This is a genomic window from Acidovorax sp. GW823-FHT02H02, from assembly GCF_058797075.1.
This window is the reverse complement of sequence record NZ_JBXAJH010000018.1, coordinates 1-57331: the sequence shown is the minus strand read 5'-3', so window position 1 is coordinate 57331 and position 57331 is coordinate 1. Positions and strand designations below refer to the sequence as shown.

Annotated in this window: 48 protein-coding genes (1 of these 48 cut by a window edge); 28 read left to right on the top strand and 20 right to left on the bottom strand. The window is 64.8% G+C overall.

Translation table 11 applies throughout. From position 1 onward, the window contains the following. Positions 1 to 671, top strand: the 3' portion of a protein-coding gene (gene thiD, locus AC1RDS_RS17585) for a bifunctional hydroxymethylpyrimidine kinase/phosphomethylpyrimidine kinase (protein ID WP_348684070.1). 184 nt of this gene lie to the left of the window's left edge; the window shows 671 of its 855 coding nt (coding positions 185-855); the start codon falls outside the window, past its left edge; the stop codon is at positions 669 to 671. 241 nt (positions 672 to 912) lie between these two features. On the opposite strand, the gene AC1RDS_RS17580 is transcribed toward thiD, so the two are convergent. From AC1RDS_RS17580 to AC1RDS_RS17535, 10 genes are all read right to left on the bottom strand, one after another. Next, positions 913 to 1950: an NAD(P)/FAD-dependent oxidoreductase gene (locus tag AC1RDS_RS17580; protein ID WP_348684072.1), complete on the bottom strand. Its 1038-nt coding sequence runs from the start codon at positions 1948 to 1950 to the stop codon at positions 913 to 915. Positions 1951 to 2104: 154 nt separating this feature from the next. After that, positions 2105 to 2434 carry a ferredoxin FdxA gene (gene fdxA, locus AC1RDS_RS17575; protein ID WP_026436096.1) on the bottom strand — a complete coding sequence of 110 codons (330 nt, stop codon included), beginning with the start codon at positions 2432 to 2434 and terminating at the stop codon, positions 2105 to 2107. Positions 2435 to 2538: 104 nt separating this feature from the next. Further along, positions 2539 to 3909 (bottom strand): sulfate adenylyltransferase subunit 1, encoded by a 1371-nt coding sequence (locus AC1RDS_RS17570; RefSeq protein ID WP_348684074.1) that lies wholly within the window; start codon positions 3907 to 3909, stop codon positions 2539 to 2541. After that, entirely contained in the window at positions 3909 to 4868 is a 960-nt protein-coding gene (gene cysD / locus AC1RDS_RS17565; protein WP_348684076.1) for a sulfate adenylyltransferase subunit CysD, read from the bottom strand. The genes AC1RDS_RS17570 and cysD overlap by 1 nt, the downstream gene beginning before the upstream one ends. 18 nt (positions 4869 to 4886) lie before the next feature. Beyond that, positions 4887 to 5525, bottom strand: coding sequence for a phosphoadenosine phosphosulfate reductase domain-containing protein (locus AC1RDS_RS17560; protein ID WP_026436093.1), 639 nt, complete (start codon positions 5523 to 5525; stop codon positions 4887 to 4889). Next, entirely contained in the window at positions 5522 to 5917 is a 396-nt protein-coding gene (locus AC1RDS_RS17555; RefSeq protein WP_348684099.1) for a DUF934 domain-containing protein, read from the bottom strand. The genes AC1RDS_RS17560 and AC1RDS_RS17555 overlap by 4 nt, the downstream gene beginning before the upstream one ends. Positions 5918 to 5932: 15 nt before the next feature. Further along, a complete protein-coding gene (locus tag AC1RDS_RS17550; RefSeq protein WP_348684078.1) occupies positions 5933 to 7729 on the bottom strand; it encodes a nitrite/sulfite reductase in 1797 nt (598 codons plus the stop codon). Positions 7730 to 7744: 15 nt separating this feature from the next. Next, entirely contained in the window at positions 7745 to 8548 is an 804-nt protein-coding gene (locus AC1RDS_RS17545) for a sulfite exporter TauE/SafE family protein (RefSeq protein WP_092696682.1), read from the bottom strand. Positions 8549 to 8791: 243 nt separating this feature from the next. Continuing rightward, on the bottom strand, positions 8792 to 10714 hold the full coding sequence (gene mnmC, locus AC1RDS_RS17540; protein ID WP_348684080.1) for a bifunctional tRNA (5-methylaminomethyl-2-thiouridine)(34)-methyltransferase MnmC2/FAD-dependent 5-carboxymethylaminomethyl-2-thiouridine(34) oxidoreductase MnmC1: 1923 nt from the start codon (positions 10712 to 10714) through the stop codon (positions 8792 to 8794). A gap of 113 nt (positions 10715 to 10827) precedes the next feature. After that, complete coding sequence (locus tag AC1RDS_RS17535; protein WP_005799545.1) at positions 10828 to 11100, bottom strand: oxidative damage protection protein; 273 nt, start codon at positions 11098 to 11100, stop codon at positions 10828 to 10830. A 155-nt stretch (positions 11101 to 11255) separates the two neighbouring features. Between AC1RDS_RS17535 and AC1RDS_RS17530 the strand changes: the two genes are divergently transcribed. Then, a complete protein-coding gene (locus AC1RDS_RS17530) occupies positions 11256 to 12278 on the top strand; it encodes a sulfate ABC transporter substrate-binding protein (protein ID WP_287877349.1) in 1023 nt (340 codons plus the stop codon). 69 nt (positions 12279 to 12347) lie between these two features. On the opposite strand, the gene AC1RDS_RS17525 is transcribed toward AC1RDS_RS17530, so the two are convergent. Next, positions 12348 to 13421, bottom strand: a complete 1074-nt coding sequence (locus AC1RDS_RS17525) for an AI-2E family transporter (protein ID WP_092696685.1) — start codon at positions 13419 to 13421, stop codon at positions 12348 to 12350. 248 nt (positions 13422 to 13669) lie between these two features. Between AC1RDS_RS17525 and AC1RDS_RS17520 the strand changes: the two genes are divergently transcribed. From AC1RDS_RS17520 to AC1RDS_RS17500, 5 genes are all read left to right on the top strand, one after another. Then, positions 13670 to 16546: a 2-oxoglutarate dehydrogenase E1 component gene (locus AC1RDS_RS17520; protein ID WP_092696686.1), complete on the top strand. Its 2877-nt coding sequence runs from the start codon at positions 13670 to 13672 to the stop codon at positions 16544 to 16546. Positions 16547 to 16593: 47 nt separating this feature from the next. After that, positions 16594 to 17856 (top strand): 2-oxoglutarate dehydrogenase complex dihydrolipoyllysine-residue succinyltransferase, encoded by a 1263-nt coding sequence (gene odhB, locus AC1RDS_RS17515; RefSeq protein ID WP_092696687.1) that lies wholly within the window; start codon positions 16594 to 16596, stop codon positions 17854 to 17856. A gap of 90 nt (positions 17857 to 17946) precedes the next feature. Further along, positions 17947 to 19377 carry a dihydrolipoyl dehydrogenase gene (lpdA, locus tag AC1RDS_RS17510; RefSeq protein WP_348684083.1) on the top strand — a complete coding sequence of 477 codons (1431 nt, stop codon included), beginning with the start codon at positions 17947 to 17949 and terminating at the stop codon, positions 19375 to 19377. A gap of 91 nt (positions 19378 to 19468) precedes the next feature. Further along, entirely contained in the window at positions 19469 to 20566 is a 1098-nt protein-coding gene (gene zapE / locus AC1RDS_RS17505; protein ID WP_092696745.1) for a cell division protein ZapE, read from the top strand. 65 nt (positions 20567 to 20631) lie between these two features. Continuing rightward, positions 20632 to 21252 carry a hypothetical protein gene (locus AC1RDS_RS17500; protein ID WP_287877342.1) on the top strand — a complete coding sequence of 207 codons (621 nt, stop codon included), beginning with the start codon at positions 20632 to 20634 and terminating at the stop codon, positions 21250 to 21252. Between the two features lie 57 nt (positions 21253 to 21309). Here the strand turns inward: AC1RDS_RS17500 and AC1RDS_RS17495 are convergent, their stop codons facing one another. Further along, a complete protein-coding gene (locus AC1RDS_RS17495) occupies positions 21310 to 22116 on the bottom strand; it encodes a PP2C family protein-serine/threonine phosphatase (RefSeq protein ID WP_092696690.1) in 807 nt (268 codons plus the stop codon). 120 nt (positions 22117 to 22236) lie between these two features. Here AC1RDS_RS17495 and AC1RDS_RS17490 point away from each other — a divergent pair, with 120 nt between their 5' ends. After that, positions 22237 to 22440 carry a YdcH family protein gene (locus tag AC1RDS_RS17490; RefSeq protein ID WP_026436080.1) on the top strand — a complete coding sequence of 68 codons (204 nt, stop codon included), beginning with the start codon at positions 22237 to 22239 and terminating at the stop codon, positions 22438 to 22440. Continuing rightward, positions 22440 to 24497: a DNA repair helicase YoaA gene (yoaA, locus tag AC1RDS_RS17485; protein WP_092696691.1), complete on the top strand. Its 2058-nt coding sequence runs from the start codon at positions 22440 to 22442 to the stop codon at positions 24495 to 24497. The genes AC1RDS_RS17490 and yoaA overlap by 1 nt, the downstream gene beginning before the upstream one ends. On the opposite strand, the gene AC1RDS_RS17480 is transcribed toward yoaA, so the two are convergent. After that, positions 24460 to 25257, bottom strand: a complete 798-nt coding sequence (locus AC1RDS_RS17480) for an outer membrane protein assembly factor BamD (RefSeq protein WP_092696692.1) — start codon at positions 25255 to 25257, stop codon at positions 24460 to 24462. The genes yoaA and AC1RDS_RS17480 overlap by 38 nt on opposite strands. A 198-nt stretch (positions 25258 to 25455) precedes the next feature. Here AC1RDS_RS17480 and dnaE point away from each other — a divergent pair, with 198 nt between their 5' ends. The 3 genes from dnaE (at position 25456) to clpA (ending at position 31875) form a co-directional block, all read left to right on the top strand. After that, positions 25456 to 29004: a DNA polymerase III subunit alpha gene (gene dnaE / locus AC1RDS_RS17475; protein ID WP_348684086.1), complete on the top strand. Its 3549-nt coding sequence runs from the start codon at positions 25456 to 25458 to the stop codon at positions 29002 to 29004. 96 nt (positions 29005 to 29100) lie between these two features. Continuing rightward, a complete protein-coding gene (gene clpS, locus AC1RDS_RS17470) occupies positions 29101 to 29469 on the top strand; it encodes an ATP-dependent Clp protease adapter ClpS (RefSeq protein WP_026436076.1) in 369 nt (122 codons plus the stop codon). Between the two features lie 57 nt (positions 29470 to 29526). After that, entirely contained in the window at positions 29527 to 31875 is a 2349-nt protein-coding gene (gene clpA, locus AC1RDS_RS17465; protein WP_492227191.1) for an ATP-dependent Clp protease ATP-binding subunit ClpA, read from the top strand. A gap of 131 nt (positions 31876 to 32006) precedes the next feature. Here the strand turns inward: clpA and AC1RDS_RS17460 are convergent, their stop codons facing one another. Then, complete coding sequence (locus tag AC1RDS_RS17460; RefSeq protein WP_287877336.1) at positions 32007 to 33326, bottom strand: lytic murein transglycosylase; 1320 nt, start codon at positions 33324 to 33326, stop codon at positions 32007 to 32009. A gap of 214 nt (positions 33327 to 33540) precedes the next feature. On the opposite strand from AC1RDS_RS17460, the gene sbcB reads away from it, so the two are divergent. Together sbcB and AC1RDS_RS17450 are read left to right on the top strand one after the other, a co-directional pair. Further along, complete coding sequence (gene sbcB, locus AC1RDS_RS17455) at positions 33541 to 34986, top strand: exodeoxyribonuclease I (protein WP_092696696.1); 1446 nt, start codon at positions 33541 to 33543, stop codon at positions 34984 to 34986. A 148-nt stretch (positions 34987 to 35134) separates the two neighbouring features. Then, positions 35135 to 36376 carry a cystathionine gamma-synthase family protein gene (locus tag AC1RDS_RS17450; RefSeq protein ID WP_287877334.1) on the top strand — a complete coding sequence of 414 codons (1242 nt, stop codon included), beginning with the start codon at positions 35135 to 35137 and terminating at the stop codon, positions 36374 to 36376. Positions 36377 to 36453: 77 nt separating this feature from the next. Here AC1RDS_RS17450 and AC1RDS_RS17445 read toward each other — a convergent pair whose 3' ends face one another. Next, a complete protein-coding gene (locus tag AC1RDS_RS17445) occupies positions 36454 to 37683 on the bottom strand; it encodes a nucleoside recognition domain-containing protein (protein WP_287877332.1) in 1230 nt (409 codons plus the stop codon). Positions 37684 to 37971: 288 nt separating this feature from the next. Here AC1RDS_RS17445 and AC1RDS_RS17440 point away from each other — a divergent pair, with 288 nt between their 5' ends. The 6 genes from AC1RDS_RS17440 to AC1RDS_RS17415 all read left to right on the top strand — a co-directional run bounded on the left by AC1RDS_RS17440 (position 37972) and on the right by AC1RDS_RS17415 (position 43246). Continuing rightward, positions 37972 to 38685, top strand: coding sequence for a YebC/PmpR family DNA-binding transcriptional regulator (locus AC1RDS_RS17440; RefSeq protein WP_092696699.1), 714 nt, complete (start codon positions 37972 to 37974; stop codon positions 38683 to 38685). A gap of 62 nt (positions 38686 to 38747) precedes the next feature. Further along, positions 38748 to 39032, top strand: coding sequence for a DnaJ domain-containing protein (locus AC1RDS_RS17435; protein WP_026436069.1), 285 nt, complete (start codon positions 38748 to 38750; stop codon positions 39030 to 39032). Continuing rightward, positions 39029 to 39598, top strand: a complete 570-nt coding sequence (locus AC1RDS_RS17430) for a hypothetical protein (protein WP_092696700.1) — start codon at positions 39029 to 39031, stop codon at positions 39596 to 39598. The genes AC1RDS_RS17435 and AC1RDS_RS17430 overlap by 4 nt, the downstream gene beginning before the upstream one ends. 21 nt (positions 39599 to 39619) lie before the next feature. Then, complete coding sequence (locus tag AC1RDS_RS17425; protein ID WP_287877328.1) at positions 39620 to 40369, top strand: hypothetical protein; 750 nt, start codon at positions 39620 to 39622, stop codon at positions 40367 to 40369. 145 nt (positions 40370 to 40514) lie between these two features. Continuing rightward, positions 40515 to 41801: a hypothetical protein gene (locus tag AC1RDS_RS17420; protein WP_348684091.1), complete on the top strand. Its 1287-nt coding sequence runs from the start codon at positions 40515 to 40517 to the stop codon at positions 41799 to 41801. A gap of 284 nt (positions 41802 to 42085) precedes the next feature. Further along, the gene (locus tag AC1RDS_RS17415; protein ID WP_287880377.1) at positions 42086 to 43246 is read left to right on the top strand and encodes a GGDEF domain-containing protein; all 1161 of its coding nucleotides are present in this window, start codon (positions 42086 to 42088) and stop codon (positions 43244 to 43246) included. Positions 43247 to 43356: 110 nt separating this feature from the next. Here the strand turns inward: AC1RDS_RS17415 and AC1RDS_RS17410 are convergent, their stop codons facing one another. Beyond that, a complete protein-coding gene (locus AC1RDS_RS17410; RefSeq protein ID WP_287880374.1) occupies positions 43357 to 43695 on the bottom strand; it encodes a TonB-dependent receptor in 339 nt (112 codons plus the stop codon). 213 nt (positions 43696 to 43908) lie between these two features. Between AC1RDS_RS17410 and AC1RDS_RS17405 the strand changes: the two genes are divergently transcribed. Continuing rightward, a complete protein-coding gene (locus AC1RDS_RS17405; RefSeq protein WP_092696705.1) occupies positions 43909 to 45627 on the top strand; it encodes a nitrite reductase in 1719 nt (572 codons plus the stop codon). A 98-nt stretch (positions 45628 to 45725) separates the two neighbouring features. Here AC1RDS_RS17405 and upp read toward each other — a convergent pair whose 3' ends face one another. From upp to AC1RDS_RS17385, 4 genes are all read right to left on the bottom strand, one after another. Then, positions 45726 to 46355 carry a uracil phosphoribosyltransferase gene (gene upp, locus AC1RDS_RS17400; RefSeq protein ID WP_092696706.1) on the bottom strand — a complete coding sequence of 210 codons (630 nt, stop codon included), beginning with the start codon at positions 46353 to 46355 and terminating at the stop codon, positions 45726 to 45728. A gap of 45 nt (positions 46356 to 46400) precedes the next feature. After that, positions 46401 to 47387, bottom strand: a complete 987-nt coding sequence (locus AC1RDS_RS17395; protein ID WP_287880369.1) for a threo-3-hydroxy-L-aspartate ammonia-lyase — start codon at positions 47385 to 47387, stop codon at positions 46401 to 46403. Between the two features lie 145 nt (positions 47388 to 47532). Next, the gene (locus AC1RDS_RS17390; protein ID WP_287880366.1) at positions 47533 to 48375 is read right to left on the bottom strand and encodes an enoyl-CoA hydratase-related protein; all 843 of its coding nucleotides are present in this window, start codon (positions 48373 to 48375) and stop codon (positions 47533 to 47535) included. A 157-nt stretch (positions 48376 to 48532) separates the two neighbouring features. Further along, entirely contained in the window at positions 48533 to 50059 is a 1527-nt protein-coding gene (locus tag AC1RDS_RS17385) for a helicase HerA-like C-terminal domain-containing protein (RefSeq protein ID WP_092696708.1), read from the bottom strand. A gap of 79 nt (positions 50060 to 50138) precedes the next feature. Between AC1RDS_RS17385 and AC1RDS_RS17380 the strand changes: the two genes are divergently transcribed. The 7 genes from AC1RDS_RS17380 (at position 50139) to rng (ending at position 57095) form a co-directional block, all read left to right on the top strand. After that, positions 50139 to 50858: a YebC/PmpR family DNA-binding transcriptional regulator gene (locus AC1RDS_RS17380; protein WP_092696715.1), complete on the top strand. Its 720-nt coding sequence runs from the start codon at positions 50139 to 50141 to the stop codon at positions 50856 to 50858. 258 nt (positions 50859 to 51116) lie between these two features. Continuing rightward, positions 51117 to 52397 (top strand): phosphoribosylamine--glycine ligase, encoded by a 1281-nt coding sequence (gene purD / locus AC1RDS_RS17375; RefSeq protein WP_092696716.1) that lies wholly within the window; start codon positions 51117 to 51119, stop codon positions 52395 to 52397. Then, positions 52397 to 53368 (top strand): oxygen-dependent coproporphyrinogen oxidase, encoded by a 972-nt coding sequence (gene hemF / locus AC1RDS_RS17370; protein ID WP_092696717.1) that lies wholly within the window; start codon positions 52397 to 52399, stop codon positions 53366 to 53368. Before purD ends, hemF begins: the two co-directional genes overlap by 1 nt. A gap of 193 nt (positions 53369 to 53561) precedes the next feature. Next, entirely contained in the window at positions 53562 to 54341 is a 780-nt protein-coding gene (gene rsfS, locus AC1RDS_RS17365; RefSeq protein ID WP_092696718.1) for a ribosome silencing factor, read from the top strand. Positions 54342 to 54416: 75 nt separating this feature from the next. Beyond that, positions 54417 to 54884: a 23S rRNA (pseudouridine(1915)-N(3))-methyltransferase RlmH gene (rlmH, locus tag AC1RDS_RS17360; protein ID WP_007858784.1), complete on the top strand. Its 468-nt coding sequence runs from the start codon at positions 54417 to 54419 to the stop codon at positions 54882 to 54884. 101 nt (positions 54885 to 54985) lie between these two features. Further along, entirely contained in the window at positions 54986 to 55600 is a 615-nt protein-coding gene (locus AC1RDS_RS17355) for a Maf family protein (protein ID WP_092696719.1), read from the top strand. A gap of 7 nt (positions 55601 to 55607) precedes the next feature. Next, complete coding sequence (rng, locus tag AC1RDS_RS17350; RefSeq protein WP_092696720.1) at positions 55608 to 57095, top strand: ribonuclease G; 1488 nt, start codon at positions 55608 to 55610, stop codon at positions 57093 to 57095. The last annotated feature ends 236 nt before the right edge of the window (positions 57096 to 57331 follow it).

Below are 57331 nucleotides of genomic sequence, written 5' to 3'. Positions count from 1 at the left end.
GCATCCATGGGGTGCCGCCCGACATGCTGCGCGCCCAGATCGATGCCGTGGCGCAGGACATCGGCGTGGACGCGGTCAAGATCGGCATGCTGGCGTCGCCCGAGGTGGTGCGCGTGGTGGCGCAGGCCATCCGCACCCACCGCCTTCCCCATGTGGTGCTCGATCCGGTCATGGTGGCCACCAGCGGCGACCGGCTGATCGCCAGCGAGACCGTGCAGGTGCTGGTGAACGAGCTATTTCCGCTGGCGGAGGTGGTCACGCCCAACCTCGACGAAGCGGCCCTGCTGCTGGGCCGCGCGATCGACGGCATTGGCGCCCTCGAAGACGCAGCCCAGGATCTGCTGGGCCTGGGCGCGCCCGCCGTGCTGCTCAAGGGCGGGCACCTGAAGGGTGAGCGCGTGGTGGACCTGCTGGCCACGCAGGCGGGCCAGCGCAAGCGCCTCGAAAGCGCCCGCATCGCCACCCACAACGGCCACGGCACGGGCTGCACGCTGTCGTCCGCCATGGCCGCGTTTCTGGCGCAGGGGCATGCCCTGCCGCAGGCCGTGGAAAAGGCCCGCGCCTATATCCTGGGGGCCATTGCGGCTGGCGCCGACGTGCACACCGGCCAGGGCCACGGGCCGCTGAACCACGGCTATGCGCCGGTGGCGCAGGTGGTGTTGCGGGTTTGATGGCACCAGTGCCTGATAGGCAAGCGCTGGTGGTCACAGTGCCAGCAGCTCGGCCCAGATGCATGTCGAGCATGCCGCCACGGAAAACCGCGTGCAGCCGGCTCTGCAATGTCTTCCAAGTTCAGACCTGTTGCAAGACCGTTGGCAATCATTGCCGACCACCAGGGGGTGGATATCCTCTGTTTCTGCGGGGCTTGGGAAGTCTGGCCGGGCTTCCACCGCAACGGAAAAATCCGCGCAGTCAGTTCCCCGCGACCCCGAGCAGCTTCTGCAACCTCTCGCTGCTCGTGGTGTATTCAAGCGGCAGCTTGTGCCCTGCCAGCCACTCGGCCGCGCCGAAGGCGGCGAGGGTGGCTTCGTGGAAGCCGCTCAGAATGAGCTTGCGCTTGCCGGGGTAGGTGATGGCGTCGCCCACGGCGTGGATGCCGGGCGTGTTGGTGGCCAAGGTGGCAGGGTCCACCACGAGCTGCTTGCGCTCCAGCTGCAGGCCCCATTCGGCAATCGGCCCCAGGCGCGGCACCAGGCCCAGGCGCACGAGCAGCAGGTCCAGGGGCAGGTGCAGTGGCGTGCCCTCGGGGGTGGTCAGCTCCAGCGCCGCAAGGCGTCCTTGTTCTTCCACAATGCCGCTGGCCACGCCGATGGCGACCTCGATGCGGCCTGCCGCGCGCAGGGCCTGCAGTTGGTCCAGCAGGGCGGACGGGGCGTCGAACACGTCGCGGCGGTGCTGCAGCGTGGTGCGGGCCGGGCGCAAGGCCTCGGGGGCGGTGGCGCAGGTGATGGCCTGCTGCACGGCGGGTTCGTCGCCGCCGTGCACCACCACGCGCTGGCCGGCGAGGTGGGTGCCTTCATCGAGGCGGTAGCGCAGCTGGCCGCCCTCGTAGGCCTCCAGGCCGGGCAGCTTGAGCGTGCGCGGCACGAACGCACCTACGCCGCTGGCGATGAACACGGTGCGGGCCTGCAGCTGCGTGCCTTGCGCGGTGCCCACAAGAAAGCCGCCCTCCGGCTGCGCCTGCAGCGTGCTCACCTGCTGGCCGAGGTGGAAGGTGGGAGCGAAGGGCGCGATCTGCGCGCGCAGGCGCTGCACCAGTTCGTGTCCGGTGCAGGCCTTGATGCCGGGAATGTCATAGAGGGGTTTGTCGCCGTACAGCTCGGCGCACTGGCCGCCGGGGTGGGGCAGTGCATCGATGACATGGGCCCGCAGGCCCTGCAGGCCGAGCTGGAACACCTGGAAAAGCCCAACGGGCCCAGCGCCGATGACGATGGCGTCGGTGCAGGGCATTCCCGAACTCAATGAACCAGGGAGCCCATGCAACAGGCCTCGCCAAGACCCGGGCCGCCGTGCAAGGGCTGCCCCGTCGCACTGGCTGTGTTCCCCTTACCGCGCGCAGCGCGAGAGAAGGGGGAAGGCGCGCAGCGCCACAGGGCGGTGGGCATTATTTCACCAGGTCCTTGACCTTGCCGGGCTTGCCATTCCACTCGTCCGCATCGGGCAGGGCGGGCTTGCGCTTGGTGATGCTCTTCCAGCCGTCGGCAAAGGCCAGGTCGGCGTTGAGCTTGATGAAGGCGATCTGGTCTGCCGGCAGGTCCTCTTCGGCAAAGATGGCGTTGGCCGGGCACTCGGGGATGCACACGGCGCAGTCGATGCACTCGTCGGGGTCGATGACGAGCATGTTCGGGCCTTCGCGGAAGCAGTCCACGGGGCACACGTCCACACAATCGGTGTACTTGCACTTGATGCAGTTTTCGGAAACGACGTGGGTCATGGCAGGAGTTGTGTGGGTCGGTGGAAACCCTCGATTTTAAAAGCTTTCACCGACGAGATTGAAGGTGCCCTGAAATCAGTGTGGATTCAGGGCATGGAGACATATCAATTGACCAGGACGGCGCCGGCAGTTTTGTGGCTGGCCGTGTCCACCAGGATCAGCGATCCCAGGATGCGGGCTTGGCCGAACGCAGCGGCCGGAATGGCCTCCTGCAGCACGAGCTGGACATGGCCAATGGCATTGGGGTCCAGCTGCGTGCTGGGCTCTTCGGCCAGCGTGTTGATGTTGAGCTTGTGCACCACGGCTTTCACCTTGGCCTTGACCCAGCGGTGGCCGTGCAGGGCCCAGTACACGCGGCCTGCCACCAGGGGCTCGTCGTCCATCCAGGCCACGGTGGTGTGCAGCTCGCGGCTGGCGGGCCAGGCAGGCGTTGCGGCGGGTGTGTCGCCGAAGTCGTCTTCGGTGGCCGGAGCGGCAGCTGCCGTGGGGGCAGCCAGGATCCAGTCGCCACGCGAGACATCCACCTCGCGGTCGAGGATGATGCCGGCGCTGGTGCCTGCGGGCACGTCCTGGGGGCGGCGGGCGTGGTCCAGCACCTGGGCCACAGTGGCCAGCTGGCCGCTCGGGAAGATCTGTACGGCGGCGCCGGGTGCAAAACTGCCTGCGGCCACACGGCCCCAGAACACGCGGCGGCCCTGCGAAGTGTCGGAGGACGACGAGAACTTCTCGACCCACTGCACCGGGAAGGCCAGGGGCAGCGCTGTGTCGGCGGGGGTGTTGGGCAGTTCCTCGAGCACCTGGAGCAGGGTGGGGCCGTCATAGCCGCACCAACCGGCATGGGCGTCCACCACGTTCCAGCCCTTCAGGGCCGAGACGGGCACCGTGGCGCGCACGGTGATGCCCGCTGCCTGCGCAAAGGCCTGCAGCGCGCCCTGGATGTGCTTCCAGGCGAGCGCCGGATCTTCCACCGCATCGAGCTTGTTCACGGCGAACACCAGCGAATGCACGCGCAGCAGGTGCGCCAGCAGACTGTGGCGGCGCGTCTGCGGCAACAGCTGCAGGCCGGGGTTCTGCCAGTCGAGCTTGGTGGCGTCCACCAGCACCACGGCGGCGTCGGCGCTGCTGGCGGCCGTGACCATGTTGCGCGTGTACTGCTCATGGCCCGGCGCGTCGCCGATGATGAACTTGCGCGCTTCGGTGGCGAAATAGCGGTAGGCCACGTCGATGGTGATGCCCTGTTCGCGCTCGGCGCTGAGGCCGTCGGTCAGCAGGGCCAGGTCGGTCTCGCCCTGGCGTTGCACGCCGGCCAGGTGGTCCTGCAGCACGGCCTTGCTGTCCACCAGCAGGCGGCCGATCAGCGTGCTCTTGCCGTCGTCCACGCTGCCGCAGGTGATGAACTTCAGCGCGGAAATATGGTCGTTTCTGACTGAGGCGCCTGCCACTACAGAGGTTTCAGCTATCAAATTAGTAGTCATCAGAAATACCCGTCTTTCTTGCGCTTTTCCATCGAAGCGTCGCTCGTCTTGTCGTCCATGCGCGTGGCGCCGCGCTCGCTCACGTCGGCGGCCAGGGTCTCGATGACGATATCGGCCGGTGTGGCGGCGGTGCTCTCTACCGGTGCGGTGCAGGTGATGTCGCCCACGGTGCGAAAGCGCACGTCGCGTGTCTCCACCACTTCACCGTCGCGCGGCGGGGTCAGCTCGGTCACGGGCATCAAGAGGCCCTTGCGGTCCACCACCGGGCGCTTGTGGGTGTAGTAGATGCTGGGCAGGCCGATCTGTTCGCGGTCGATGTATTGCCACACGTCCAGCTCGGTCCAGTTGCTGATGGGGAACACGCGGAAGTGCTCATTGGGCTGCAGACGCGTGTTGAACAGCGTCCACAGTTCGGGGCGCTGGGCCTTGGGCTGCCACTGGCCGAAGCTGTCGCGGTGGCTGAAGATGCGCTCCTTGGCGCGGGCCTTTTCCTCGTCGCGGCGGGCGCCGCCGATCAGCGCGTCGAAGCGGAATTCCTCGATCGCTTCCAGCAGCGTGACGGACTGGTGCACGTTGCGCGATTCGCCGGGGTGGGCCAGCCGCACGGTGCCGCGCGCCATCGAATCCTCGACGCTGCGCACGATGAGGTCGGCGCCCAGTTCTTTTGCGCGGAAGTCGCGGAAGTCCGTGACCTCGGGGAAGTTGTGGCCCGTGTCGATCATGAGCAGCGGGTAAGGAATGCGGCCTGTGCCAAAGGCTTTTTCGGCGCACTTGAGCATGACCAGCGAATCCTTGCCGCCCGAGAACAGCAGGGCAGGGCGCTCGAAGGCGGCGGCGACTTCGCGCAGGATGAAGATGGTTTCTTCTTCCAGGGCGTCGAGATGCGAGTTGTTGAGGTGGTAGCTCATGGGGCTGTTTGCGTTCTTCTGCAGCAGCGCAGCGTCTGTGCGGGCGTTCATGGTCGGCTCCGTGGCGGATCAGTGGGCAATGTGCAGGCCGCACTCGCGGTTGTCTTCACCCTTGGTCGGGTCCACGTAATCGAAGTTGTTGGGCAGGCCGTGCTTCACGCAGTATTCGTGCAGGTCCCTGGACGACCAGTGCAGCAGCGGTGCCACCTTGATCAGGCCGTCGGGATTGATGCTCACCGGTTCCATCTGCGCGCGCACGGCGGTGTCGGTGGCGCGCAGCGCGGTGAACCACACCCTGGGTGCGGTCTCGCGCAGGGCGCGGGTGAAGGGTTCGAGCTTGACCTCTTCGGTGAAGGCGGCGTGGCGCGGGTCGTCGAGCGCGGGTGTGGGGCCTTCCACGGCTTCGCGGTGCGCGCGCGAGCGGCGCGGCAGGTAAATCTGCAGGTTCAGGCCGAGCTGCTTCGTCACCGCATCGGCAAAGCGGTAGGTAGCCTCGGTGTTGTAGCCGTTGTCCATCCAGACCACCGGCACATCGGGCTGCACGCGCGTGACGAGGTGCAGGATCACCGCCTCGAACGGGCGGAAGTTGGTAGTGACGATGGAAGACTGGCCCAGGCCCAGCGCCCAGGCCACCAGGCCGGGGGCATCGTGGCCGAGTGTGGCATTGACCTGCGCGAGGTCGATGCTGCTGTTCACGGAAGCGCTCATGCCGCCTCCCGTGCAAACAGGGGGCGCGGTTCGTTCACATCGCCCTGGTAGAAACCGCCAAAACGCGCGAACTGGCGCTCGGCGGCAGCGGCGTCCACACCCTCGGCCAGCACGGCGCTGCTGAAACCACTGCGGTGCATGTGCACCAGCTGGTCGATCAGCACATCGCCCGTGGCGCGGATGTCGCCGGCGAATTGGTAGCGCCGGCGCAGCAGCAATGCCTGGCTGTAGGCGCGGCCGTCGGTGAACTTGGGGAACTGCAGCTCGATGCGCTGCACGCCTTCGAGGGCACCGCTGGCTGCCAGGTCGGCCAGGTCGGCGTCGTTGGGGATTTGCAAGGTTTTCTCGGCTTCAGCGCCCGTTGGTAAAGCGCCAGCAGCTATTATTTTCATGGTCATCAATCGCTCTCAGTCTTGTTCTGCCAGGGCTTCCTGGTCGGCCTTGGGGTGGCGCGCGGCGTTGGCGGCCTGCTTGAAGGGCTCGTGGCCAATGCGGCGCAGCGCGTCGATGAACAGCTCGCCGGGCTTGCGCAGCGCGCGGAAGGTGGCGAGCAGGGCCTCGATCACGTCGGGCACTTCGGCGGCCGTGAACGAGGGGCCGACGACCTTGCCGCCAATCGCGGGGCCGGACAGCGTGGTGCCGTCGGAGCCGCCCAGCGTGATCTGGTACCACTCCTTGCCGTCCTTGTCGACGCCCAGGATGCCGATGTGGCCGCTGTGGTGGTGACCGCAGCTGTTGATGCAGCCGCTCATGTGCAGGTCGATGGGGCCGAGGTCGAACAGCTCGTCCAGGTCCTGGTAGCGCTCGGTGACGGCCGCGCCGATGTGCAGCGAGCGTGCATTGGCCAGCGAGCAGAAATCACCGCCGGGGCAGATGATCATGTCGGTCAGCAGGCCGATGTTGGGCTGCGCCAGGCCCAGTGCGCGCGCCGCGTCGTACAGCGCGGGCAGGTCGCTTTCATGCACCCAGGGCAGCATCAGGTTCTGCTCGTGCGTCAGGCGCGCCTCTGCGGCGCTGAACTGCTCGGCCAGTTGCGCCAGGGCTTCCAGCGTGGCGGCGTCGGCGTCGCCGGTGGCAAAGCCAGGGCGCTTGAACGACAGGGTGACGGTCTTGAGGCCCGGCAGCCGGTGGCCGCGCACGTTTTGCTGCAGCCAGCGCTGGTACAGCTGGCCCTGCGTGTTGACCTTGGATGGCAGGTTGGCGGCCTGCAGTGCGGGCACCACGAAATTGGCGGTCACCCGGTCGAGTTCGGCCTGCGTGATGGTGTGGGGCGCGCCATCGAGTTCGACGATGTCCCTGTATTCCTTCTCCACCGCGTCGATGAAGTTCTGGCCTTCGCTCTTGACGAGGATCTTGATGCGCGCCTTCCACTTGTTGTCGCGCCGGCCGTAGCTGTTGTAGGTGCGCACCACGGCCTCGATGTAGTTGAGCAACTGGTCCCAGGGCAGAAACTCGCGCACCACGCTGCCGATGATGGGCGTGCGGCCCATGCCGCCGCCCACTTTCACCGTGAACCCTGTGCGGCCGTCCTCGGCGCGGCGCGCCTGCAGGCCGATGTCGTACCAGCCGGTGGCGGCGCGGTCTTCTTCTGCACCATTGAAGGCGATCTTGAACTTGCGTGGCAGGTAGCTGAACTCGGGGTGCAGCGAGCTCCACTGGCGCGTGATTTCGGCAAACGGTCGGGTATCGACGATGCTGTCTTCGGCGATGCCTTCGAGCGCGTCGCAGGTGATGTTGCGGATGTCGTTGCCGCTGGTCTGGATGCCGTGCATGCTCACGCTGGCCAGCAGGTCCATCACATCGGCGGCGCGGGTGATGGGAATCCAGTTGAACTGCACATTGGTGCGCGTGGTGAAGTGCCCATAGCCATAGCGCAGCGGCGCTGCCGGCAGCGTGGTGCCGGGCTGCGCGTCCTGCAACGCGTCCTGCGTGGCCTGGGCATGCGCCAGCAACTCCGGCGCGGGTTGATCGTACTCGCGCGCAATGTGGGCCAGCGTGCGCAGCTGCGTGCTGCTGATTTCGCCGTAGGGCACGGCAATGCGCGCCATGGGGGCGTAGCGCTGGATGTACCAGCCGTTTTGCAGGCGCAGCGGCAAAAGTTGTTCGTCGGTCAGTTCGCCGCGCTGCCAGCGTTCGATCTGGTCGCGGAACTGCTCGGCGCGCAGTTTGACGAATTGCTTGTCGAATGAGGTGTATTGGTACATGGGGCAACGAGCCTCTTAAATCAAAACGAGTTTGGCGCCCGCCCAGGCGAGCAGCACGGAAAGGGCCGAGCGGATGAGGCGCTCGGGGGTGCGTGAAACCAGGCGTGAGCCCAGCCAGATGCCGGGCAGCGAGCCGGCCAGCAATTGCGCCAGCAGCGGCCAGTCGACCGAGCCCAGCGACGCATGGCCCAGGCCCGCCACCAGCGTGAGCGGCACGGCGTAGGCGATGTCGGCGGCGATGATACGCGGCAGCGGCAGGTGCGGAAACACCAGCAGCAGAACGGTGACGCCGATGGCGCCGGCGCCCACCGAAGTGAAGGTGACCAGCGTGCCGATGACGGCGCCCAGCAGCACCGGCAGGCTCCAGTGGCGGGGCTCTGCGGCATTGGCTGCGTTGGCGCGGCGCGCGGCCAGTTCGGCAGCCTGGCGCTGGGCCGAGAACACCAGCACCTTGTAGGCGGTGGCCGCGGCCGTGAGCAGCAGGGCAATGCCCAGCGTGCTGGTCATGAGGTGCTGCGCCTGCGCCGTGGCCGGCCCCATGCGGTGCAGCAGCCACAACGCAGCCAGTGCTGCCGGAATGCTGCCTGCGCACAGCAGGCCCACCACGCGCCAGGGCACCAGGCGCTGGCGCGCCATGCTCACGGTGCCACCCATCTTGGTGAAAGCCGCGAACAGCAGGTCGGTGCCAATGGCCAGGTGGGGTTTCACGCCAAAGAAGAAGATCAGCACGGGCGTCATCAGCGAGCCGCCGCCCACACCGGTCAGGCCCACGATGAGCCCGACGGCAAAGCCCGCAAAAACAAACGCGAAATCATGCATGGCTGCGACTGTAGAGGCGCAGCTTATGAAAACAAACGATTGTTTCGTGCTGCCCTTATGCGAATAAGCTTATGCACGAGCTGTGGCGCGGGTTGCGAGGGTTTGATGCTGCCGCTGGCCTTGTTCTTTCTCCGGCCCGGGCCAGCAGCCTCCGTGCATGTGCCGCCCTGCCTGAGCGGGCGTGATGGCGCTTGAAGAGCTGGCCCGCCTTTGGCGGCTCCAGGGAGGCGCGCAGCACCCTGTTCACTTCTCCAGCCGCTCCGTGCCCATGGCGCGTGCCAGGCGTGCATCCAGCGGCAGCGGCTCTGCATTCAACAGCGCGGCCAGCAGCTCGCCGCACAGCACGGCCCGCGTGAGCCCGCGTGCCCCCATGGCGGTGCAAACCCACAGGCCGGGCAGGGATTGCGCATCGACAGGGCCGACGATGGGCAGGCGGTCGGTCGAGGTGCAGCGCACGCTGGCCCAGGCGCGCACGGCTGCGGCATCCGAGGGCGATGTGCCGGCAAACGCCGCCTGCAGCGTGGGTGCCGCGCCGGGCAGCAATTCCTGCAAGCGCCGCCAGTTGGTGGCATGAGCCGAAGCCGCTTCTGCGGGAGTCAGCGGCAGGGCGTCCACATCCCGTTCAAAGGTGGAACCCATGTGCCAGGCAAGGCCCACCTCTCGCGGAACATGGGCGACCAGTCCGCCATTTCCGTTGACCGGAAAAGGGGGCAGGGCAGTGGCACCCGGGTCTTGCAAGCCCCACGACAACTGGCCACGCACGGACTGCAGCGCCAGGGCGGGCGCCGAAGAGGCCGCGAGCAACGCATTGCAGGCAGGGCCTGCAGCCAGCACCACGCATTCAGCCTCGGCAATGGCGTGGCCGTGCTCATCCAGTGCCTGCCACTGCCCCGTGGCGCAGCCGTTGGTCCCGGGGCTGCGCTGCAGGCGCGCTACCGGCGTGCGGGGGCACCACTCGATGCCGGGCTGCGCCAACAATGCGCGGACCAGGCGGGCGGGTTGCACCCAGCCCGCTTTCGCATGCCAGCAGGCGGGGGTGTCTTGTGCCAGGCCGGCGGCTTGCAGAATGGGCGCACTGGCGGCCCGGCTCCAGTCGGCACCCGGGCCTTGTTCCCAGCCTTCGGGCAGGCCCAGGTTCAGCTCGGGCCGGCGTTCCAGCACGCCGCAAGGATTCCAGTCCACACCCTGCTGCAACAGCGCCTTCGACTGTTGCAGCATGGCGCGCACGCCACTGCGCGACACGCGCGAGAAAACATTGTCGTCCGGCGACAGATGGGGGGCGAACAGGCCCACCGGCAGTCCGGAAGCCCCCGCTGCCGGAGCATCCCCCATGTCCAGCACCTGCACCTGCCAGCCGCGCCGCGCCAGGCTGGCTGCCGTGGCGGCACCCGCCAGGCCTGCGCCAATCACCATGCAGCGGGCTGGTGCCGTGTGCACGGGGTGGGCAGGGGCGGTGCGCGAAGTGCGCGGCTCCCACCGCGGATCGAAGGTGGCTTGCAGGTTGTCGCGCTTGGGCGGCACACCCGGCACCTTCTCCACATTGAAGCCGCATTGCGTGAGGGCGTCGCACACCGAGCGCGCAAGGGTCCAGGTGGCCAGGCGCGTGCCCCGGCGGCAACAGCGCGCCACGGCCTTGAGCGTATGCAGGTTCCAGAGATCCGGATTGCGCTGGGGGCTGAATCCGTCCAGATAGACCGAATCCACGGTCCATTCCTGCTGGCGCAGCACCGTTTGCGCGTCACCGACGCACAGCGTGAGCAGCACGCGCCCGCCATCAAACGTGAGACGGTGCACGCCGGGCAACAGTCCCCAGAACTGGTCGTGCAGTTCCTGGGCCAAGGGCGCAAGTGCCGGATGGGCCGAGGCAGCGCGCAGCAGATCAGCGGCACCGATGGGCCAAGCCTCCGTCGAGATGAAGTGCAGCAGGCGCGGACGCTGTGCATCGGCACGCCATGCCGCCCAGGTGACCAGAAAATTCAGCCCGAAGCCGAACCCGGTTTCGAGAATGCGCCACTGGGCCTGCCCGGCCCAGGCCGCAGGTAGCCCGCAGCCGTGCAGGAAAACCTGGCGCGCCTGTTCCGGTCCACCGTTTTCACTGTGGTACCGGTCGCTGAAGCGGGGGCTGAACGGGGTGCCGTCCGGGAGCCAGTCAATGGGTTCGGACATGGGGCGGTATGAAAAAAGACGCAGGAGCCAGGTGGCGCGCAGGCCAAGGCCTGACCGCGACCGTCACCCGATGACTGTTGAAAGTGAAATCACTGATGCAGCGCTGCACTCCGTTACGCGCTGGGCGGGACATAGCCCGCCGCGGCGTCTGCGCCGCCGCCAAAGAAATGATTCTCCATTTGCCGGGCCAGGTACTGGCGGGCGCGGGCATCGGCCAGGTTCAGGCGGTTTTCGTTGACCAGCATGGTCTGGTGCTTGATCCAGTCGGCCCAGGCCTGCTTGCTGACGTTTTCCCAGATGCGCTTGCCCAGTTCGCCGGGGTAGGGAGGGAAGTCGAGGCCTTCGGCTTCCTTGCCGAGCTTGATGCATTGAACGGTGCGTGCCATGGGGTTTCCTTGTGTTGGGGTGAGCACACAGTGCTCGCTAAGATGTTTTGGATATAAAAAACTGAAATCTTGGTTGTTCCAGTTTTGAAGAGGGCCTTCCAGAATGCGTTGCATTGGTGTTTCGCGCCGCAACCCATTCCCAAAAGAGGCCTTTCATGAACTTTCGCCGCAACTTTATCAAGTTTCCTTTCGCTGCCGCCCTCGTGGGCGGTTTGGCCCTGGCGGCATTGCCGTCGTTTGCACAGTCTGTGACGCTGCTCAATGTGTCGTACGACCCCACCCGCGAACTGTATGTGGAGTTCAACCAGGCTTTCGCCAGGCACTGGAAGGCCAGGAGCGGCCAGGACGTGACCATTCAGCAAAGCCATGGTGGTTCGGGCAAGCAGGCGCGCTCGATCATCGACGGGCTGGAGGCCGACGTGGCCACCCTGGCCCTGGCCGGTGACACCGACGCGTTGCACGCCAACGGTGGCTGGATTCCGAAAGACTGGCAAAAGCGCCTGCCGCACAACAGCTCGCCCTACACCTCCACCATCGTGCTGGTGGTGCGCCAGGGCAACCCCAAGGGCATCAAGGACTGGGACGACCTTGTCAAGCCCGGCATCCGCGTGATCACGCCCAACCCCAAGACCTCGGGGGGCGCACGCTGGAACTACCTGGCCGCCTGGGAATTCGCCAAGCGCAAGTACGGCGGCGATGCCAAGGCCAAGGACTTCGTGGCCAGGCTCTACGGGAACGTGCCCGTGCTGGACACCGGCGCGCGCGGCTCCACCATCACCTTTGCCCAGCGCAACCAGGGCGACGTGCTGATCGCCTGGGAAAACGAGGCCTACCTGCTCGAAAAGGAATTCGGCGCCAGGTTCGACGTGATCGCGCCCTCGATTTCCATTCTTGCCGAGCCCGCCGTCACCGTGGTGGACAAGAACGTGGACAAGAAAGGCACGCGCGCCGTGGCCGAGGAATACCTCAAGTTCCTCTACACCGAAGAGGGCCAGGACATCGCGGGCAAGCATTTCTACCGCCCGGCCATTTCCGACAAAGCCAAGGCCAAGTACGCCAGGCAGTTCCCCAGGCTGAACCTGTTCACCATCGATGCCGCCTTTGGCGGCTGGGACAAGGCGGCCAGGGACCACTTTGCCGACAACGCGAGCTTTGACCAGATCTATGCGCGGAAATAAGGGGCGGATGTGCATGCAACTACAGCACGCACAAGAAGCTATTCAATATGCAGCTTTTGCCGGCTTGGCTCAGCGCCTGGACTCTGGCGGGCTGGCGGTTGAACGCTGGGGGGCGAACAGATCCCAGCTGGCAATGAACAGTGCGGCAATCGCGGGACCGATGACAAACCCGGTCAGCCCGAAAAGGGCCATGCCGCCCAGCGTGGAGATCAGCACCACATAATCGGGCATCTTGGTGTCCTTGCCCACCAGGATCGGGCGCAGGATGTTGTCCACCAGGCCGATCACCCCCACGCCATAGAGGGCCAGCACCACGCCCTGCACCACGGCGCCGGTGGCCAGGAAATACAAGGCCACGGGCCCCCAGACCAGTCCTGCGCCCACGGCGGGCAGCAGCGACAAAAATGCCATGGCCACGCCCCAGAGTACGGGGGCCTGGATCCCCAGAATCCAGAAAATCAGGCCACCCAGTGCCCCTTGCGACGCTGCCACGACGATGTTCCCCTTCACGGTGGCCCGGATCACGGTGGTGAACTTGTGGGCCAGCTGGCGCTTGTGCTCGGTGCCGAGCGGCGTGGCTTGGCTGATGCGCGCCGCCAGTACCGCGCCGTCGCGCAGCAGAAAGAACAGCAGGTACAGCATCACGCCAAAGCCCACCACGAATTCCAGGGTGTTCTGCCCGACGCTGAGCGCCTGGGTTGCAAAGAACTGGCTGGCCTGCACCGCCACGGACGACAGTTTTTGCTGCAGTTCGCCCAGGGTCGTGAGGTTGAAACGCTCCAGCAGGCCGGTGGCCCAGGCGGGCATGGCGGCCAGGATCTGCTGCAGGTACTGGCCAAAGTTCAGCTGGCCTGATTTGAGGCGATCGTAGATGGCGGTGGCTTCCTGGACCAGGGTCACGGTGATCAGGGTCATGGGCAAGATGACGATCACCAGGCACAGCGACAAGGTGGCAAGGGCTGCCAGATTGGGGCTCTTGGGCATGCGCCGCAGCAGTTTGCGGTGCAGGGGCGCAAACAGGATCGCCAGCACCACCCCCCAGAACACGGCGCCATGAAACGGCCACAGGATGGCGCCGAAGGCGAGCGTGACCAGGGTCAGGAGAATCAGGAACACGCGGTTCTCGAAGGGGGAGGGTGGCATGGGCGTCGGCTGGCAGATGGAATGCCCGCAATGTACGCGAGTGCATGATGCCCGCCTGGCGCTGGCCCCGGGGGCGGCAAAATCCCAGGATTCCTTGGCAGGACCGGTTGGCGGTTCGGTGGCACAATACGCCCCGTACCAAAGGCCCTTCCCCAGCCACAGTCGCATCCGCCAATCGGTCCAGCCGTGTCGCGGAAGGTTTCTCAACCAGCTAATGCTTCCCCAAGGGAAGCGGAGGTCAGCGGAATATGAGCGATACGACATCCGTCTATCAAGCCTACCAAGGCAATACCTACCTCTTCGGCGGCAATGCGCCCTATGTCGAAGAGATGTACGAAAACTATCTTGCCAACCCCGGCAGCGTGCCCGACACGTGGCGCGAGTATTTTGATGCGCTGCAGCATGTGCCGGCCGTCGATGGCTCCAACGCCCGTGACGTTCCCCACCTGCCCGTGATCAACGCCTTTGCCGAGCGCGCAAAGCAGGGTGGCACCAAGGTGGTGGTGGCCAGTGCCGACGCCGAAATGGGCCGCAAGCGCACCGCCGTGCAGCAGCTGATCGCCGCCTACCGCAACGTGGGCCAGCGCTGGGCCGATCTGGACCCCCTGAAGCGCACCGAGCGCCCCGCCATTCCCGAGCTGGAGCCATCGTTCTACGGCTTCACCGATGCCGACCAGGAAACGGTGTTCGACACCAGCAATACCTTCTTCGGCAAGGACAAGATGCCGCTGCGCGAACTGCTCAACGCGCTGCATGAAACCTACTGCGGCACCATCGGCGCAGAGTACATGTACACCACCGACCAGGCGCAAAAGCGCTGGTGGCAGCAAAAGCTGGAAGGCATCCGCAGCAAGCCCCAGTTCAACGCCGACCGCAAACGCCACATCCTCGACCGCCTGACGGCCGCCGAGGGGCTGGAGCGCTTTTTGCACACCAAGTACGTCGGCCAGAAGCGCTTCTCGCTGGAAGGCGGCGAAAGCTTCATCGCTTCGATGGACGAGCTGATCCAGTCGGCCGGCGCCAAGGGCGTGCAGGAAATCGTGATCGGCATGGCCCACCGCGGCCGCCTGAACGTGCTGGTGAACTCGCTGGGCAAGATGCCCAAGGACCTGTTTGCCGAGTTCGACCACACGGCCCCTGAAGAGCTGCCGGCTGGCGACGTGAAGTACCACCAGGGTTTCAGCTCGGATGTGTCCACCGCAGGCGGCCCGGTGCACCTGTCGCTGGCCTTCAACCCCTCGCACCTCGAAATCGTGAACCCCGTGGTCGAAGGCTCGGTGCGCGCCCGCATGGACCGCCGCGACGACCCCAAGGGCAGCCAGGTGCTGCCCGTGCTGGTGCACGGTGACTCGGCCTTTGGCGGCCAGGGCGTGAACCAGGAAACCCTGGCGCTGGCCCAGACCCGTGGCTACACCACCGGCGGCACGGTGCACATCATCATCAACAACCAGATCGGTTTCACCACGTCCGATCCGCGCGACATGCGCTCGACCGTGTACTGCACCGACATCGTCAAGATGGTCGAGGCCCCCGTGCTGCACGTGAACGGAGACGACCCCGAAGCCGTGGTGCTGGCCACCCAGCTGGCGCTGGAGTTCCGCATGGAGTTCCGCCAGGACGTGGTGGTGGACATCACCTGCTTTCGCAAGCTGGGCCACAACGAGCAGGACACCCCTGCACTGACCCAGCCGCTGATGTACAAGAAAATTGCCCAGCACCCCGGCACGCGCAAGCTGTACGCCGACAAGCTGGCCGCCCAGGGCATGGGCGCCACGCTGGGCGACGACATGGTCAAGGCCTACCGCGCCGCCATGGATGCCGGCAAGCACACCATCGATCCGGTGCTGACCAACTTCAAGAGCAAGTACGCGGTGGACTGGTCGCCCTTCCTGGGCAAGAAGTGGACCGACGCCGGCGACACCGCCATTCCGCTGACCGAATGGAAGCGGCTGGCCGAAAAGCTCACCACCATTCCGGACAGCGTGGCGCCACACCAGCTGGTCAAGAAGGTGTATGACGACCGCGCCGCCATGGGCCGTGGCGAGGTCAATGTGGACTGGGGCATGGGCGAGAGCATGGCTTTTGCCTCGCTCGTGGCCAGCGGCTACCCGGTGCGCCTGTCGGGCGAGGACTCGGGCCGTGGCACCTTCACGCACCGCCACGCCGTGATCCACGACCAGAACCGCGAGAAGTGGGATACCGGCACCTATGTGCCACTGCAGAACGTGGCCGAGAACCAGGCACCGTTCGTCGTGATCGACTCCATCCTGTCCGAAGAGGCCGTGCTGGGCTTCGAGTATGGCTACGCCGGTTCCGACCCCAACACGCTCGTCATCTGGGAAGCGCAGTTCGGCGACTTCGCCAACGGCGCGCAGGTGGTGATCGACCAGTTCATCGCCTCGGGCGAGGTGAAGTGGGGCCGTGCCAACGGCCTGACGCTGATGCTGCCCCACGGCTATGAAGGCCAGGGCCCCGAGCACAGCTCGGCACGCCTGGAGCGTTTCATGCAGCTGGCCGCCGACGCCAACATGCAGATCGTGCAGCCCACCACGGCCAGCCAGATCTTCCATGTGCTGCGCCGCCAGATGGTGCGTGACCTGCGCAAGCCGCTGGTCATCATGACGCCCAAGTCGCTGCTGCGCAACAAGGATGCCACCTCGCCCCTGTCCGAATTCACCAAGGGCAGCTTCCAGACGGTGATCCCCGAGCAGAACGACGCCATCGACAAGAAGGCCGACAAGGTCAAGCGCGTGATCGCCTGCTCTGGCAAGGTGTACTACGACCTGGTGAAGAAACGCACCGAGAACGAAGTGACCGACGTGGCCATCATCCGTGTCGAGCAGCTGTACCCGTTCCCGCACAAGGCCTTTGCTGCTGCGCTCAAGAAGTATCCGAACGCCACCGACATCGTCTGGTGCCAGGACGAGCCGCAGAACCAGGGCGCCTGGTTCTTCATCCAGCACAACATCCACGAGAACATGCTCGATGGCCAGAAGCTGGGCTACTCGGGCCGCGCAGCGTCCGCTTCGCCGGCCGTGGGTTATTCGCACCTGCACCAGGAACAGCAAAAGGCGCTGGTCGAAGGCGCGTTTGCCAAGCTCAAGGGTTTTGTCCTGACCAAGTAAGGCCGGCAACCCCTCTCCAGAACAAAACCCATTCCGAAAGAACTGATATGGCTATCGTAGAAGTCAAAGTACCGCAACTGTCCGAATCCGTGGCCGAGGCCACCATGCTGACCTGGAAGAAAAAGGCCGGCGAGGCCGTGGCCGTGGACGAAATCCTGATCGAGATCGAAACCGACAAGGTCGTGCTGGAAGTGCCCGCACCGGCCGCCGGCGTGCTGGCGGAAATCGTCCAGGGCGACGGCGCCACCGTGGTGGCCGAACAGCTGATCGCCAGGATCGACACCGAAGGCAAGGCCGGCGCAGCCGCTCCTGCTGCTGCAGCGCCCGCCGCAGCAGCGGCACCTGCCGCCGCAGTGGCCGTGGCCGCTGCGGCGACCGGTGGCTCGAAGGCCGACGTGGCCATGCCTGCCGCCGCCAAGCTGCTGGCCGACAACAACCTGTCGGTGTCGGCTGTGGCGGGCACGGGCAAGGACGGCCGCGTGACCAAGGGCGACGTGCTGGCCGCCGTGGCCGGTGGCGTGAAGTCGACGGCCGCCGTGATCCCCACGGGCGTGCCCACCAAGGCGCTGGCGCAGGTCGCGGCACCTTCGTCCGCGCTGAACCTGGGCGACCGCCCCGAGCAGCGCGTGCCCATGAGCCGCCTGCGCGCCCGCGTGGCCGAGCGTCTGCTGCAGTCGCAGTCCACCAACGCCATCCTGACCACGTTCAACGAAGTCAACATGGCGCCCGTGATGGAGCTGCGCAAGAAGTTCCAGGACCAGTTCACCAAGGAACACGGCACCAAGCTGGGCTTCATGTCGTTCTTCGTGAAGGCCGCCGTGCATGCGCTCAAGAAATACCCGGTGCTGAACGCGTCGGTGGATGGCAATGACATCGTGTACCACGGCTATTTCGACATCGGTATCGCCGTGGGCTCGCCCCGTGGCCTGGTGGTGCCCATCCTGCGCAACGCCGACCAGATGAGCTTTGCCGACATCGAGAAGAAGATCGCCGAATTCGGCAAGAAGGCGGGCGAAGGCAAGCTGGGCATCGAGGAAATGACCGGCGGCACGTTCTCCATCTCGAATGGCGGCACCTTCGGCTCGATGATGTCCACCCCCATCATCAACCCGCCGCAGTCGGCCATCCTGGGCGTGCATGCCACCAAGGACCGCGCCATGGTCGAAAACGGCCAGGTCGTGGTGCGCCCGATGAACTACCTGGCGATGTCGTATGACCACCGCATCATTGACGGCCGCGAAGCCGTGCTGGGCCTGGTGGCCATGAAGGATGCGCTGGAAGATCCTTCGCGCCTGCTGTTCGACATCTAAGTCCTGCAATGCATCGACCCACCCGCGCGGACCGTTTTGCGGTCCGGCCCGCCGGTGGGTTTTTCACCAACTGACTGAGTGAGATTTTTCATGAGCAAACAATTTGACGTCGTCGTGATCGGCGGCGGCCCTGGTGGCTACATCGCTGCCATCCGTGCAGCGCAGCTGGGCATGAACGTGGCCTGCATCGACGAATGGAAGAACGCTGCGGGTGGCCCGGCCCCCGGCGGCACCTGCACCAACGTGGGCTGCATCCCCTCGAAGGCGCTGCTGCAGTCGTCCGAGCATTTCGAGCACGCCAACAAGCACTTTGCCGACCACGGTATCACCGCCACCGGCGTGAAGATGGACGTGGCAAAGATGGTGGCCCGCAAGGACAGCGTGGTCAAGCAGAACAACGACGGCATCCTGTACCTGTTCAAGAAGAACAAGGTCAGCTTCTTCCATGGCCGTGGCTCGTTCGTGAAGGCGGCCGAGGGCGGCGGCTACGAGATCAAGGTGGCCGGCGCTACCGAAGAGACCCTGTTCGGCAAGCAGATCATCGTTGCCACCGGCTCCAACGCGCGTGCGTTGCCCGGCGCGGAATTTGATGAAGTGAACATCCTGTCCAACGACGGTGCGCTGCGCATTGGCGCGGTGCCCAAGAAGCTGGCCCTGATCGGTTCGGGCGTGATCGGCCTGGAGATGGGTTCGGTCTGGCGCCGCCTGGGTGCGGAAGTGACCGTGCTGGAAGGCCTGCCCACCTTCCTGGGGGCCGTGGACGAACAGATCGCCAAGGAAGCCAAGAAGGCTTTTGACAAGCAGGGGCTGAAGATCGAGCTCGGCGTGAAAGTCGGCGAGATCAAGAACAGCAAGAAGGGCGTCAGCATCGCCTACACCAACAGCAAAGGTGAAGCCCAGACCCTCGATGCGGACAAGCTCATCATCTCGATTGGCCGCGTTCCCAACACCATTGGCCTGAATGCCGAAGCCGTGGGCCTGCAACTCGACGAGCGCGGCGCCATCGCTGTGGACGGCGACTGCAAGACCAACCTGCCGGGCGTGTGGGCCGTGGGCGACGTGGTGCGGGGTCCCATGCTGGCGCACAAGGCCGAAGAAGAAGGCGTGGCCGTGGCCGAGCGCATGGCAGGCCAGCACGGCCATGTCAACTTCAACACCATTCCCTGGGTGATCTACACCAGCCCCGAGATCGCCTGGGTGGGCCGCACCGAGCAGCAGCTCAAGGCCGATGGCGTGAAGTACAAGGCCGGCACCTTCCCGTTCCTGGCCAATGGCCGCGCACGCGCGCTGGGCGACACGACGGGCATGGTCAAGTTCCTGGCCGATGCCACCACGGACGAAATCCTGGGTGTGCACATGGTCGGTCCACAGGTCAGCGAACTGATCTCCGAAGCTGTGGTGGCCATGGAGTTCAAGGCCAGCGCAGAAGATATTGCCCGCATCTGCCACGCGCACCCGTCCTTGAGCGAAGCCACCAAGGAAGCCGCCCTGGCAGTGGACAAGCGCACGCTGAACTTCTGATTGTTTTGCGTCAAATCGGCTGCTAGCGTTTATTTATAAAGCGCTAGCAGCTATTTATTTTATAGCTGCATAGTTGCTGGGCAATTTCAACGTGACTGTCAAACAGACCTATCTCGCAGAACTTGCCGCGAAAGGCTTTCAGAGCGACCCGGCGCAATTGCGTGCGGTGGATGCCTTGCAGCGTTGCGCCCGCGACTGGGCTGCGTACAAGTCGCGCCGCTCCAACGCCCTCAAGAAGATCGTCAACCACCCCGAGGTGCCGCGTGGCGTTTACATGTATGGCGGGGTGGGGCGTGGCAAGAGCTTCCTCATGGATTGCTTTTTCAATGCCGTGCCGCTCAAGCGCAAGGTGCGCCTGCATTTTCACGAGTTCATGCGCGAGGTGCACCGCGAGCTGGCGGCCCTGCAGGGCACGCAGAACCCGCTGGATGTGCTGGGCCGGCGTATCGCCAAGCGCTACAAGCTGATCTGCTTCGATGAGTTTCACGTTGCCGACATCACCGATGCGATGATTTTGCACCGCTTGCTGGTGGCGCTGTTTGACAACGGGGTAGGCTTCGTCACCACCTCCAACTTCAGGCCCGATGAGCTCTATCCCGATGGCTTGCACCGCGACCGCATCCTGCCGGCCATTGCACTGCTGAACGAAAAGCTGGAGGTGGTGAACGTGGACAACGGCACCGACTACCGGCGCCGCACGCTGGAGCAGGTGAAGCTCTATCACACGCCCCTGGGCCCGCAGGCAGATGCCGAGATGAACGCTGCCTTCGATCAGCTGGCCGAAGTGCATGACGAAGACCCGGTGCTGCACATTGAGGCGCGCGAGATCCTGGCGCGGCGCAAGGCGGGGGGCGTGGTGTGGTTTGACTTCAGGACGCTGTGTGGTGGCCCCCGTTCGCAGAACGATTACCTGGAGATCGCCACCCAATTCCACACGGTGTTGCTGTCGGATGTGCCTTATATGCCGGTCAACATGGCGTCGCCTGCGCGGCGCTTTACCTGGCTGGTGGACGTGCTGTATGACCGGCGGGTCAAGCTCATTTTGTCGGCCGCCGTGCCACCAGAGCAGCTCTACACCGATGGGCCGCTGGCACACGAGTTTCCGCGCACGGTGTCTCGGCTCCACGAGATGCAGTCCAAGGAATTTCTGGCGCTGGAGCGCCGCACTGTTGACACGGGACTGACGTAATGAAAAACGCTTGGGCAATCTGGGGTGTTGTTTGTGCGATGGCTGGGCCTGCCTTGGCGCAACCGTTGGCATCTGCGCCGCCGCAAGGCCGCCACAGTGCCGAGCAGGCGCAGCGGCAGGCCGAGCGCGACCGAATCCTCCAGGAGCGCCAGGTCATCGTGGCGACCCGCAAGCGTCAGGAGGCCGCGTGCTATCGCCGGTTTGTGGTGGAAGACTGCCTGCGGGACGCGCGGACCGAGGCGCGCAATGCCGAGCTTGAACTGCGCGCGCGCGAGTTGCAGCTCAACGACGCGGAGCGCAAGGAAAAGGCCGCAGAGCGGCTGCGTTCGATTGAAGAAAAGCAGCGCGTGGCGCCAGACCGCTCGCAACCCCAGGGCGCGGCCCGTGGGGCGGGGCGTCCTGCCACCGGTGTGGAAGATTTGCGCACGCAGCACCAACGCGAGGCGCAACAAAGGGCGCAGCAGCAGCGCAGCCGCCAGGAGTCCCATGCTGCCAGCAAGGAGCAGCGCGCCACGCAAAGCGCCGAACGCGCAGCCGCCGCGAGCGTGCGCCACGCTGAAAATGTGAAATCGGCGCAGGAGCGGCGCGAACGACTGCAGAAAATGCAGGCCGAAGCGGCCGCCGCGGGGCGCAAGCCGGCTGCACCCTTGCCTGCTTCTTCAGGGCTTCCGTCCGCGCAGCCCTGAGCGTGGGACGCTGATGGCTTGCACGCGCCAGGCGCGTGCGATCGGGCGCTGTGCGCTTCAGGCGTTTCCGGCGGACAGTGGGACCAGTCGCCCGATCTTCCTTTCTTCGACCAGGGTCTCGATCTTCACAATGACCAGCGACAGGTTGTCGCCGCCGCCGCGTGCGCGGGAGCGCGCCTTGTCGATCAGGAATTCGGTGGCCTCGCGCGGCGACAGCGAATCCACCACCGAGGCCAGTTCGGTGGGGGAAAAGTAGTGCCATACGCCATCGCTGCAGGCGAGCAGGACATCGCCCGGGCGCACTTGCTGGATGGTGTGGGTGGTGATGGGCGGGTCGCTCTCGGTGCCCAGGCAGCCCACCAGAATGTTGGAGTGCGGATGGATGTTGGCCTCGGCCTCGGTCAGCTCGCCGCGATCGACCAGGGCCTGAACATACGAGTGGTCACTCGTGCGAAAGGTCAGCCTGGCCCCTTCAAAGTGGTAGATGCGCGAATCGCCTGCATGGACCCAGTGGCAGTCACCGCGGGGGTTGATCAGGAAAGCCGCAATCGTGCTGTGCGGTTCCTGCTCGGATGAAATGGCCGTGAGGCGGATGACGATGTGGGCCTCTTCCACCATGTTCTTGAGCATGGCGGCAGGGTCGTCGGTTTCCGGCGAGTAGCGTTCGAACAGCTGGCGTGCCGTCATCATCACCTGGTCGGAGGCCTTGCGCCCGCCACTGCGCCCGCCCATGCCATCGGCAACCACACCGAGCACGCATCCGTTGTAGCGGTCGTGCGAGATCAGGGCCACCTGGTCTTGCTGGTATTCGCGGTCACCCTTGTGGATGCCGGTCGATGCGATGAGGCGGAACGCTTTGGTCATGCTGGTGATTGTGGGGGGCGGCGGCGCAAATACCCATCGGAGAGGCGTGTCGGAGCGCGTATTATCCGCTCGCGTGTGGCATTTTTGCCATGCCCATGGGCGCATGGCGCCGCCACCGCCTTGAAATCAAACCACCACTCCTTGCCCCGCCAGTTGATAGATCTGCGCATCGCCCATGCCGATCTGGACGCCCGCATCGACCACGGCGCGCTGGAGGCGGTGCCTGACGAGTTTTCGCTCAGGCGCCTGAAAAAGCGCCGCCTCGCATTGCGCGATGCAATCGACCGCCTGGAGCGTGCGCTCCAGCCCCAAGAACCTGCGTGATGGGTCTTGCGGACGCAGTGCATGCGGCATTCCAACCCGATGGGGTGCTGTCGCGAACGGAGGGCCACTACCTCGCGCGCGAGGGGCAGATACGGATGGCGGATGCGGTGGCCAGGACCATCGAGCTCGGTGGCGCCCTGGTGGTCGAAGCCGGCACCGGCGTTGGCAAGACCTTTGCCTACCTGGTTCCGGCGCTGCTCAGTGGCGAGCGGGTATTGCTTTCCACGGCCACCAAGGCCTTGCAGGACCAGCTTTTTGCCCGGGACCTGCCTCAGCTGGTCTCTGCGTTGGGCTTGCCGGTACGCACGGCACTGCTCAAGGGGCGGGGCAGTTACCTGTGCCTGCACCGCATGGAACAGGCACGGCAGGACACCGCGCTGCACGATCGCAACGTGCAGCGGGTGCTGGCGAAGGTGGAGGTCTGGTCGCACAGCACGCACTCGGGTGATCTGGCGGAATTGCCTGGTCTTGACGAGCGATCGCCCGTCATCGCGCTGATCACTTCCACCCGTGAAAACTGTCTGGGCGTGGCGTGCCCCCGCTTTCGCCAGTGCCATGTGCACATCGCCCGGCGTGAAGCGCTGGCCGCCGATGTGGTGGTGATCAACCACCATCTGTTCTTTGCCGACGTGGCCGTGCGGGAGTCGGGCATGGCCGAGTTGCTGCCGACTGTGCGGGTCGTGGTGTTGGATGAGGCGCACCAGATCAATGAAATCGGTGTGCAGTTTCTCGGCACGCACCTGTCCACAGGGCAATGGCTGGATTATTCCCGTGACCTGCTGGCGACAGGTTTGCAGCACGCCCGCGGCCTTGCGGACTGGAGCACGCTGGCGGGGCACCTGGAGCAGGCGTGTGGCGATCTGCGAATTGCCGTGGGGCCGAGGGTGACCGGCGCCAAGCTGCGCTGGACTGGCGAAGTACCCGAAACCGTCACGCCTGCCGGCTGGCATGAGGCCCTTCGGGGCATGGCATCGGCGTGTGCGCAAGCGATGGAAGCGCTGGACCCGTTGAGCGAGGTGTCCCCTGATCTTGTCCGGCTGTATGAGCGTGGCTCGGAACTGTTGGCGCGCCTGGGCCGGTTTGCCGCGCCCTGCAGTCCGGACGCCGTGCGCTGGCTGGACGTGGGCGGCCAGCTGCGGCTGGTGGAGTCGCCGCTGGATATTGCACAGACCATGCAAACCCGCGTGCTTGCTGCTCCCGCTGAATCCGACGCCGAAAAAGATGACGGCGACGGATGGCCGGCCCCCGCGCAGCATGCGGGCCGGGCCTGGATTTTTACGTCCGCCACCCTGGGGGACGATGCCGGGCTGACATGGTTCACCGAGCGCTGTGGCCTGCAGAACGCTGAAATACTGCGTGTTGACAGCCCGTTCGACTATGCATCCCAGGCGGCGCTGTATGTGCCCCGGCATTTGCCAGAACCGTCTGATCCCGGCCATAGCCTGGCAGTGGCCGGGCTGGCTGGAGCGGCTGCCAGCCGCCTTGGCGGGCGCACGCTGGTTCTGACCACGACGCTCAAGGCCCTGCGCGCCATCGGTGATGCGTTGCAGGCCCGTTTCAGCAACCTGGAAGGGCCGGAGGTGCTGGTGCAGGGCGACCGGCCCAAGCGCCAACTCATGCAGCGCTTTCGCGAGGGAACCTCTGGCGGCGGACGCGGTTGCGTGTTGGTGGCTTCGGCATCCTTCTGGGAAGGCTTTGATGTGCCTGGCGATGCCTTGCAGCTGGTGGTCATCGACAAGCTGCCTTTTCCACCCCCTGGCGACCCGCTGATAGAGGCACGCAGCCAGCGCATCAAAGCCGCTGGCGGTCGCTCGTTTCAGATGGTTGCAGTGCCCGAGGCGGCTGTTGCACTCAAGCAAGGCGCAGGGCGGTTGATCCGGAGGGAGTCGGACCGCGGTGTGCTGGTCGTGTGCGACACGCGCTTGGCCACCATGGGCTATGGCAAGCGGCTGATGCGCGCGCTGCCGCCCATGCGCGTTCTGGAAAACACCGAGGGATTGGAGGCCGCGCTGGATGCGCTTACCAGAACTTCCACCACGGATTGGACTTGGCCTTGACGGTACCCGTGGCGTAGGCGCCCTGGGGGTAGGAGGCTTGCATGACCCGGCGGGCATCATCACGCAGCTGGGTCATTCCCAGGGCATCGTAGGACTGGATCAGGATGTACAGGGCTTCTTCCAGTGCAGGGACACCCTGGTAGTCGGCCAGTGCAGCCTGGGCGCGGCCGATGGCTGCCACATAGGCGCCGCGCTGGAAGTAGTAGCGGGCAACGTGGACTTCATACTGGGCCAGCGAATTGACGATGTAGGTCATGCGCTGGCGAGCGTCTTTGGCGTAGCGCGAATCAGGGAACCGTGTCGCCAGTTCGCTGAACGACTCGAAGGAATCCTTTGCGGCTTTCTGGTCGCGTTCGGAGAGATCCTGCTGGGAGATCCATGAAAAAAGACCCAGGTTGTCGTTGAAGTTGACCAGGCCTTTGAGGTACAGCGCGTAATCGAGCGCGGGACTTGCGGGGTGCAGCTTCATGAAGCGGTCCAGCGTGGCGATGGCCTGTGCCTTTTCACCGCCCTTGTACTGCGCATAGGCTTTGTCCAGCTGGGCCTGCTGGGCCAGGGGCGTACCTGCCGCACGGCCCTCCAGTTTTTCAAGCAAGGGCACGGCCTTGTCGAAAGCGCCGCCGCTCAACTCGTCCTTGGCTTCCGAGTAAATGCGGTTGGGGCTCCAGCCCGCTGTCTTGTCTTCCGGCGTGCTTGAACAGCCCGCGAGCAAGCCGGCGGTCAGCAGGGCAGTGATAAAAGGCAGGGGGGCACGCAGCATCGCAGGCAGCTTTCAGACAAAAAGTGAACGTGTGTCCCGTGAGGCGCTGCACCGGCTGTCGCACCGGCATGGTACGGCTTGGCCTGCGGCGCAATCTCAACCGACACCGGCATTGTACCGACGGTGCCTGCCTGGTCCCGTTTGCCTGAAACGGCTATTGCCCGAGCCGGGCCAGGTGGGCTTCCTACAATGGAGCCCATGTTTGTACACCTGCGCCTGCACACCGAATTTTCCGTCGTTGACGGCACCAATCGCATCGATGACCTGGCCAAGGCAGCGGCCAAGGATGGCCAGCCTGCATTGGCCATCACCGACCTCAACAACCTTTTTGGCGCCATCAAGTTCTACAAGGAGATGCGCGGCAAAGGCGTCAAGCCGATTCTGGGCGCTGAAATCTTTCTGGAAGGCGAGGCGGGTGCAGCACCGTCGCGCATGCTGGTGCTGGTGCAGGGGCGCCAGGGCTATCTGAATCTGTCCGAATTGCTGGCACGCGCCTGGACCCGCAATGTGTCCAAAACCCATGCCGTCTGCACTTGGGAGTGGCTGGAGGAGCTGGGTGAAGGGCTGATCGCGATCTCGGGCGCCCAGGCAGGAGCGGTGGGGCAGGCCCTCATGAAAGGCGATGACGCCGGGGCGGCGCGTCTGGCGTTGCGGCTGGCGGGCATCTTTCCCCACCGTTTCTACGTGGAGTTGCAGCGGGCAGGCCGCGCCGACGACGAGGCCCATGTGGTGGCGGCTGTGCAGCTGGCGGCACGGCTGCATCTGCCTGTGGTGGCCACGCATCCCGTGCAGTTTGCCACGGCGGACGATTACGAGGCCCACGAGGCGCGGGTGTGCATTGCCGAGGGCGAGATCCTGGGTAACCAGCGTCGGGTGCGCAAGTTCACGCGCGAGCAGTATTTCAAGTCGTCGGCGCAGATGCAGGCGCTGTTTGAGGACCTGCCCGCCGCGCTGGCCAATTCGGTGGAGATTGCCCGTCGTTGCAACATCACCCTGGTGCTGGGCAAGCCCCAGCTGCCCAATTTCCCCATTCCCCCCGTGAACGGGCAGGTGCTGTCGGTGGAGGACTACTTTCGCCATGTGTCCTTCGAGGGGCTGGAGGAGCGCCTTCGGCTTCTTTTCCCCGACGAGACCCGGCGCAACGGGCAGCGACCCCGCTATGTGGAGCGGCTGGAGTTCGAGCTCAACACCATCCTCAAGATGGGGTTTCCCGGCTATTTTTTGATTGTGGGGGACTTCATCCAATGGGCCAAGACGCACGGCTGTCCCGTCGGGCCGGGCCGGGGTTCCGGCGCGGGTTCGCTGGTGGCCTACGCACTCAAGATCACCGATCTGGACCCGCTGGAATACAACCTGCTGTTCGAGCGTTTCCTGAACCCGGAGCGGGTGTCCATGCCCGACTTCGACATTGACTTTTGCCAGGCGAACCGCGACCGCGTGATCGACTATGTGAAGGACAAATACGGCAAGGATGCCGTCAGCCAGATTGCCACTTTCGGCACCATGGCCGCCAAGGCCGCCATCCGCGACGTGGGCCGGGTGATGGACATGAGCTACACCTTTTGTGACGGCATTTCCAAGCTGGTGCCCAACAAGCCGGGGCAGTCCTACACCCTGCAGTACCCGCCCGAGACCAAGAAGGAGGGGGACAAGAACAACTACGCGCTGGAGCTGGAACCCCTGCTCTACGAGCGGGTGCGCAAGGAGGACGACGTCAAGACCATCATCGAGATGGCGCAGAAGCTCGAAGGCATGACGCGCAATATCGGCATGCATGCCGGGGGCGTGCTGATCGCGCCGGGCAAGCTCACCGATTTTTGCCCGCTGTACCAGCAGCCTGGCAGCGAATCGGCCGTGAGCCAGTACGACAAGGACGATGTGGAGGCCATCGGCCTCGTGAAGTTCGACTTTCTGGGCCTGGCCACGCTCACCATCCTGGAGATCGCGCGCGAGTTCATCATCAAGCGCCACAAGGGCCAGGAGAACTTCGCTTTCGAAACCATTCCGCTGGACGATAGCCCGACCTACCGGTTGTTCTCGGATGGCAAGACCGAGGCCGTTTTCCAGTTTGAAAGTCGCGGCATGCAGGGCATGCTCAAAGAGGCGCGACCCAGCCGTCTGGAGGATTTGATTGCCCTGAATGCTCTGTACCGCCCTGGTCCCATGGACCTGATACCGAGCTTCGTGAACCGCAAGCACGGCAAGGAGGTGGTGGAGTACCCGCACCCGCTGGTGGAGCCCGTGCTGGCAGAGACCTACGGGATCATGGTGTACCAGGAGCAGGTGATGCAGACCGCCCAGGTGCTGGGCGGCTACAGCCTGGGCGGCGCCGACATGCTGCGCCGTGCCATGGGCAAGAAAAAAGCGGAGGAGATGGCCGAGCACCGCGCCATCTTCCGCAAGGGTGCGGCTGAAAAGGGCATCGGCCAGGAAAAGGCCGACGAGGTGTTCGACCTGATGGAGAAGTTCGCGGGCTACGGCTTCAACAAGTCGCACGCCGCAGCCTACTCGCTGCTGGCCTATCACACGGGCTGGCTCAAGGTGCACTACACGGCCGAGTTCTTCTGCGCCAACATGACCGTGGAAATGGACGACACCGACAAGCTCAAGGTGCTGTTCGAGGATGCGGTCAAGAACTTCGGGATGACCTTCGAGCCCCCAGACGTGAACCGGGGCGTGTACCGGTTCGAGCCTGTGACCGACAAGGTGATCCGTTATGGCCTGGGTGCCGTCAAGGGTACGGGGCAGCAGGCCATCGAGGCCATCGTCGCCGCCCGTGAGGGACGGGGCGAGGGGCCGCAGGGCTCCACCACCGGCCCCTTCAAGAGCCTGTTCGATTTTTGCGTGCGGGTAGACCGGGCACGCCTGAACAAGCGCACGGTCGAGGCGCTCATCAAGGCAGGGGCGTTTGATGCGCTCCATCTCAACCGTGCCGCACTGGTCGCTTCGATCGACCGGGCTTTTGACTTTGCCGCGGCCACGCTGGCCAATGTGAACCAGGGCGGGCTCTTTGACATGATGGGCGAAGACGCCCATGGATCGAGCACGCAGGAGCCCGATCTGGTCGATGCGGTGCCCTGGGGCATCAAGGAGCGGCTCACCCAGGAGAAAACGGCCGTCGGCTTCTACCTGTCGGGTCACCTGTTTGACGAGGTGGCGCACGAGGTGCGCCGTTTCGTGCGCACGCAGATCGATGAATTGCTGGACAGCCGCGAGCCCCAGATCTTGGCCGGCATCGTCAGCGACTTTCGGGTGATCAACGGCCAGCGGGGCAAGCTGGGCCTGTTCCGGCTGGACGACAAATCGGGCGTGATCGAGGCGTCCGCCGATGAAGCGCTGCTTAACACCTACCGTAACCAGCTCAAGGAAGATGAATTCGTGGTGATGATGGGGCGCCTGCAGCTCGACCACTTCAGCGGCGGGCTGCGGGTGAAGGTGCAGCAGGTGTGGGACATGGCCGGAGCGCGCGCCCGGTTCGGCAAATACCTGCATGTCGTGGTGGGGGACAAGTCCCCTGACGTGCCAGGTCTGGTGCGGGAGTTCCCTCCACGCCGGGAGGAGTCGGAGCAGGGCGATCTGCTGCACGGGCTGCGCGTGCGCATGGGTGTGCGCTGCGTGGCGGAGCAGGGGGCCGCGGTGGCTGAACTCCAATTGGGTGACGCCAGCCGCTTTTACCCTAGCGATGCCGCGCTGGCGGCCTGGAGCGCAGGGGTGGGAACCGGCTCGGCCACGGTGATCTATGAGTGACCCGTGGATGGGGCGGCGTGCATTTCGCCGGCGGTTGTAAAAACCGCAATCGTCCTCAGATGACACGGGCTGCAGTGCAACGAATGCCTCGCTAGAATGAATTTCATGGCAACAAAACCACCTTCTCCCCCCACCGCGCTGCCCCCCACCCGGCCAGCACAGGATGATGGCGGTTCGGTCGTGCTCGAAAGACGCGCGCAAAAGACCCAGCCGCCCCATATGTACCAGGTGGTCATGCTCAATGACGACTACACGCCCATGGAATTCGTGATCGTGGTGCTGCAGGAGTTTTTCAGCAAAGACCGCGAGCAGGCCACCCAGATCATGCTGAAGATCCACCTCGACGGCAAAGGCGTGTGCGGCGTGTATTCCCGCGATGTGGCCGCCACCAAGGTGGACCAGGTGCTGGAGGCGGCGCTGAAGGCCGGCCACCCCCTGCAATGTGTGAGTGAGCCTGTTGAATAACGGGTTTCTCGTCCCGATCTAAAGTTATCCCTTCCACGCAAGCACAAAGGAGTTCACATGATTGCCCAGGAACTGGAAGTCAGCTTGCACATGGCCTTTGTTGAGGCCCGCCAGCAGCGCCACGAGTTCATCACCGTGGAGCATCTGTTGCTTGCACTGCTCGATAATTCCAGCGCAGCGGAGGTGCTGCGCGCATGTTCGGCCAATATCGATGATCTGCGCTCATCGCTGTCGAATTTCATCAAGGACAACACGCCGCAGGTCGCAGGGTCTGACGAGGTGGACACCCAACCCACGCTGGGCTTCCAGCGGGTGATCCAGCGCGCCATCATGCACGTGCAATCCACGGGGAACGGCAAGAAAGAGGTGACGGGTGCCAACGTGCTCGTGGCCATCTTCGGCGAAAAGGATTCGCATGCTGTGTATTACCTGCACCAGCAGGGCGTGACGCGCCTCGATGTGGTCAATTTCATCGCCCACGGCATCAAGAAGGGCGAGCCGCCAGAGCCCGCCAAGGCCGAGAGCCAGGCCGAGGGTGAAGAGGGTGGCGGCTCCGAGCGCAACGAGAAAGCCTCGCCGCTGGAGCAGTTCACCCAGAACCTGAACCAGCTCGCCAAGGACGGCAAGATCGACCCGCTGATCGGCCGGCACTACGAGGTGGAGCGCACGATCCAGATCCTGTGCCGCCGCCGCAAGAACAACCCGCTGCTGGTGGGCGAGGCGGGCGTGGGCAAGACCGCGATTGCCGAGGGCCTGGCTTGGCGCATCACGCAGAACGACGTGCCCGAGATCCTGGCAGAGGCCACGGTGTACTCGCTGGACATGGGCGCGCTGCTGGCGGGTACCAAGTACCGCGGTGATTTCGAGCAGCGCCTCAAGGGCGTGCTCAAGTCGCTCAAGGACAAACCCAACGCGATTCTGTTCATTGACGAGATCCACACGCTGATCGGTGCCGGTGCGGCATCTGGTGGCACGCTCGATGCATCCAACCTGCTCAAGCCGGCGCTCTCCAGCGGCCAGCTCAAGTGCATCGGTGCCACCACCTTCACCGAGTACCGTGGCATCTTCGAAAAAGACGCGGCGCTGTCGCGCCGCTTCCAGAAGGTGGATGTGGTCGAGCCCACCGTGGCCGAGACCATCGACATCCTCAAGGGTCTCAAGTCGCGCTTCGAAGAGCACCATAGCGTGAAATACGCGGCGGCCGCCCTGCAGGCTGCGGCCGAGCTGAGCGCCAAGTACATCAACGACCGCCACCTGCCCGACAAGGCGATCGACGTGATCGACGAAGCGGGTGCCGCCCAGCGCATCCTGGTGCCCAGCAAGCGCAAGAAGACCATCGGCAAGGCCGAGATCGAAGAGATCGTGGCCAAGATTGCGCGCATTCCGCCCGCCAACGTGTCCAACGACGACCGCGGCAAGCTGCAGACGCTGGAGCGCGACCTCAAGAGCGTGGTGTTCGGCCAGGACAAGGCGCTCGAAGTGCTCGCCAGCTCCGTGAAGATGGCGCGCTCGGGCCTGGGCAAGGGCGACAAGCCGATCGGCTCGTTCCTGTTCAGCGGTCCCACCGGCGTCGGCAAGACCGAGGCGGCCAAGCAGCTCGCCTACATCATGGGCATCGAGCTGATCCGCTTCGACATGTCGGAGTACATGGAACGCCACGCCGTGAGCCGCCTGATCGGTGCGCCTCCGGGCTACGTGGGCTTTGACCAGGGTGGCCTGCTGACCGAAGCCATCACCAAGAAGCCGCACGCGGTGCTGCTGCTCGACGAGATCGAGAAGGCGCACCCGGACATCTTCAACGTGCTGCTGCAGGTGATGGACCACGGCACGCTGACGGACAACAACGGCCGCAAGGCCGACTTCCGCAACGTGCTCATCATCATGACCACCAACGCGGGCGCCGAGACCATGAACAAGGCGACCATCGGCTTCACCAATCCGCGCCAGGCGGGCGACGAGATGGGCGACATCAAGCGCCTGTTCACGCCCGAGTTCCGCAACCGGCTGGACGCCATCGTCAACTTCAAGGCACTCGACGAGCAGATCATCCTGCGCGTGGTGGACAAGTTCCTGCTGCAGCTGGAGACGCAACTGGCCGAGAAGAAGGTGGAGGTCACCTTCACCGACCAGTTGCGCAAGCACCTGGCCAAGAAGGGCTTCGATCCGCTGATGGGCGCGCGCCCCATGCAGCGCCTGATCCAGGACACCATCCGCCGTGCGCTGGCCGACGAACTGCTGTTTGGCCGCCTGACCGAAGGCGGGCGCCTCACGGTGGACATCGAGCTCAAGACCGATGACAAGGGTGTGGAAACGTCCGAGGTGCTGCTGGACATCCAGCCGCTGCCCAAGAAAGAGCGCTCGACCAAGTCAGAACCCGCCGAACCCGAAGAAGCCACGGCGGATTGATGCAGTGCAGTGGCTGCCGCCGCCGACGCGGTCGCTGCAGCCCGCCAAAAGAAAGCCCACGGTGTATTCCGTGGGCTTTTTTGCATTGCGCCAGGCGGGGGGCCCGGAGTGCGCTGTGGCACTACCGCCACTCAAGGGGTTTGCAGGCGTTGCAGCAGCTCCAGGGTGGGGTAGCCATCCTGCGCCGTGCCGATGCTGCGCTGGAAGGCCCGCAGCCCTGCGCGGGTGGCGGGGCCCATCACGCCGTCCGGGGCCCCGGCAGCAAACCCCCTGAGGTTCAGTGCCTCCTGCAGTGCCTGTATCTGCGCGCGCGACAGGGGCTCCAGATCGCGCGGCCAGGCGCCCGCGACCGCTGTGCCGCCGCCGATCTGTTGCGACAGCAGCGTCACCGCGAGCGCGTAGTGGATCGAGTTGTTGTACCGCAGGATGGTCCGGAAATTCGCACCCACCAGAAGCGCCGGGCCGCGGGCACCGGCCGGAGCCACGATGGAGGCCGCACCCAGGGCCGGCAGCCTCTGGCCATCGAGCGCTTGTATGCCCTCGTTTTCCCATTGCGCGGTGGTTTGTTGCACCGACAGGTCCGCCCGGGCATGGTCGAACGCGGGTGGGAGCCGCACTTCGGCACCCCAGGGCTCGTGGGCCTGCCAGCCGGAGCGGGACAGAAAATGGGCCGTGGAGGCCGCCACATCGGGGATGCTGCCCCAGATGTCGCGGTGCCCGTCGCCATCGGCATCCACGGCGTATGCCAGGAACACCGAGGGCAGGAACTGGGTGTGGCCCATGGCGCCAGCCCAGGAGCCCACCATGCGCTCGGCGGTGATGTCACCCTGGTCCAGGATGCGCAGTGCCGCCAGCAGTTCGCCCTGTGCCCAGGTGCGGCGCCGGCCGTCGTAGGCCAGCGTGGCCAGCGCATCCACGGTGCGGATGCTGCCGAAGTTGCTGCCGTAGTTGCTCTCCATGCCCCAGATGGCGGTGAGTACCGTGGCGGGCACGCCGTAGCGGGCGGCGGCCGCCTCCAGTGCTGCGTGGTGCTCGGCCAGCTGGGCCTTGCCCTGCGCGATGCGCTGCGCCGAGACGGCACTGTCGAGGTAGGCCCAGGGCGTGCGGGTGAATTCGGGCTGGGCACGGTCCAGCTCCACCACGCGGGGTTGCCATTGCGCGTTGCCAAGCACGTCGCGCACGGTGCCGGGCCGGATGCCGGCCGCAAGGGCCTGCGCAGAAAATGCGGCGCGCCAGGCGGCAAAGCCTGCGGCGTGCTCTGCATCGGCTGGGGTGTCCGCACTGGCGGCCGCTGGCAACGTGGTGCTTGCCGTGAGGGGCTGGCTGGGGGGCGTCGGCGCGGAGGCGCAACCTGCGAGGGCCAGGGCCGCTACCAGTGCGGCAGGCAGCAACGTGGACGCGAGGGCCGGGCAATGCGGCGGGAAAGAGGAAAGTGCTTGTATGCGGTGCATGCACCATTGTCCCGTGCTGCAGCGCCCGTGTCTTGCCGCACGCGTGGCACGCCGCGAATGGGCTGGTTTGTGTTTTTACTACTATTTTGATAGCTGCCAGTGCTTGATGTGCAAGCGCTGTAGGCCAAAATTTCACAAATCCCGGTTACAGTTGGAATTTGGCGCTTGTGATGCCCCTGCGCACTCTTTTCCAGCCTTTGTTTGTCCACCGACCATGGCCTCTCACACCTTTCTCTGGCACGACTACGAAACCTTTGGTGCCAACACCCGGCGCGACCGGCCGGCGCAGTTTGCGGCCATCCGCACCGACGCGGAGCTCAACGAGATCGGCGCGCCGCTGATGCTCTATTGCCAGCCGGCCAACGACTACCTGCCCGATCCAGAGGCCTGCCTCATCACCGGCATCACGCCCCAGCTGTGCCTGGAAAAGGGCGTGCCCGAGCATGAATTCGCCAACCGCATCGAGGCCGAATTCGCGCAGCCAGGCACCATCGGCGTGGGCTACAACACCATCCGCTTCGACGACGAGATCACGCGCTTCATGTTCTGGCGCAATCTCATCGACCCCTATGCGCGCGAGTGGCAGAACCAGTGCGGCCGCTGGGATCTGCTCGATGTGGTGCGCATGACGTATGCGTTGCGCCCCGACGGCATGGAGTGGCCTCGCAAGGAAGACGGCACGCCCAGTTTCAAGCTGGAGCATCTTTCCAAGGCCAACGGCTTGCTGCACGAGGCCGCGCACGATGCGCTGTCCGATGTGCGCGCCACCATCGCGCTGGCGCGGCTCATTCGCCAGCACAACCCCAGGCTGTTTGACTTTGCCCTGTCGCTGCACAAAAAGGACCGCGTGGCTGCCGAGTTGCGCCTGCCCGCCACGGCGCTCACGGCGCGGCCTTTTTTGCATGTCTCGGGCATGTTTCCGGCCGAGCGCGGTTGCCTGGCGGTGATGTGGCCGCTGGCCAGCCATCCCACCAACAAGAACGAGCTGATTGCCTGGGACCTGGCCCATGACCCGCGCGAGCTGGCCACGCTGGGCGCCGACGAGATCCGGCTGCGCATGTTCTCCCGGGCGGCCGACCTGCCGGAAGGCACCACGCGCCTGCCCATCAAGACCATCCACCTGAACAAGTCGCCCATGGTGGTCGGCAATGTGAACACGCTCACGCCCGCGCTGGCGCAGCGCTGGGGCCTGGACCTGGCCCAGGCAGCGCAGCACGCCGATAGGGCGCGGGCCTTGCCGGACATGAGCGGCATCTGGCCGGCCGTGTTTGCCCGCCCGGCCGAGCCCGCCCCCGATGTGGACCAGGACCTGTATGGCGGATTCGTCGGCAACAGCGACCGCCGCCACCTGAACGATCTGCGCGTGCTGAGTGGCGCGAAACTGGCTGCCGCGCGCACCGGCTTTGACGACCCGCGCCTGGCCGAGCTGGTATGGCGCTACCGGGCCCGCAACTTTCCCGGTACCCTGTCGCACGAAGAGGCCGAGCGCTGGGAGGCGCATCGCGCCGCCTGCCTGTTTGACGGGGCGGGCGGGGCGCGCACCGTGGAGCAGCTGTTCACCGAAATCGACCAGATCTCGGAGACCGCCGACGACGACCGCACCCAGGAGATCCTGGGCGCCTTGTACGATTACGCCGAGCACATCGCGCCTGAACGCTAGCCCCCTGAGGCGCTGGCGCGCCTTCCCCCAGAGGGGGACGCACCCGGTGGCCTGGCAGAGCCAGTTCCACGGGTGCGCTGGCGTCAGGGCGCGCCAGTATTGATCGTCCCGCCTTGTAAGTAGCCCCGCAGAAACAGCGCAGATTTTTATGACGACACCGCAAAACCGCAGCTTCACCACCCAGATCGTGCATGCCGACCGCCTGGGCGGCGCCGTGCATGGCGCCATTCACCAACCCATCCACACCTCGGTGCAATACGGTTTCGACCAGGTCGAAGATCTGATTGCCGTGTTCCAGGGCACCGCCAAAGGCGGTTTCAACTACGCCCGCCAGGGAACCCCCACCACGGCCGCGCTCGAGGCCAAGCTCACGCAGATGGAGCAGGGCCAGGGCAGCATCGTCTTTGCTTCCGGCATGGCGGGCATTTGCGCCATTTTTCTCACGCTGCTCAAGGCGGGTGACCATCTGGTGGCCAGCAAGTTCGTGTTTGGCAACACCAACAGCGTGTTCGGCACCCTGGTCGACCTGGGCATCGAGGTGACCACGGTGGATGCCACGGACGCCGCCCAGGTGGCTGCCGCCGTGCGGCCGCAGACGCGCATGGTGTTTGTCGAGACCATCGCCAACCCCGGCACCCAGATGCCCGACCTGGAGGGCATTGGCGCGCTGTGCCAGGAGCGCGGCCTGCTGTACGTGGTGGACAACACCGTGGCCTCGCCCTACCTGTTCCGTCCGGGCACGGTGGGGGCGGGCCTGGTGGTGCATTCGCTCACCAAGAGCATCGGTGGGCAGGGCGACGCGCTGGGCGGCGCCGTGATCGACACCGGCGTTTTCGACTGGAGCTGCTACCCCAACATCTTTCCGGCCTACCGCAAGGGCGATGCCAAAGGCTGGGGCCTGCAGCAGCTGCGCAAGAAGGGCCTGCGCGACATGGGCGGTAGCTTGTCATCCCATGCCGCGCACCAGATGGCGCTGGGCGCCGAAACGCTGGCGCTGCGCATGGACCGCACCAGTGCCACCGCATTGGCGCTGGCCCAGTGGCTGGAGCAGCACCCGGCCGTGGCGCGGGTGCATTACCCGATGCTGGCGTCGCACCCGCAGCATGCCCAGGCCCAAAAGCACCTGAAAGCAGGCTCGTGGCTGCTGTCGTTTGAACTGCGCGACCCCACCCAGTGCCTGCCTTTGTGCAACCGGCTGCAGCTGCCCGTCAAGGCCACGGGCCTGGCGGACACGCGCACGCTCATCATCCCGGTGGCCCACACCATCTTCTGGGAAGCAGGCCCCGAGGTGCGGGCCGCCATGGGCATTGGCGACAGCATGATCCGCCTGTCGGTTGGACTGGAGGAGTTGCAGGACCTGCTGGCCGACTTTGCGCAGGCGCTGGCCTGAAAGCGGGTGATGTGTTTTTAAAGTTATAGCTACCAGTGTTTTGTCTGTAAGCGCTGGTAGCCAGTTTGGCTTGAAATTCAGCCAAAAAACCGGTAGCACACCCCAATCGCCGCTACCACCCCTGCCAGCTCCGCCAGCAGCGCGCAGGCCACCGCATGGCGGGCGCGCTGGATGCCTACCGCCCCGAAGTACACCGCCAGCACATAAAACGTGGTTTCGGTGCTGCCCTGGATGGTGGCGGCCACCAGCGCGGCGAAGCTGTCCACGCCCTGGCTCTGCATGGCTTCGATGAGCATGGCGCGCGCCGCGCTGCCCGAAAACGGCTTGACCAGCGCCGTAGGCAGGGCATCGACGAAGCGCGCATCCACGCCCAGCAACTGCACGCACCAGCGGATGGCGTCGAGCACATAGGCGAGGGCGCCCGAGGCGCGGAATACCCCCACCGCGCACAGCATGGCCACCAGGTAGGGCAGCAGGCCCTTGGCCACTTCGAAGCCCTCGCGGGCGCCTTCGATGAAGGCTTCATAGACGGCCACCTTGCGCCAGGCGCCCACCACCACAAAGAGCACGACCAGGGCAAACAGCGTGAGGTTGCCCAGCAACGACGACAACTGCGCCAGGGCTGCCGCCGACAGCGTGGCCAGCAGCGCCATGAAGCCTGCCAGCGCCAGCGCCAGCGGCAGCAGGTAGGCCAGCACCACCGGGCTGAACAGCGGCAGGCGCTGCACCACGGCCACGCTGAGCAGCCCCACCAGCGTGGATGCCGACGTGGCCAGCAGGATGGGCAGGAACACCAGCGTCGGGTCGGGCGCGCCCTGCTGCATGCGGTACATGAAGATGGTCACCGGCAGCAGCGTGAGTGATGAGGCGTTGAGCACCAGGAACAGGATTTGCGCATTGGTGGCGGTGTCGGGCTGCGGGTTCAGCTCCTGCAGCGCGCGCATGGCTTTCAGGCCCATGGGCGTGGCAGCGTTGTCCAGCCCCAGCGCGTTGGCGGCAAAGTTCAGTGTCATCAGGCCCAGGGCCGGGTGGCCGCGCGGCACGCCGGGCATCAGCCGCGCAAACAGCGGCGCCAGCCAGCGCGCCAGGGCGTTGACGATGTCCGCCTTTTCGGCAATGCGCAAAAAGCCCAGCCACAGGGTGAGCGTGCCAAACAGCAACACCATCACCTCGACCGACAGCCTGGCCATGGCAAACAGGGCCTCGACCATGGCCGCAAAAATCTGGGCATGCCCGCCGACCAGCCATTGGGCCAGGGCGGCAACTGCCGCGGTGACAAAAAACCCCAGCCAGAGGATGTTGAGCAAGGAAAAAAACTCCGTGTGGGCCGTAATGCGTTGTGGGGCCGGCTCGCAGCCGTCCTGATCGCCACGCCCACCTGGGTGGCGAACCCGGCCATGGATAGGTTAACCCGCATTTTTGCCTGCAAACGCGCAACGGACAGGGTAAATCGCCGGGTGGTAATCTACAGGGTTCGGTTGCGTGCCCGGTTTTGGTTGAAAAAACCAGCACGCATTCGCCCCACGACAAAAACCAGGCGCCATGGATCCATTGAACCGGTTCATCGAGCGCCACAACACCAAGGAACATCCGCCATGGGCGCGCAATGGAAAGCAAAAGGCAAGGCACAGGTTGCAGATGCCAGAGGCAAGCTGTTTGGAAAACTGGCCAAGGAAATCATGGTGGCTGCGCGCGGCGGGGCCGACCCGGCCGGCAACTCGCGCCTGCGCCTCGTGGTCGAGCAGGCCCGCAAGGTCTCCATGCCCAAGGACACGCTGGAGCGCGCCATTAAAAAGGGCGCCGGCATTGGCAGTGAGGCCGTCCATTTCGAGCATGTGATCTACGAAGGCTACGCCCCGCACCAGGTGGCCGTGATGGTCGAGTGCCTGACCGACAACGTGAAACGCACGGCGCCCGAAATGCGCGTGCTGTTTCGCAAGGGCCAGCTGGGCACATCGGGTTCGGTGGCCTGGGACTTCGACCATGTCGGCATGATCGAAGCCGAGCCTGCGGTTGCCGGTGCCGACCCCGAAGAAGCCGCGATCGAGGCTGGTGCACAAGACTGCGAAGCGGGCGATGAGGCTGGCACGACCACCTTCTGGACCGACCCTGCTGAACTCGACCTGGTCAGCCGTGCGCTGCCGGCGCACGGCTTCACCGTGCTGTCGGCCAAGCTGGGCTACAAGCCCAAGAACCCGGTGAACCCCGCCAACCTGACACCAGAGCAGCTGGAAGAGGTGGAAAGCTTTCTGGCCGCCATTGACGCCAACGACGACGTGCAGAACGTCTTTGTGAGCCTGGGCAGCTGATCGCCCGGGGCTGGCCACCACCCCGGCCCGCGCTGGGCTTTTGTTTTTTTGGCAACCATTCCATGACCGCTGACCATTACGCAGCCCTCGGGCTGGGCGCCAACGCGTCGCTGTCCGACATCAAGAAGGCTTTTCGCCAGAAGGCATCGTTCTATCACCCCGACCGGAACGACGCACCCGATGCCGCACAGCGCTTCCAGGCCGTGCAAAAAGCCTACGAGGTGCTGGCGGACGACGAGGCCCGCCAGGCCTACGACGACAACCGCCGCCGCAACCTGCTGGACGACCCGCTGCAGACCGCACAAGAGATCTGGCAAACCTATTTCAAGAGCATTCTTCCTTCGTGAAACTATCCCCTTACTTTTATGACTTGCGTTCGGCCTACCAGGCCGAGCTGGATGACCTGGTTTCGGATTCGGAGGGCAAGGATGTGCTGCGCAAGCGGCTGGCCGAAAAGCGCTCCGAAATCGGCTTCCTGGTGAAGATGATGGAACTGGCCCCCGAGATGGTGGCGGTGGCTTTTCACCAGGGTTTCCGTTTTGCCAAGCCAGCGGTGATGGAGCATTGGCTCGGCCAGGGTGCGGACAAGCTGCCCGAGTGGGGGGCGCTGACGGGCGCCGTTGCGCTGGAACCCTGGGCCGCCAGCCTGGCTCAAACCGTGCTGCGCGAGCCCGGTGGCCCGGTCTTCATGGTCGTGGCGGCGGCGCTGGAGTATCTGCACCAGCATGCGCGCCTGGCCCCGGCACCGGCGCAGGGCGAGGCCGGGCACGATGGCGACGAAGAGGCCGCCGAGCACGACGATGACTACAACGCCCTCAGCGCCGACGACGCCGCCGACCCGCACAACAGCCGCACCCGCGAAGAGGCCAGCGCCCACTGGCTGGCCGAGGCCGGCTTTGACCGCAAAGACTGACAAGACCGAGATTTTCCGCCCATGAACCACCTGGCCCTCATCACCAAAACCACCAGCCTGATTGCCGCGGGCGACATCGTGGGTGCCGAATCGGCGCTGGCCGAGCTGGCCGATACCGAAGGCGACAACGCCCTGATGGTCGTGCTGGACCAGCTGGCACCGAAAGACGTGCTGGCCGTGATGCGCGAATACGACGACTCCAAGGCGTCGGTCGTCAACCTGCTGGTCACGCCCGAGCAGTTTGCGCGCGCCATGGTGCTGGAAAAGCAATACAAGGACCTGACCCACACGCACCTGCGCAACATGGTCAACGCCGTCATCTTTCGGGACGATGCCGACCCGGTGGAGTTCTTGACCGCCATTGGCGACCTGGAAGGCGGCGCCGAGGCCCTGGCCAACTACTTTGCCGAAAAATGGAGCCGCATCGAGGCTTTTGCCCGCACCGGCACCTTCGACGCCACCGAAGATTACGGGCTCACCCTGACCGATGACGAGCTGCTGGCGTCAGGCTATGTGCAGCCCCGCATCGACCAGGACGAAGTGGCCGACCGCGACTGGATGCAGCTGGCCTGGCTGCTGCGCTATGAATGCCGTGATCTCTTCATTGAAACCCTGCTGGTGCTGCGTGCCAAGGCGCGTGCCCACGACATGGGCCTGGACGAGGGTGACGAGCAGGCTGAGGAAGACGACGGCAAGTTCGAGACCAGCGACACCGACCGCGGCAAGGCCACCCCCGCAGCACGCACATCCGACGAAGAATCCGCTATATAGATAACAACCCCTGAGGCGCTTCGCGCCTTCCTCCTGCACAGGGGGACGCTGCCCGTGCGGCGGGGCGGCCCTTGCACGGCGGCCCTGGCCTGGTCCGTGCCAGTTTTGTGACGCCGCGATGACGCGCAGCGCGATGGAAAGCTGAATGACATTGCCTGACACACCCAACACTGATCTGCCTGCCGCAACCAATGCTCTGCAACTGCACGACGCCCGCCCGTTCTTTGAAAAAGCGCTGGTGCATGGCGTGCAGCACGGCATCCTGGATGCCGCCCGTCTTGATGCCATTTGCACTGATGCGCCCAAGGGCATGGTGCAGATCGCCCGCTATTTCGGCAGCGAGTTTCTGCGGCCCGAGCTGGAAAAGGCCCGCGACCGCATGGTCAACCTCATCAGCCTGTATTTGCTGGAAACCACGGGCGGTGATCTGACCCAAGCCGCCATCTCGCTGCGCGACCACTCGTTCCTGTCGCGCTCCAAGGGCGGCTCCGACATGCTCAAGCGCCTGATCGCTCTGCCCGAGAGCAGCAATTTCGGCATGGCGGGTTATGCCGATGCCCAAACGCCGCTGCTGGCGCTGTGGTCGCTGCGCAGCCATGCCGATTACCGGGCCGAGCTGGCCCGCCGCAGCCAGATTGCCAGCGCCATCGGTGCCGCCCAGTGGCTGGCCGAGCACTACGACCTGGATACCGACGAGCTGGAGGCCGCTGGTGCCGATGCCGAGGCCGTCATCCGCACCGGCCTGCTCATGCAGGCCCTGGCGCCCAAAGCCATGCACCTGGGCGAGTGGCCCAGCGCCGTGGCCCTGGAGAAACTGGTGACGGCGCAGCGCAAGAAAAAGCGGGCAGCACCCACGCAGCTGCAGCTGCCCGCTGGCGTGCCTGCGGATCTGCGCGCGCTGATGCAGGCGCAGTGCGCAGCCGTGCTGGCCGACCTGGCCAAGCTGCTCGATTCGGCTGCGCCGCTGCGTGCGCTGCTGCGCCCCACCGGCGTATTTCGTGCCCGGTATTTTCTGCTGGACGACCCGCTGGCCGAGGTGGACCAGTACCACCGCAGCCTGGATGCGCTGCAAGAGGACGGCGAGCCGCCCCAGCCCGCCAGCAAGACATGGATGAAGACCACCCAGGGCAACGAAGACGAACATTCGCTGCTGACGCTGTTCCTGTGCGTGGCAGCAGGCGCTCCCAAAAAGACCTTGCTGACCGAAAAAACCGCTGCCAGCCTGGTGCGCAAGATCCGCAAGAGCGGCCTGCAGCCCGAGCTGGCCACCGCGTTCATCCGCAGCCATGCGCCAGGTGCTCACCAGTCCGCCTACATCGACCTGTGGAACAGCTTTGTGCAGGAATCGTCCAAAACGCTGGGCAGCGACATGGATTACCAGATGCGCGACGCGCTGGCCTTGCTGCGCCGTGAGTGCCATGTGGCGGGGTGACGCGGCGTGCCGGAACGACCCGGGCGCTTGACGGGGGCTGGCGCCTGTTGTGGTGCGCGTGGCTCATGCGCGCCATCGCCCGCGCTATGGCGGTGCGGTGCGCCTTGATGGCGCACGTGGGTGCCACCCGCTCGGGCACGTAGCGCTCATGCACATCTTCTGAGTCATCGGGGTGTGCATACAATTGCATGCGAATTTTCTGGCGTGCTTTTTCCGCCGGTTCGCAACACACGGCGGATTCCTCAGGCCGTTGCGCGCACAGTCCTCAGCCTTTCCCATCCTCCGTGCACAGTCCCACGCTCGTTATCGTCGCAGGCATCCTCGCGGCGCTGGTCACCACGGTGCTTTATGCCGTGTGGCATTTCAACAAGGGCATTCCAGGCTTGCGGCTGTGGACGCTGTCTTTTCTGAGCGCCTCGGTGTTTTGCGCCATTTTGCTGGTGCGCGATCACACGCCGGAGGTGTTGTCAGTGGTGCTGACGCAGGCGTCCATCTCCGTGGCCGCCTACCTCTGCCTTCTGGCAAGCCGTGCCTACATGGGGCGGCACCCCTTGCCGCATGGGCATGCGGTGATGGCCATCGCTGCCGTGACGGCGCTGGCGGTGTATTTCACAGTGGTGCAGCCACACCTGGGAATCCGGTTTGCGTTGGCGGGATCGGTTTCTGGCGTGTGCTTTTTGCTGACCGCCCACACCCTGGCGCGGGGTGGCTTTCGCAATGTGCCGGCACGCTATCTGTTTGCCCTCGTGGCGGGCCTGCATGGGCTTTTCCTGTTCTTGCGTCCGCTGCTGTTCAGGCTGGCCACGCCCGAAGGGGGTGGGGGTGCTGGCACCGGCATGGTGGCGCTGCTTTCGCAGTTCGTGGTGCTGGAAGCCACTTTGGCCTTGGTGATGATGGCATTTGGCACGCTGATGCTCACCAATGAATACATTACCAGCGAGCTGCGCCATCTGGCCGAGATGGACCCGCTGACCAATGTGTTCAACCGGCGTGCGTTCCTCACGCTGCTGGACAAGGCCATCAGCAGCACACGGCGCACGCAGTCCGGTCTTTCCGTGCTGGCGATGGATCTGGACCATTTCAAAAAGGTCAACGACACCTGGGGGCACAAAACTGGCGACGACGTGCTGCGCCACTTTGTCCGCCTGGCCGCCGGCTGCCTGCGCAAGGAGGACGTGATGGGCCGGCTGGGTGGCGAGGAGTTTGCCATTTTTCTGCCCAACGCCGGCAGCGAGGGCACCCGTGCCGTGGCCGAGCGCCTGCGTGCCATGGTGGCCAGCCAGCCTGTGCTCACCGAGCGTGGCCCCATTGGCTTGACGGTGAGCATCGGGGCTACGCAATACCTGCCTGGCGATTCTTCAGACGCCCTTTTGCAGCGCGCGGACGAGGCCATGTACCTGGCCAAGGAGCATGGGCGCAACAGGGTGGAAGCAAGGGCTCTTTGAGAGCATGCGTGGGTTGATCACGGGCGGGCAACGCTGGCCGGCAACCCCGAGGGCGCCATCGCCGGGATGGCTGGTGCCCTGGGGCGGGCGCTCTGTGCATCCTGGATGCTTCAGAAGTCCATGACCAGCGATGCGCGCAGGCTGCGGCCAGGCTGGGTGTAGGCGTCGTTCACGGTGCTGGCGGTTGCCAGGCCGTACACGTCGGGCCAGAGCCGGTATTTGCGGTTGGTGAGGTTGTGCACGGCAACGTTGGGCCGCAGATCCTTGCGCAGACGCCACTGGGCCGACAGGTCGAGCGTGGTGGCCTGCCCGATGGTGAACTGCGTGTTGGGCGCCTTGACGGCCGAGGCACTGTCGATGTCGCTGGCCTTTTTGGCGCCGTGGTAGCGCAGCTCGGCGCGCAGGCCCCAGGCGGCCGTGTCGTAAAGCACGCCCAGGCTGACCTTCATGGGTGTTGGTTTCTTGTATCCGTTGTTGGATTATTGGTGTGTCTCGGGGTGAATGATGCAAGTTAAATGGTTGTTTGACGCGTATCAAAGTGGGCCCAGGACACCCGTCGAAGAATGGCCGCCATGTCTGCCGAAACCATATCGTCGCAGCCCTCGGCGGGCGATCCTGCAGGATGGAATGAGCGTATGGGCTGTGAAAAAAAAGGAGTTCCCATGACAACCCGAAAGCTGGCGCGCCTTGCGGCCCTGGCACTGTCCACTCTGGCTCTGGCCGCTGCGGCACAACACAAGGAGGGCGCATCGGCCCCCGAGGTGAATTACCAGGCAGGTACTTCACCTCTGGCCGATGTGGCCATGTACCAAAGTTCGAATCCCAAAGCGCCCAAGATGACGCAGGCCGAGTTCGACCGGGCCCGCCAGATTTACTTTGAGCGTTGCGCTGGCTGCCACGGCGTGTTGCGCAAGGGTGCCACCGGCAAGCCCCTGACGCCTGACATCACGCTTGCCAAAGGCACGGACTACCTCAAGGTGTTCATTGCCTACGGCTCGCCCGCAGGCATGCCCAACTGGCAGACCTCGGGCGAAATGACCGAGGCCGACGTGGACCTGATGGCCCGCTACGTCCAGCAGGACCCCCCTGTTCCACCAGAATTCGGCCTGGCGGACATGAAGAAAACGTGGAAGGTCGTCATTCCTGCGGACAAGCGTCCGAAGAAGAAGATGAACAACTACAACATCACCAACATCTTCTCGACCACCCTGCGCGATGCGGGCGAGATCGCGCTGATCGATGGCGATACCAAGGAAATCATCAGCATCATCAAGACCGGCTATGCGGTGCATATTTCGCGCATGTCGGCTTCGGGTCGCTACCTGTTCGTGATCGGCCGTGACGCCAAGGTCAACATGATCGATTTGTGGATGGAAAAACCCGACACGGTGGCAGAAATCCGCACCGGCCTGGAAGCGCGTTCGGTCGAGAGCAGCAAGTTCAAGGGCTTCGAAGACAAGTACGCGATTGCCGGCACCTACTGGCCGCCACAGTTCGTCATCATGGATGGCGACACGCTGGAACCCCTGAAGATCGTCTCCACCCGTGGCAACGTGGTGGGCACGCAGGAATACCACCCCGAGCCGCGCGTGGCCTCCATCGTGGGCAGCCACTTCAAGCCCGAGTTTGTCGTGAACGTCAAGGAGACCGGCAAGACCCTGATGGTGGACTACTCCGACCTGAACGCACTGAAGTTGACCGAAATTGGTTCGGCACCTTTCCTGCATGATGGCGGCCTGGACGCCACCAAGCGCTACTTCATGGTGGCTGCCAACAACAGCAACAAGATTTCGGTGTTCGACCTCAAGGACAGCAAGCTTGCGGCCGTCGTCGATGTGGGCAAGATTCCCCACCCCGGCCGTGGTGCGAACTTCAACCATCCGAAATACGGTCCTGTGTGGGCTACCGGCCACCTGGGTGACGAAACGATCTCGCTGATCGGTACCGACCCCAAGAAGTACAAGCAATATGCCTTCAAGGAAGTGGCCAAGCTCAAGGGGCCTGGCGGCGGCGCTCTGTTCATCAAGAGCCACCCCAAGTCCAACCACCTGTATTCGGATGCACCTCTGAACCCCGATCCGAAGGTCTCGCAATCGGTGGTGGTGTACGACATCAAGAACCTGGACAAGGGCTATGTCACGCTGCCGATCGCCGAGTGGGCCGACATCAAGGACGATGGCGCCAAGCGCGTTGTGCAGCCTGAATTCAACAAGGCCGGCGATGAAGTCTGGTTCTCGGTGTGGAGTGCCAAGGACAAGATCAGCGCCATGGTGGTGGTGGACGACAAAACGCTCAAACTCAAGAAGGTCATCAAAGACCCACGTCTGATCACGCCTACCGGTCACTTCAACGTCAACAACACGCAGCACGACGTGTACTGAAGTGAAAGCGCCGCTACGAAGCCCCTGGGCCTCGCGGCGGTGACCACAAAAAAACCGCCCTGCCGCAAGGTTGGGCGGTTTTTTATGGAGCTGGTGGACTACTTGGTGCCAAAAATGCGGTCGCCCGCATCGCCCAGGCCGGGCAGGATATAGCCATGGTCGCTCAGTTCCCGGTCGATGGCGGCGGTGAAGATCTGCACGTCGGGGTGGGCTTTTTGCAGCGTGGCAATGCCTTCGGGCGCGGCCAGCAGGCACACGAACTTGATGGAGCGGGGGTGGAGCTTCTTCAGGCGCTCCACGGCGGCAGCAGCCGAATTGCCGGTGGCCAGCATGGGGTCCACCACGATGATGTCGCGTTCTTCCATCTCGGACGGCATCTTGAAGTAGTACTCCACGGGCTGCAGCGTGGTCGGGTCGCGGTACAGGCCGATGTGGCCCACGCGGGCACCGGGCACCACGTTGAGCATGCCGTCCAGAAAGCCGTTGCCGGCGCGCAGAATGGACACCAGCACCAGCTTCTTGCCATCGATGACCTTGCCGGTCATGGTCTCCAGGGGGGTTTCGATCTGCACGTCCTGCAACGGCATGTCGCGCGTGACTTCATAGGCCATCAGCGTGGAGAGTTCGCCCAGCAGGCGGCGAAAGCTGTTGGTGCTGGCTTCCTTCTTGCGCATCAGCGTGAGCTTGTGCTGGACCAGGGGATGGGTGATGACGGTGACGTTGCTCATGGGGATGGGCCTTTTTTTATGGTTATGGAGGATCGGTAAAACAGGTCAGTCTGCCAGAAAGCGCGAATAGCGCGCCATATCGACGTTGCCGCCGCTGATCACGATGCCAACCCGGGCGCCGCGCACGTCCACGCTGCCGTTTCCTGCGCCGGCAAAGGCGAGGGCCCCGGTGGGTTCGACCACGATCTTCATGCGTTCGGCAAAAAAACGCAGGGCCTGCACCAGTTGTTCGTCGGTGGCGGTGACCATGTCGTCCGCCAGGCGCTGGATGATGGGGAAGGTGAGCTGGCCCAGCGCCTGGGTTTGTGCACCGTCGGCAATGGTGTGGGGCGTGGCGATCCGCACGATATGGCCCGCGCGGTAGGACTGTTGCCCGTCGTTGCCTGTCTCGGGCTCCACGCCCACCACGCGGCAGTGCGGCGCCAGTGCCTCGGCGGCCAGCAGGCTGCCCGCCAGCAGGCCGCCGCCACCCACGCAGACGAAGAGGTAGTCGAGGTGGGGCACTTCTTCCAGCAGTTCCTTGGCGGCGGTGCCCTGGCCTGCGATGACGTGCGGGTGGTCATAGGGCGGCACCAGCGTCATGCCGCGCTCCTGCGCCAAGCGCCGGCTGATGGCCTCGCGGTCTTCGGTGTAGCGGTTGTAGGTGATGACCTGTGCGCCATACCTGCGCGTGGCGGCCATCTTGGCGGCGGGGGCATCTTCGGGCATGACGATCACGGCGGGCATGTCCAGCAGCCGGGCCGAAATGGCGATGGCCTGGGCATGGTTGCCGGCCGAGAAAGCCAGCACACCGCCCTTGCGCTGCTCATCGGTGAACTGGGCCAGGGTGTTGAAGGCCCCACGAAACTTGAAGGCGCCCGTGCGCTGCAGGTTTTCGCACTTGAAGAACAGCTGCGCGCCCAGCCGCTCATCGGCGGTGGTGGAGCGCAGCACTGGCGTGCGGTGCGCCATGCCATGCAGGCGATGCGCTGCATCGGCCACGTCGGCGTAGGTGGTCACAGACATGGGCACGGAAACGGGTGTCTGGGTCATGGCGGCATCCTTGGGCAGGCGCGGCGCTGGGAAGCGGCAACCACGCTGCCGCATCATAGCCCGTTGCGATGCCTTTTCAAGCAAAAAAGCCTTACAGCGCTTGTCCTGTAAGCGCTGGTAGCTATCTATTTTGATGAATCTGGGCTCAGGCCTGTTCGCTGAAGCGCTGCAGCGGGGCCAGCGCCGGGAAGTCGCCCGCCCGTTTTTGCTTCATGGCCGTGACCGATTCGCGCACATGCTGGTTGCTCCAGATGGCGCCCTGCAGCCAGCCCATCTGGCGCAGGCTGTCCTCCACGGAATGGTCGCGGGCGTAGTTCACCGCCTGCTTGGTGCCCCAGATGGCCACGGGGGGCTTGCTGGCGATCTCGCGCGCGCATTGCAGGGCGGCGGCCAGCATGGCATCCTGCGTGTCGAACACTTCGTTGACCAGGCCGTAAGCCAGGGCTTTTTGCGCGCCCAGGCGGCGGCCGGTGTAGGCCAGTTCCTTGACGACGCCCAGCGGGATCAGCTTGGGCAGGCGCTGCAGCGTGCCCACGTCGGCCACCATGCCGATGTTGATCTCCTGGATGGAGAAGAACGCATCCTGCGTGGCGTAGCGGATGCAGCCCGCCGTGACCATGTCCACCGCACCGCCGATGCAGCCGCCGTGGATGGCCATGATCACGGGGATGCGCAGGCTCTCGATGCGGGTGAAGGTGGCCTGCATGTCGGTGAGCAGGTCGAAGATGGCGGCGCGGCCCTCGGGGCTCTGGTCGTCCATGGCAATGGTGCCGCCGAAGGTTTCGAGCGCCATGCCCGCGCTGAAATGCTTGCCGGTGCTGCTGATGACCAGCGCCCGCGCCGCGCCCGCCTGGTGCAGTTGGGCCAACACCCCATCGAGCTCGCGCCAGAAGGCGGGGTGCATGGTGTTCATGGCCTCTGGTCTGTTCAGTACCAGATGGGCCACATGGTCGATGGTGCTCAGGGAAAAACAGGTGAGTGTGTTCATGGACGAGGAATGTAGGCCTGCGGCGCTACTGCACACCGTCGCGTGGGTGACTTCCCATGAATATGCCGTTGGTGCTTTTGAATAAGGCGCTGGAAGCTATGAAAACAGGAGTAATGTGCTGAGCCAGAGCGCCGCAGCGCCCGGGCTGCCTGCCGCATCAACGCCGCTTGCTGCCCCCGAAGATGCCGCCCAGCACGCCGCGCAGGATTTCCCTGCCCAGCGAGGTGCCCATGGTGCGAACCGCCGACTTGGCCATGGTCTGTGCCAGCCCGTCGCGCTTGCCACCGCGTGGCCCCGTGCTGCCAAACAGCACGTCGTTGAGCCCGCCCATCAGGCCGCCGCCTTCTTCGGCAGGTGCCCCGTTGGCGGCCTTGCCATTGCCCCCGCCCGCCTGCTCGCTCCCTTCGGCAGTGCGGCCCTTGAGTTTTTCATAGGCCGATTCACGGTCCACCACCTTTTCGTACACCCCGGCTACCAGCGAGCTGGCCATCAACGCTTGGCGCTGCTGCGGCGTGATGGGGCCGAGCTGGCTGCCGGGCGGCAGCACGAAAACGCGTTCGGTCACGCTGGGGCGGCCCTTGGCGTCCAGAAAGCTCACCAGCGCCTCACCCACGGCCAGCTCGGTAATGGCGGTTTCGATGTCCAGGCCCGGCTTCTGGCGCATGGTGGTGGCCGTGGCCTTCACTGCCTTCTGGTCGCGGGGGGTGAAGGCGCGCAGCGCGTGCTGCACGCGGTTGCCCAGCTGGGCGAGCACGCTGTCGGGGATGTCCAGCGGGTTCTGCGTGACGAAGTACACGCCCACGCCCTTGGAGCGCACCAGGCGCACCACCAGCTCGATGCGCTCGATGAGCACCTTGGGTGCCTCGTTGAACAGCAGGTGGGCCTCGTCGAAGAAGAAAACCAGCTTGGGCTTCTCGGGATCACCAATCTCGGGCAGCGTCTCGAACAGCTCCGAGAGCATCCACAGCAGGAAGGTCGCGTAAAGACGCGGCGAGTTCATGAGCTTGTCGGCGGCCAGGATGTTCACCACCCCGTGGCCGTTGGTGTCGGTCTGCATGAAGTCCTGGATGTCGAGCATGGGTTCGCCAAAGAACTTGTCGCCGCCCTGCTGCTCGATCTGCAGCAGCCCGCGCTGGATGGCGCCCACGCTGGCGGCGCTGACGTTACCGTACTCGGTGGTGAACTCCTTGGCGTTGTCGCCCACGTACTGCAGCATGGCGCGCAGGTCCTTCAGGTCCAGCAGCAGCATGCCGCTGTCGTCGGCGATCTTGAAGACCAGGTTGAGCACGCCGAGCTGGGTCTCGTTGAGGTTGAGCATGCGTCCCAGCAGCAGCGGCCCCATGTCGGAGATGGTGGCGCGCACCGGGTGACCCTGTTCGCCGAACACGTCCCACAGCGTGGTGGGGCAGGACTGGGAAGTGGGCAGTTCCAGCCCGCGATCCTTGAGGGTGGCGGCCAGCTTGTCGCCGATCTTTCCGCTCTGGCTGACGCCCGTGAGGTCGCCCTTCACGTCGGCCATGAAAACGGGCACGCCGATGCGCGAAAAGTTCTCGGCCAGGGTCTGCAGGGTGACGGTCTTGCCGGTGCCGGTGGCACCGGTGATGAGCCCGTGGCGGTTGGCCAGGCCGGGCAGCAGGTGGCATTCAATCGTGCCGTGTTTGGCAATCAGCAGGGGTTCGGCCATTTAGGGTTTCCTCGGAGATCGGTGACGGGCAAAAGTAAAATCGCGGCCACTAGATTAAATCAATACCAAAGGACTTCCCGTGGCAGGACACAGCAAATGGGCGAATATCCAGCACCGCAAGGGGCGCCAGGATGAAAAACGCGGCAAGATCTGGACCCGCATCATTCGGGAAATCACTGTGGCTGCCCGCGCCGGTGGCGGTGACCTGTCTGCCAACCCTCGCCTGCGCCTGGCGGTGGACAAGGCCAAGGCGGCCAACATGCCCGCCGACCGCATCAAATACAACATCGACAAGGCCACGGGCAACGCCGAAGGCCTGACCTACGAGGAAATCCGCTACGAAGGCTATGGCATTGGTGGTGCGGCCATCATGATCGACACCATGACCGACAACCGTGTGCGCACCGTGGCCGAAGTGCGACACGCATTCAGCAAACACGGCGGCAACATGGGCACTGAAGGCTCGGTGGTGTTCCAGTTCAAGCACTGTGGCCAGCTGATTTTTGCCCCCGGCACCAGCGAAGACAAGGTGATGGAAGTGGCGCTGGAGGCGGGCGCCGAAGACGTGGTGACCGATGACGATGGTGCGGTGGAGGTGTTGACCGCCCCAGCCGACTTTGAAGCCGTGAAGAATGCGCTGGAGGCCGCAGGCCTGACGCCCGATGTGGCCGGCGTGACCATGCGGCCCGAGAACACGATTGAGCTGACTGGCGACGACGCCGCCAAGATGCAAAAGCTGCTGGATGTGCTGGAAGACCTGGACGATACCCAGGAGGTCTACCACAACGCGGCACTGTGAAGCTCCCCCTGAGGCGCTTCGCGCCTTCCCCTCTCTCGCTGCGCTGCGCTGCGCTTGCGGGAGGGGGACGCCACCAGCGCACGGAGCGTTAGCGACACGGAAGTGTCTTGGCGGCCCTTGCGCGGTGGCACTGGTCTGGGGCGCGCCAGTTTTGGCGGTTGTGGGTGTAGCGCCTAGCGCGATTGGTTGCTGAGATAGTTTTTTTACGAGCCCCTGGGCTTCGGCGTTGTGCCAGGCAGGGGTTCACCAAAGGTTCCTATGAAAGTACTTGTAATTGGTGGCGGCGGCCGTGAACACGCGATGGCGTGGAAACTGAGCCAGTCCCCCAAGGTGACCAAGGTGTATGTGGCGCCCGGCAATGGCGGCACGGCCCTGAACCCCAAGCTCGAAAACGTGGCGATCTCCGACGTGCGCGAACTGCGTGCCTGGGCCCAGGCCGAGAAGATCGCGCTGACCGTGGTGGGCCCCGAGGCCCCGCTGGCTGCGGGCGTGGTCGATGAGTTCCGTGCCCACGGCCTGCGCATCTTTGGCCCCACCAAGGCGGCTGCGCAGCTCGAAAGCTCCAAGGCGTTCTCCAAGGCCTTCATGCGCCGCCACAGCATTCCCACGGCCGATTACGACACCTTCACCGATCCCGCAGCAGCCCACGCCTTTGTGGATCGCCTGGGCGCGCCCATCGTCATCAAGGCCGACGGCCTGGCCGCTGGCAAGGGCGTGGTGGTGGCCATGACGCTGCAAGAGGCGCACGATGCCGTGGACTTCATGTTGGTGGACAACAAATATGGCGTGGCACACAACGAAGGCGGCGCGCGCGTGGTGATCGAGGAGTTCCTCGAAGGCGAGGAAGCCAGCTTCATCGTGCTGTGCGACGGCAAGAATGTGCTGGCGCTGGCCACCAGCCAGGACCACAAGCGCCTGAAAGACGGCGACGAAGGCCCCAACACCGGCGGCATGGGCGCGTATTCGCCCGCGCCGGTGGTCACGGCCGACGTGCATGCCCGTGCCATGCGCGAGATCATCCTGCCCACCATCCGTGGCATGGAAAAGGATGGCATCCCGTATACCGGCTTTTTGTATGCGGGGCTGATGATCGACGCCAAGGGCCACCCCAAGACGCTGGAGTTCAACTGCCGCATGGGCGACCCGGAGACGCAACCCATCCTCATGCGCCTGAAAAGCGATTTTTACGATGTGATGGCCGCTGCGGCCGACGGCAAGCTCGACCAGATGGAATTGCAGTGGGACCGCCGCACCGCGCTGGGCGTGGTGATGGCTGCGCACGGCTATCCCGAGAATCCGCGCAAGGGCGATACCATCACCGGCCTGCCCGCCGAGGCGGACGACGCAGTGGTGTTCCATGCAGGCACGCAGTTGAAAGACGGAGTGGTCAGCGCAACGGGCGGCCGGGTGCTGTGCGTGACGGTTCTGGCCGACAGCGTCAAGCAGGCGCAACAGCGGGCCTATGACGTGGCGCGCGGCATTCACTTTGACGGCGCGCAATACCGCCATGACATCGGCTTTCGCGCCCTGAAAAGCTGATGGCAGGCGCTCAGACCTTGAACGCCGCCGACACGGTGACCCGCGTGCGTGCCTACCTGGTGGGCCTGCAGGCGCGCATCACCGATGCACTGGAGGCCGTGGAAGGTGAGGGCGGGGCCCGCTTTCTGGCCGATGCCTGGCGCAAAGCCCCCGGCGAGCTGCTGCAGGGCGACGGCATCACCAAGATCCTGGAAGGCGGCCGCGTGTTCGAGCGCGCAGGTTGCGGCTTCAGCCATGTGCGCGGCCCGCAGCTGCCGCCTTCGGCCACGCAGCACCGGCCCGAGCTGGCGGGAGCGCCGTTCGAGGCCATGGGCGTGTCGCTGGTCTTCCACCCGCGCAATCCGTATGTGCCCACGGTGCACATGAATGTGCGCATGATCGCGGCCGGGCACCCGGGGCAGGCGCCAACCTGCTGGTTTGGCGGCGGCATGGACCTCACGCCCTACTACGGGTTTGAAGAGGACGCGGTGCACTTTCACCGCACCTGCCGCGATGCGCTGGCGCCTTTTGGCGACGACAAGTACCCGCGCTTCAAGCAGTGGTGTGATGAATACTTCTATCTCAAGCACCGCAATGAGCAGCGCGGCGTGGGCGGGGTGTTCTATGACGACTTCTCGGAGCTGGGCTTCGAGCAAAGCCTGGAGATGACGCAGTCGGTGGGCGATGCCTTCCTTGGCGCCTACCTGCCCATCGTTGAAAGGCGCCGGAACCTGCCGTTTGGCGAGCGCGAGCGCGATTTCCAGCTCTACCGCCGGGGCCGCTATGTCGAGTTCAACCTGGTGTGGGACCGGGGCACGCACTTTGGCCTGCAGTCGGGTGGGCGCACAGAGTCCATTTTGCTGTCCATGCCGCCGCTGGTGGCCTGGTCGTACCAGCGCTCGGACGCCGCCGATTCGGCCGAAGCCGACCTCACGCGGCGCTTTCTGGTGCGGCGCGAATGGCTGGGCCGTGGCGCTGCCACCGCCCCCTGAAAGCAGTGAAAAGCGCAAAAGCTATAATTTCAATAGCTTTCCGCGCTTTTCACACCAGCGCCAGAGGTCAAAAACACCTCAAACTGCCGCAGCACCCGAGCGCAACACCAGCGCAACACCCAAGGCGTAGCCCGCTGGCTGTGCGCCGCGTTGCACGCTATATTGATTCCATTCCCTTTCTAATCACCGCCTGATGACCACCTCCACCAAATCGGAAACCGCCGCCAAAAAAGACGTCACCAAACTCCAGCGCGCCATCGTCGATGGCCTGGAGGACGTCAAGGCGCAAGACATCCAGGTCTTCAACACCGAGCATCTCTCGCCGCTGTTTGAACGGGTGATCGTGGCATCGGGCACTTCCAATCGCCAGACCAAGGCCCTGGCTGCCAGCGTGCGCGATGCGGTGAAAGAAGCCGGTTTTGCCAAGCCCCGCATCGAGGGCGAAGACAATGGCGAATGGATCATCGTGGATTGCGGCGCCGCCGTGGCGCACATCATGCAGCCCACCATCCGGCAGTACTACCGCCTGGAAGAGCTGTGGGGCGACACCCCCGTGCGCCTGAAGCTGGGCGCTGCCAAGCCCGTGGCAGCGGCAGCCAAGAAGGCCCCCGCCAAGAAGAAGGCTGCTGCAGCTGCGGAAGTCCCTGCCCGTAAGCCAGGCAAGCCCAAGGTCGCCATTGCTGCCGGGGCCGAGGGCAAGGCCAAGGCGCCTGTCAGTGCAACCAGGAAAGTCCCGGCCCGCAAGACACCAGCCGCGGCCGCAGGCGCAGCCGCCAAGGCCCCTGCAGCGAAGAAGCCCGCAGCCGCCAAGAAGGCCCCCGTAAAGACGGTGGTCGTCAAGCCCGCAGTCAAAAAGCCTGCTGCGAAGAAGTCTGCCCCACGCGTCGCTTCCAAGCCCGCAGCCAGATCTGCTGCCAAGCCCGCTGCGGCCACAAAGTCCGCAGCCAAAAAGGCGCCTGCCCGCAAGGGCTGAGGCTTTGCCGCAGGGTTCTTTGCGCGCGTCGCCTGACCTGCGCCAGGGGCCCGGTTTTCACACCAAGGCGCATACATGAAGCTGCTTATCGTGGCGGTGGGGCAGCGGGTGCCTGACTGGGCGCAAACGGCCTACGACGATTACGCCAAACGCTTTCCACCCGAACTCAAGGTCGAGCTCAAGGCTGTCAAGACCGAACCGCGGGGCTCCAAGACCCTGGAGACGCTCTACGCCGCCGAGCGCGAGCGCATCGAAGCCGCCATCCCGCGCGGCACACGCGTGGTGGCCCTGGACGAACGCGGTACCAACCTCACCACCAAGGCCCTGGCCGAACGCCTCAAGGGCTGGCAACTGGGGGGCGACGATGTGGCGCTGGTCATCGGTGGCCCCGACGGGCTGGATCCGGCCTTCCGCCAGGCCGCACACGAACGCATCCGCTTGTCGGATCTCACCCTGCCTCATGCCATGGTGCGGGTGTTGCTCATCGAGCAGCTGTACCGCGCGTGGTCGGTGAATGCGGGGCATCCTTACCACCGCGAATGAGATGCCGGGACGGCGGGGTGGCGTATGAATTACTATTTTATTGATAGCTTCTAGCGCTTTATTTATAAGTGCTAGAGTTGATTTTTGCTATAAATCTAGCCATGCCCGACTTCATCTATCTTGCCTCCCAGAGCCCCCGCCGGCGCCAGCTGCTCGAACAGCTGGGCGTGCGCCACGAGCTGCTGCTGCCCAACGTGGAGGGCGACGAGCCGGAGGATGCTGAGGCCATCGAAGTGGTATTGCCCGGCGAATCCCCCACGGCCTATGTGGAGCGCGTGACGGGGCTGAAGCTTGACTCCGCCGTGGCGCGGCGCACACGCCGTGGTCTGCCCGATGCCCCTATCCTTTGCTCCGACACCACTGTGGCCCTGGGCCGCACCATCTATGGCAAACCCGACGATGCGGAGCATGCAGCGTGCATGCTGGCCGAGCTGGCGGGCCACGAGCACCGGGTGCTCACCGCGGTGGCGCTGCAGGTGGGCCCCAAGCGCATTTCGGCACTGTCCGTGTCGCGCGTCACCTTTGCCGCCATGACGACCGCACAGATCAACGCCTACGTGGCCACCGGCGAGCCGCTGGGCAAGGCTGGGGCCTATGGCATCCAGGGCCGGGCGGCAGCGTATGTGGAGCACCTGGCGGGCAGTTATTCGGGCATCATGGGCCTGCCCATGTACGAAACGGCGCAACTGCTGCGCGCCGCCGGGTTTGCTATCTGAGAACAACATGCAACAAGACATCCTGATCAACTGGTCCCCCCAGGAAACCCGCGTGGCCGTGGTGGAGCATGGTGCTGTGCAGGAGCTGCACATCGAGCGCACGCTGGAGCGGGGTCTGGTGGGCAATGTTTATCTGGGCAAGGTCTCGCGCGTGCTGCCGGGCATGCAGTCGGCCTTCATCGATATCGGGCTGGAACGCGCGGCCTTTTTGCATGTGGCTGACGTGTGGCAGCGCCAGCCGGATGGCGAGCCGCCGGCATTTGCGCGCAAGAGCGAGCCGCAGGTGCCGATCGAAAAGCAGGTGTTCGAGGGCCAGGCGCTCATGGTGCAGGTCATCAAGGACCCCATCGGCACCAAGGGTGCGCGCCTGTCCACGCAGATCAGCATTGCGGGCCGCCTGCTGGTGTTTTTGCCGCAAGACGACCATGTGGGCGTGTCGCAGAAGATTCCCCCCGCCGAGCGCGACGCGCTGCGCGCCCGGCTGCAGGCGCTGGTGGGCGACAAGTCCACGGGCGGTGGTGGCGGCTTCATCCTGCGCACCAATGGGGAGGATTCCACCGACGCAGAGCTGGCTGAGGACATTGCTTATCTGCGCAAGACCTGGGCGCGCATCAAGGAAGCCTCGCTCAAGCTTCCCGCCATGTCGCTGCTGCACCAGGACCTGGACCTGCTGCAGCGCGTGCTGCGCGACCTGGTGGGCGACCACACGCAGACCATCCGGCTCGATTCGATGGAGCAGTTCCAGCGCCTGCGCGCGTTCGGGCAGGAATTCATGCCAGCAGCCGCCGGCAAGCTGCAGCACTACAAGGGTGAACGGCCCATCTTCGACCTGTACGCCATCGACGAGGAGGTGGCCAAGGCCCTGGGCCGTCGTGTGGATCTGAAGTCGGGTGGCTACCTTATCGTGGACCAGACCGAGGCGCTCACCACCATTGATGTGAATACGGGTGGCTATGTGGGCGCGCGCAATTTCGACGACACCATCTTCAAGACCAATCTGGAAGCCGCGCAGGCCATTGCGCGCCAGCTGCGCCTGCGCAACCTGGGTGGCATCATCATCGTGGATTTCATTGATATGGCCCGTGAGGACCATCAGGAAGCCGTTCTTTCAGAGTACAAGAAACAGCTTGCGCGCGACCGGGTCAAAACCATGTCGGGCGGCTTTTCTCAATTGGGCCTGGTGGAGATGACACGCAAGCGCACCCGCGAATCGCTTGCACACATGTTGTGCGAACCTTGCAGCGTCTGCAGGGGGGCCGGTCAGGTGAAAACCGCACGCAGCGTTTGCTACGACGTACTGCGCGAAATTCTGCGCGAGGCTCGCCAATTCAACCCGCGGGAGTTTCGCGTAGTGGCGTCGCCGCGCGTTGTTGAGCTTTTTCTGGATGAAGAGAGCCAGCATCTCGCGGGCTTGAGCGATTTCATTGGCAAACCCATCTCACTGCAAGCCGAGAGTGCCATGGGTCAAGAGCAGTACGACATCGTGCTGCTGTAATGTTGTCAATGCAATGCACGCCGGGGTAGCGGACTCGGTCCATCCGCCTTGCCACTCGGGATGAAGCAGGTGACGGGACGCGCTGCAGTCTTGTTTTTTCTGGGTTTTTCCGTGCTATAGTGTATGGCTTCGCTGCCGTGCGCCCTCTTCGTGAGGGCACTGGATGCGGAGGAAAAAAGAAGATGGTTTTGGGTTGGACTGGGTAAAAACCCGGTATATAATTCAAGGCTTCGCTC

Coding starts and splice junctions, on each gene's coding strand:
- AC1RDS_RS17460 (WP_287877336.1), bottom strand. CDS start 33,326: ATGCACCGCATACAAGCACTTTCCTCTTTCCCGCCGCATTGCCCGGCC.
- AC1RDS_RS17395 (WP_287880369.1), bottom strand. CDS start 47,387: ATGACCCAGACACCCGTTTCCGTGCCCATGTCTGTGACCACCTACGCC.
- AC1RDS_RS17440 (WP_092696699.1), top strand. CDS start 37,972: ATGGGCGCGCAATGGAAAGCAAAAGGCAAGGCACAGGTTGCAGATGCC.
- AC1RDS_RS17480 (WP_092696692.1), bottom strand. CDS start 25,257: ATGCTGCGTGCCCCCCTGCCTTTTATCACTGCCCTGCTGACCGCCGGC.
- AC1RDS_RS17555 (WP_348684099.1), bottom strand. CDS start 5,917: ATGAAAATAATAGCTGCTGGCGCTTTACCAACGGGCGCTGAAGCCGAG.
- AC1RDS_RS17580 (WP_348684072.1), bottom strand. CDS start 1,950: ATGCCCTGCACCGACGCCATCGTCATCGGCGCTGGGCCCGTTGGGCTT.
- dnaE (WP_348684086.1), top strand. CDS start 25,456: ATGTTTGTACACCTGCGCCTGCACACCGAATTTTCCGTCGTTGACGGC.
- AC1RDS_RS17425 (WP_287877328.1), top strand. CDS start 39,620: ATGAACCACCTGGCCCTCATCACCAAAACCACCAGCCTGATTGCCGCG.
- AC1RDS_RS17405 (WP_092696705.1), top strand. CDS start 43,909: ATGACAACCCGAAAGCTGGCGCGCCTTGCGGCCCTGGCACTGTCCACT.
- AC1RDS_RS17385 (WP_092696708.1), bottom strand. CDS start 50,059: ATGGCCGAACCCCTGCTGATTGCCAAACACGGCACGATTGAATGCCAC.
- AC1RDS_RS17535 (WP_005799545.1), bottom strand. CDS start 11,100: ATGGCACGCACCGTTCAATGCATCAAGCTCGGCAAGGAAGCCGAAGGC.
- AC1RDS_RS17530 (WP_287877349.1), top strand. CDS start 11,256: ATGAACTTTCGCCGCAACTTTATCAAGTTTCCTTTCGCTGCCGCCCTC.
- AC1RDS_RS17355 (WP_092696719.1), top strand. CDS start 54,986: ATGCCCGACTTCATCTATCTTGCCTCCCAGAGCCCCCGCCGGCGCCAG.
- AC1RDS_RS17420 (WP_348684091.1), top strand. CDS start 40,515: ATGACATTGCCTGACACACCCAACACTGATCTGCCTGCCGCAACCAAT.
- hemF (WP_092696717.1), top strand. CDS start 52,397: ATGGCAGGCGCTCAGACCTTGAACGCCGCCGACACGGTGACCCGCGTG.
- AC1RDS_RS17545 (WP_092696682.1), bottom strand. CDS start 8,548: ATGCATGATTTCGCGTTTGTTTTTGCGGGCTTTGCCGTCGGGCTCATC.
- lpdA (WP_348684083.1), top strand. CDS start 17,947: ATGAGCAAACAATTTGACGTCGTCGTGATCGGCGGCGGCCCTGGTGGC.
- AC1RDS_RS17560 (WP_026436093.1), bottom strand. CDS start 5,525: ATGAGCGCTTCCGTGAACAGCAGCATCGACCTCGCGCAGGTCAATGCC.
- fdxA (WP_026436096.1), bottom strand. CDS start 2,434: ATGACCCACGTCGTTTCCGAAAACTGCATCAAGTGCAAGTACACCGAT.
- AC1RDS_RS17525 (WP_092696685.1), bottom strand. CDS start 13,421: ATGCCACCCTCCCCCTTCGAGAACCGCGTGTTCCTGATTCTCCTGACC.
- odhB (WP_092696687.1), top strand. CDS start 16,594: ATGGCTATCGTAGAAGTCAAAGTACCGCAACTGTCCGAATCCGTGGCC.
- AC1RDS_RS17435 (WP_026436069.1), top strand. CDS start 38,748: ATGACCGCTGACCATTACGCAGCCCTCGGGCTGGGCGCCAACGCGTCG.
- AC1RDS_RS17390 (WP_287880366.1), bottom strand. CDS start 48,375: ATGAACACACTCACCTGTTTTTCCCTGAGCACCATCGACCATGTGGCC.
- rng (WP_092696720.1), top strand. CDS start 55,608: ATGCAACAAGACATCCTGATCAACTGGTCCCCCCAGGAAACCCGCGTG.
- upp (WP_092696706.1), bottom strand. CDS start 46,355: ATGAGCAACGTCACCGTCATCACCCATCCCCTGGTCCAGCACAAGCTC.
- AC1RDS_RS17520 (WP_092696686.1), top strand. CDS start 13,670: ATGAGCGATACGACATCCGTCTATCAAGCCTACCAAGGCAATACCTAC.
- AC1RDS_RS17570 (WP_348684074.1), bottom strand. CDS start 3,909: ATGACTACTAATTTGATAGCTGAAACCTCTGTAGTGGCAGGCGCCTCA.
- clpS (WP_026436076.1), top strand. CDS start 29,101: ATGAATTTCATGGCAACAAAACCACCTTCTCCCCCCACCGCGCTGCCC.
- clpA (WP_492227191.1), top strand. CDS start 29,527: ATGATTGCCCAGGAACTGGAAGTCAGCTTGCACATGGCCTTTGTTGAG.
- yoaA (WP_092696691.1), top strand. CDS start 22,440: ATGGGTCTTGCGGACGCAGTGCATGCGGCATTCCAACCCGATGGGGTG.
- AC1RDS_RS17410 (WP_287880374.1), bottom strand. CDS start 43,695: ATGAAGGTCAGCCTGGGCGTGCTTTACGACACGGCCGCCTGGGGCCTG.
- purD (WP_092696716.1), top strand. CDS start 51,117: ATGAAAGTACTTGTAATTGGTGGCGGCGGCCGTGAACACGCGATGGCG.
- rsfS (WP_092696718.1), top strand. CDS start 53,562: ATGACCACCTCCACCAAATCGGAAACCGCCGCCAAAAAAGACGTCACC.
- mnmC (WP_348684080.1), bottom strand. CDS start 10,714: ATGTCCGAACCCATTGACTGGCTCCCGGACGGCACCCCGTTCAGCCCC.
- cysD (WP_348684076.1), bottom strand. CDS start 4,868: ATGAACGCCCGCACAGACGCTGCGCTGCTGCAGAAGAACGCAAACAGC.
- AC1RDS_RS17450 (WP_287877334.1), top strand. CDS start 35,135: ATGACGACACCGCAAAACCGCAGCTTCACCACCCAGATCGTGCATGCC.
- sbcB (WP_092696696.1), top strand. CDS start 33,541: ATGGCCTCTCACACCTTTCTCTGGCACGACTACGAAACCTTTGGTGCC.
- AC1RDS_RS17550 (WP_348684078.1), bottom strand. CDS start 7,729: ATGTACCAATACACCTCATTCGACAAGCAATTCGTCAAACTGCGCGCC.
- rlmH (WP_007858784.1), top strand. CDS start 54,417: ATGAAGCTGCTTATCGTGGCGGTGGGGCAGCGGGTGCCTGACTGGGCG.
- AC1RDS_RS17495 (WP_092696690.1), bottom strand. CDS start 22,116: ATGACCAAAGCGTTCCGCCTCATCGCATCGACCGGCATCCACAAGGGT.